Origin of the sequence: Aquipseudomonas alcaligenes, assembly GCF_003205495.1 — a bacterium.
Taxonomy (GTDB): Bacteria; Pseudomonadota; Gammaproteobacteria; order Pseudomonadales; family Pseudomonadaceae; genus Aquipseudomonas; species Aquipseudomonas alcaligenes_B.
Map to the genome: position 1 here is coordinate 166,197 of NZ_QJRX01000005.1, position 53,569 is coordinate 219,765.

58 protein-coding genes and 1 pseudogene (1 of these 59 running past the window's edge) are annotated in these 53,569 nt (G+C 65.7%); 24 read left to right on the plus strand and 35 right to left on the minus strand.

The window, feature by feature from the left end:
- Window positions 1-91: 91 nt before the first annotated feature.
- The 3 genes from DMO17_RS10910 (at window position 92) to DMO17_RS10920 (ending at window position 2,014) form a co-directional block, all read left to right on the plus strand.
- Window positions 92-478, plus strand: a complete 387-nt coding sequence (locus tag DMO17_RS10910) for a rhodanese-like domain-containing protein (protein WP_110682515.1) — start codon at window positions 92-94, stop codon at window positions 476-478.
- Entirely contained in the window at window positions 463-1,275 is an 813-nt protein-coding gene (locus DMO17_RS10915; RefSeq protein ID WP_110682516.1) for a c-type cytochrome, read from the plus strand. Before DMO17_RS10910 ends, DMO17_RS10915 begins: the two co-directional genes overlap by 16 nt.
- A 397-nt stretch (window positions 1,276-1,672) precedes the next feature.
- Complete coding sequence (locus DMO17_RS10920; protein WP_110682517.1) at window positions 1,673-2,014, plus strand: hypothetical protein; 342 nt, start codon at window positions 1,673-1,675, stop codon at window positions 2,012-2,014.
- A 1,086-nt stretch (window positions 2,015-3,100) separates the two neighbouring features.
- On the opposite strand, the gene DMO17_RS10940 is transcribed toward DMO17_RS10920, so the two are convergent.
- From DMO17_RS10940 to DMO17_RS10960, 5 genes are all read right to left on the minus strand, one after another.
- The gene (locus DMO17_RS10940; RefSeq protein ID WP_110682520.1) at window positions 3,101-3,901 is read right to left on the minus strand and encodes a transglutaminase family protein; all 801 of its coding nucleotides are present in this window, start codon (window positions 3,899-3,901) and stop codon (window positions 3,101-3,103) included.
- Window positions 3,898-4,848, minus strand: a complete 951-nt coding sequence (locus tag DMO17_RS10945; protein WP_076578057.1) for an alpha-E domain-containing protein — start codon at window positions 4,846-4,848, stop codon at window positions 3,898-3,900. The genes DMO17_RS10940 and DMO17_RS10945 overlap by 4 nt, the downstream gene beginning before the upstream one ends.
- Window positions 4,849-4,850: 2 nt before the next feature.
- A complete protein-coding gene (locus DMO17_RS10950) occupies window positions 4,851-6,260 on the minus strand; it encodes a circularly permuted type 2 ATP-grasp protein (RefSeq protein WP_110682521.1) in 1,410 nt (469 codons plus the stop codon).
- 444 nt (window positions 6,261-6,704) lie between these two features.
- Complete coding sequence (locus DMO17_RS10955) at window positions 6,705-7,430, minus strand: type 1 glutamine amidotransferase (protein WP_110682522.1); 726 nt, start codon at window positions 7,428-7,430, stop codon at window positions 6,705-6,707.
- A 153-nt stretch (window positions 7,431-7,583) separates the two neighbouring features.
- The gene (locus tag DMO17_RS10960; protein ID WP_110682523.1) at window positions 7,584-12,446 is read right to left on the minus strand and encodes an NAD-glutamate dehydrogenase; all 4,863 of its coding nucleotides are present in this window, start codon (window positions 12,444-12,446) and stop codon (window positions 7,584-7,586) included.
- A gap of 227 nt (window positions 12,447-12,673) precedes the next feature.
- Here DMO17_RS10960 and DMO17_RS10965 point away from each other — a divergent pair, with 227 nt between their 5' ends.
- The 10 genes and pseudogenes from DMO17_RS10965 to DMO17_RS11010 all read left to right on the plus strand — a co-directional run bounded on the left by DMO17_RS10965 (window position 12,674) and on the right by DMO17_RS11010 (window position 23,146).
- Window positions 12,674-13,528 (plus strand): DUF1353 domain-containing protein, encoded by an 855-nt coding sequence (locus DMO17_RS10965; protein ID WP_110682524.1) that lies wholly within the window; start codon window positions 12,674-12,676, stop codon window positions 13,526-13,528.
- Window positions 13,529-13,658: 130 nt separating this feature from the next.
- The gene (locus DMO17_RS10970) at window positions 13,659-14,618 is read left to right on the plus strand and encodes an AAA family ATPase (protein ID WP_110682525.1); all 960 of its coding nucleotides are present in this window, start codon (window positions 13,659-13,661) and stop codon (window positions 14,616-14,618) included.
- A 189-nt stretch (window positions 14,619-14,807) separates the two neighbouring features.
- Window positions 14,808-15,749 (plus strand): DUF58 domain-containing protein, encoded by a 942-nt coding sequence (locus tag DMO17_RS10975; protein WP_110682526.1) that lies wholly within the window; start codon window positions 14,808-14,810, stop codon window positions 15,747-15,749.
- On the plus strand, window positions 15,746-16,243 hold the full coding sequence (locus DMO17_RS10980) for a DUF4381 domain-containing protein (RefSeq protein WP_110682527.1): 498 nt from the start codon (window positions 15,746-15,748) through the stop codon (window positions 16,241-16,243). The genes DMO17_RS10975 and DMO17_RS10980 overlap by 4 nt, the downstream gene beginning before the upstream one ends.
- Window positions 16,236-17,247, plus strand: a pseudogene (locus DMO17_RS10985) (vWA domain-containing protein); the annotation flags it as partial. The gene DMO17_RS10980 and the pseudogene DMO17_RS10985, both read left to right, overlap by 8 nt.
- Window positions 17,248-17,254: 7 nt before the next feature.
- Complete coding sequence (locus DMO17_RS10990) at window positions 17,255-19,003, plus strand: VWA domain-containing protein (RefSeq protein WP_110682529.1); 1,749 nt, start codon at window positions 17,255-17,257, stop codon at window positions 19,001-19,003.
- Window positions 19,000-20,634 carry a BatD family protein gene (locus DMO17_RS10995; RefSeq protein ID WP_110682530.1) on the plus strand — a complete coding sequence of 545 codons (1,635 nt, stop codon included), beginning with the start codon at window positions 19,000-19,002 and terminating at the stop codon, window positions 20,632-20,634. The genes DMO17_RS10990 and DMO17_RS10995 overlap by 4 nt, the downstream gene beginning before the upstream one ends.
- Before the next feature lie 23 nt (window positions 20,635-20,657).
- Window positions 20,658-21,275, plus strand: a complete 618-nt coding sequence (locus DMO17_RS11000) for a hypothetical protein (protein ID WP_258371522.1) — start codon at window positions 20,658-20,660, stop codon at window positions 21,273-21,275.
- 293 nt (window positions 21,276-21,568) lie between these two features.
- The gene (locus DMO17_RS11005; protein WP_110682532.1) at window positions 21,569-22,297 is read left to right on the plus strand and encodes a Crp/Fnr family transcriptional regulator; all 729 of its coding nucleotides are present in this window, start codon (window positions 21,569-21,571) and stop codon (window positions 22,295-22,297) included.
- Window positions 22,298-22,423: 126 nt separating this feature from the next.
- Window positions 22,424-23,146: a Crp/Fnr family transcriptional regulator gene (locus DMO17_RS11010; protein ID WP_181418773.1), complete on the plus strand. Its 723-nt coding sequence runs from the start codon at window positions 22,424-22,426 to the stop codon at window positions 23,144-23,146.
- An 8-nt stretch (window positions 23,147-23,154) separates the two neighbouring features.
- Here the strand turns inward: DMO17_RS11010 and DMO17_RS11015 are convergent, their stop codons facing one another.
- The gene (locus DMO17_RS11015) at window positions 23,155-25,221 is read right to left on the minus strand and encodes a putative bifunctional diguanylate cyclase/phosphodiesterase (protein WP_110682533.1); all 2,067 of its coding nucleotides are present in this window, start codon (window positions 25,219-25,221) and stop codon (window positions 23,155-23,157) included.
- Between the two features lie 162 nt (window positions 25,222-25,383).
- A complete protein-coding gene (locus tag DMO17_RS11020) occupies window positions 25,384-26,682 on the minus strand; it encodes an SAM-dependent methyltransferase (RefSeq protein ID WP_110682534.1) in 1,299 nt (432 codons plus the stop codon).
- 267 nt (window positions 26,683-26,949) lie between these two features.
- Between DMO17_RS11020 and DMO17_RS11025 the strand changes: the two genes are divergently transcribed.
- Window positions 26,950-27,294, plus strand: coding sequence for a hypothetical protein (locus DMO17_RS11025; RefSeq protein WP_110682535.1), 345 nt, complete (start codon window positions 26,950-26,952; stop codon window positions 27,292-27,294).
- Between the two features lie 281 nt (window positions 27,295-27,575).
- On the plus strand, window positions 27,576-27,833 hold the full coding sequence (locus tag DMO17_RS19535; RefSeq protein ID WP_146224910.1) for a hypothetical protein: 258 nt from the start codon (window positions 27,576-27,578) through the stop codon (window positions 27,831-27,833).
- A gap of 136 nt (window positions 27,834-27,969) precedes the next feature.
- Here DMO17_RS19535 and DMO17_RS11030 read toward each other — a convergent pair whose 3' ends face one another.
- The 4 genes from DMO17_RS11030 to DMO17_RS19540 all read right to left on the minus strand — a co-directional run bounded on the left by DMO17_RS11030 (window position 27,970) and on the right by DMO17_RS19540 (window position 29,926).
- Window positions 27,970-28,749, minus strand: a complete 780-nt coding sequence (locus DMO17_RS11030) for an OmpA family protein (protein ID WP_110682536.1) — start codon at window positions 28,747-28,749, stop codon at window positions 27,970-27,972.
- The gene (locus DMO17_RS11035) at window positions 28,749-29,147 is read right to left on the minus strand and encodes a DUF4398 domain-containing protein (RefSeq protein WP_110682537.1); all 399 of its coding nucleotides are present in this window, start codon (window positions 29,145-29,147) and stop codon (window positions 28,749-28,751) included. The genes DMO17_RS11030 and DMO17_RS11035 overlap by 1 nt, the downstream gene beginning before the upstream one ends.
- A gap of 71 nt (window positions 29,148-29,218) precedes the next feature.
- Window positions 29,219-29,500 carry a hypothetical protein gene (locus DMO17_RS11040; RefSeq protein ID WP_110682538.1) on the minus strand — a complete coding sequence of 94 codons (282 nt, stop codon included), beginning with the start codon at window positions 29,498-29,500 and terminating at the stop codon, window positions 29,219-29,221.
- A gap of 186 nt (window positions 29,501-29,686) precedes the next feature.
- Window positions 29,687-29,926: a hypothetical protein gene (locus DMO17_RS19540; RefSeq protein ID WP_146224911.1), complete on the minus strand. Its 240-nt coding sequence runs from the start codon at window positions 29,924-29,926 to the stop codon at window positions 29,687-29,689.
- Window positions 29,927-30,136: 210 nt separating this feature from the next.
- Between DMO17_RS19540 and DMO17_RS11050 the strand changes: the two genes are divergently transcribed.
- Genes DMO17_RS11050 through DMO17_RS19545 form a run of 3 tightly spaced genes read left to right on the plus strand, consistent with a single transcriptional unit; the run spans window position 30,137 to window position 31,208 of the window.
- A complete protein-coding gene (locus DMO17_RS11050) occupies window positions 30,137-30,502 on the plus strand; it encodes an ElaB/YgaM/YqjD family protein (RefSeq protein ID WP_181418774.1) in 366 nt (121 codons plus the stop codon).
- Window positions 30,503-30,504: 2 nt separating this feature from the next.
- The gene (locus tag DMO17_RS11055; RefSeq protein ID WP_110682541.1) at window positions 30,505-30,924 is read left to right on the plus strand and encodes a phage holin family protein; all 420 of its coding nucleotides are present in this window, start codon (window positions 30,505-30,507) and stop codon (window positions 30,922-30,924) included.
- Entirely contained in the window at window positions 30,921-31,208 is a 288-nt protein-coding gene (locus tag DMO17_RS19545; RefSeq protein ID WP_146224912.1) for a hypothetical protein, read from the plus strand. The genes DMO17_RS11055 and DMO17_RS19545 overlap by 4 nt, the downstream gene beginning before the upstream one ends.
- 12 nt (window positions 31,209-31,220) lie before the next feature.
- Here DMO17_RS19545 and DMO17_RS11060 read toward each other — a convergent pair whose 3' ends face one another.
- Window positions 31,221-31,805, minus strand: a complete 585-nt coding sequence (locus DMO17_RS11060; protein WP_110682711.1) for a ferritin-like domain-containing protein — start codon at window positions 31,803-31,805, stop codon at window positions 31,221-31,223.
- A gap of 171 nt (window positions 31,806-31,976) precedes the next feature.
- On the opposite strand from DMO17_RS11060, the gene DMO17_RS11065 reads away from it, so the two are divergent.
- Complete coding sequence (locus DMO17_RS11065) at window positions 31,977-32,186, plus strand: hypothetical protein (protein WP_258371523.1); 210 nt, start codon at window positions 31,977-31,979, stop codon at window positions 32,184-32,186.
- Between the two features lie 8 nt (window positions 32,187-32,194).
- Here DMO17_RS11065 and DMO17_RS11070 read toward each other — a convergent pair whose 3' ends face one another.
- Window positions 32,195-32,926 carry an alpha/beta fold hydrolase gene (locus DMO17_RS11070; protein ID WP_110682542.1) on the minus strand — a complete coding sequence of 244 codons (732 nt, stop codon included), beginning with the start codon at window positions 32,924-32,926 and terminating at the stop codon, window positions 32,195-32,197.
- 199 nt (window positions 32,927-33,125) lie between these two features.
- Between DMO17_RS11070 and DMO17_RS11075 the strand changes: the two genes are divergently transcribed.
- On the plus strand, window positions 33,126-33,629 hold the full coding sequence (locus DMO17_RS11075; protein ID WP_110682543.1) for a hypothetical protein: 504 nt from the start codon (window positions 33,126-33,128) through the stop codon (window positions 33,627-33,629).
- A 63-nt stretch (window positions 33,630-33,692) separates the two neighbouring features.
- On the opposite strand, the gene DMO17_RS11080 is transcribed toward DMO17_RS11075, so the two are convergent.
- The 7 genes from DMO17_RS11080 to DMO17_RS11110 all read right to left on the minus strand — a co-directional run bounded on the left by DMO17_RS11080 (window position 33,693) and on the right by DMO17_RS11110 (window position 39,230).
- The gene (locus DMO17_RS11080) at window positions 33,693-33,851 is read right to left on the minus strand and encodes a DUF3309 family protein (RefSeq protein ID WP_110682544.1); all 159 of its coding nucleotides are present in this window, start codon (window positions 33,849-33,851) and stop codon (window positions 33,693-33,695) included.
- A 125-nt stretch (window positions 33,852-33,976) separates the two neighbouring features.
- Window positions 33,977-34,864, minus strand: a complete 888-nt coding sequence (locus DMO17_RS11085) for a hypothetical protein (protein ID WP_110682545.1) — start codon at window positions 34,862-34,864, stop codon at window positions 33,977-33,979.
- Entirely contained in the window at window positions 34,861-36,132 is a 1,272-nt protein-coding gene (cls, locus tag DMO17_RS11090; RefSeq protein WP_258371524.1) for a cardiolipin synthase, read from the minus strand. The genes DMO17_RS11085 and cls overlap by 4 nt, the downstream gene beginning before the upstream one ends.
- Before the next feature lie 231 nt (window positions 36,133-36,363).
- On the minus strand, window positions 36,364-37,197 hold the full coding sequence (locus DMO17_RS11095) for a BON domain-containing protein (RefSeq protein WP_110682546.1): 834 nt from the start codon (window positions 37,195-37,197) through the stop codon (window positions 36,364-36,366).
- 103 nt (window positions 37,198-37,300) lie between these two features.
- Window positions 37,301-37,513 carry a CsbD family protein gene (locus DMO17_RS11100; protein ID WP_110682547.1) on the minus strand — a complete coding sequence of 71 codons (213 nt, stop codon included), beginning with the start codon at window positions 37,511-37,513 and terminating at the stop codon, window positions 37,301-37,303.
- On the minus strand, window positions 37,510-37,731 hold the full coding sequence (locus DMO17_RS11105) for a hypothetical protein (protein WP_110682548.1): 222 nt from the start codon (window positions 37,729-37,731) through the stop codon (window positions 37,510-37,512). The genes DMO17_RS11100 and DMO17_RS11105 overlap by 4 nt, the downstream gene beginning before the upstream one ends.
- Window positions 37,732-37,913: 182 nt before the next feature.
- Complete coding sequence (locus DMO17_RS11110) at window positions 37,914-39,230, minus strand: cation:proton antiporter (protein ID WP_110682549.1); 1,317 nt, start codon at window positions 39,228-39,230, stop codon at window positions 37,914-37,916.
- Between the two features lie 208 nt (window positions 39,231-39,438).
- On the opposite strand from DMO17_RS11110, the gene DMO17_RS11115 reads away from it, so the two are divergent.
- Together DMO17_RS11115 and DMO17_RS11120 are read left to right on the plus strand one after the other, a co-directional pair.
- The gene (locus DMO17_RS11115; RefSeq protein ID WP_110682550.1) at window positions 39,439-39,654 is read left to right on the plus strand and encodes a CsbD family protein; all 216 of its coding nucleotides are present in this window, start codon (window positions 39,439-39,441) and stop codon (window positions 39,652-39,654) included.
- Window positions 39,655-39,697: 43 nt separating this feature from the next.
- Entirely contained in the window at window positions 39,698-39,883 is a 186-nt protein-coding gene (locus tag DMO17_RS11120; protein ID WP_110682551.1) for a hypothetical protein, read from the plus strand.
- A 95-nt stretch (window positions 39,884-39,978) separates the two neighbouring features.
- On the opposite strand, the gene DMO17_RS11125 is transcribed toward DMO17_RS11120, so the two are convergent.
- On the minus strand, window positions 39,979-40,899 hold the full coding sequence (locus DMO17_RS11125; protein ID WP_110682552.1) for a LysR family transcriptional regulator: 921 nt from the start codon (window positions 40,897-40,899) through the stop codon (window positions 39,979-39,981).
- A 115-nt stretch (window positions 40,900-41,014) separates the two neighbouring features.
- Between DMO17_RS11125 and DMO17_RS11130 the strand changes: the two genes are divergently transcribed.
- Window positions 41,015-41,404: a RidA family protein gene (locus tag DMO17_RS11130; RefSeq protein WP_110682553.1), complete on the plus strand. Its 390-nt coding sequence runs from the start codon at window positions 41,015-41,017 to the stop codon at window positions 41,402-41,404.
- A 66-nt stretch (window positions 41,405-41,470) separates the two neighbouring features.
- Here the strand turns inward: DMO17_RS11130 and DMO17_RS11135 are convergent, their stop codons facing one another.
- The 5 genes from DMO17_RS11135 to DMO17_RS11155 form a co-directional block, all read right to left on the minus strand.
- Window positions 41,471-42,040: a DUF1285 domain-containing protein gene (locus DMO17_RS11135; RefSeq protein WP_110682554.1), complete on the minus strand. Its 570-nt coding sequence runs from the start codon at window positions 42,038-42,040 to the stop codon at window positions 41,471-41,473.
- Between the two features lie 36 nt (window positions 42,041-42,076).
- Window positions 42,077-42,682, minus strand: coding sequence for a DUF4823 domain-containing protein (locus DMO17_RS11140; RefSeq protein ID WP_110682555.1), 606 nt, complete (start codon window positions 42,680-42,682; stop codon window positions 42,077-42,079).
- Window positions 42,683-42,754: 72 nt separating this feature from the next.
- The gene (locus DMO17_RS11145; RefSeq protein WP_110682556.1) at window positions 42,755-43,648 is read right to left on the minus strand and encodes a radical SAM protein; all 894 of its coding nucleotides are present in this window, start codon (window positions 43,646-43,648) and stop codon (window positions 42,755-42,757) included.
- A gap of 29 nt (window positions 43,649-43,677) precedes the next feature.
- Entirely contained in the window at window positions 43,678-44,646 is a 969-nt protein-coding gene (locus tag DMO17_RS11150; RefSeq protein WP_110682557.1) for a GTP 3',8-cyclase MoaA, read from the minus strand.
- Window positions 44,647-44,727: 81 nt separating this feature from the next.
- On the minus strand, window positions 44,728-45,366 hold the full coding sequence (locus DMO17_RS11155) for a TetR/AcrR family transcriptional regulator (RefSeq protein ID WP_110682558.1): 639 nt from the start codon (window positions 45,364-45,366) through the stop codon (window positions 44,728-44,730).
- A gap of 76 nt (window positions 45,367-45,442) precedes the next feature.
- Here DMO17_RS11155 and DMO17_RS11160 point away from each other — a divergent pair, with 76 nt between their 5' ends.
- Complete coding sequence (locus DMO17_RS11160; protein WP_110682559.1) at window positions 45,443-46,576, plus strand: aminotransferase class V-fold PLP-dependent enzyme; 1,134 nt, start codon at window positions 45,443-45,445, stop codon at window positions 46,574-46,576.
- 237 nt (window positions 46,577-46,813) lie between these two features.
- Here DMO17_RS11160 and DMO17_RS11165 read toward each other — a convergent pair whose 3' ends face one another.
- From DMO17_RS11165 to fabG, 9 genes are all read right to left on the minus strand, one after another.
- Window positions 46,814-47,596 (minus strand): TatD family hydrolase, encoded by a 783-nt coding sequence (locus tag DMO17_RS11165; RefSeq protein WP_110682560.1) that lies wholly within the window; start codon window positions 47,594-47,596, stop codon window positions 46,814-46,816.
- 73 nt (window positions 47,597-47,669) lie between these two features.
- The gene (locus DMO17_RS11170; protein ID WP_110682561.1) at window positions 47,670-48,026 is read right to left on the minus strand and encodes a PilZ domain-containing protein; all 357 of its coding nucleotides are present in this window, start codon (window positions 48,024-48,026) and stop codon (window positions 47,670-47,672) included.
- 36 nt (window positions 48,027-48,062) lie between these two features.
- Window positions 48,063-49,049 (minus strand): DNA polymerase III subunit delta', encoded by a 987-nt coding sequence (locus DMO17_RS11175; RefSeq protein ID WP_110682562.1) that lies wholly within the window; start codon window positions 49,047-49,049, stop codon window positions 48,063-48,065.
- Entirely contained in the window at window positions 49,042-49,674 is a 633-nt protein-coding gene (gene tmk, locus DMO17_RS11180) for a dTMP kinase (RefSeq protein ID WP_110682563.1), read from the minus strand. Before tmk ends, DMO17_RS11175 begins: the two co-directional genes overlap by 8 nt.
- 9 nt (window positions 49,675-49,683) lie before the next feature.
- Complete coding sequence (mltG, locus tag DMO17_RS11185; RefSeq protein WP_110682564.1) at window positions 49,684-50,721, minus strand: endolytic transglycosylase MltG; 1,038 nt, start codon at window positions 50,719-50,721, stop codon at window positions 49,684-49,686.
- A 3-nt stretch (window positions 50,722-50,724) separates the two neighbouring features.
- Complete coding sequence (pabC, locus tag DMO17_RS11190) at window positions 50,725-51,540, minus strand: aminodeoxychorismate lyase (protein ID WP_110682565.1); 816 nt, start codon at window positions 51,538-51,540, stop codon at window positions 50,725-50,727.
- Complete coding sequence (fabF, locus tag DMO17_RS11195; protein ID WP_110682566.1) at window positions 51,540-52,784, minus strand: beta-ketoacyl-ACP synthase II; 1,245 nt, start codon at window positions 52,782-52,784, stop codon at window positions 51,540-51,542. Before fabF ends, pabC begins: the two co-directional genes overlap by 1 nt.
- 106 nt (window positions 52,785-52,890) lie before the next feature.
- Window positions 52,891-53,124, minus strand: coding sequence for an acyl carrier protein (gene acpP / locus DMO17_RS11200; RefSeq protein ID WP_021700471.1), 234 nt, complete (start codon window positions 53,122-53,124; stop codon window positions 52,891-52,893).
- Window positions 53,125-53,303: 179 nt separating this feature from the next.
- A protein-coding gene (gene fabG / locus DMO17_RS11205) for a 3-oxoacyl-ACP reductase FabG (RefSeq protein WP_110682567.1) crosses the window boundary here: on the minus strand, window positions 53,304-53,569 show its end. It continues 478 nt past the right edge of the window; 266 of the gene's 744 nt are visible here — the last part of the coding sequence; the start codon falls outside the window, past its right edge; the stop codon is at window positions 53,304-53,306.

Below are 53,569 nucleotides of genomic sequence, written 5' to 3' on the forward strand. Positions count from 1 at the left end.
CGTGGCCCGATGCCGTAGCGCTCGGGCCACGGAACAACCCCCGCAGAGACTGTGCTAGCGTGAGCCTTGAACGCCTCACGAGGTCTTTGCCATGCGCCATTTCCTGCTCTGCCTCGGCCTTGCGCTGAGCCCGCTGGCCGCCCAGGCCGGCGACATCGACTCCACCGCCGCCCTGCACGCCCTGGCCCAGCCCGGCGCCGTGCTGATTGACGTGCGCACCGCGGACGAATTCGCAAGCGGCGCCCTGCCCGGCGCCACCCTGATTCCCCACGGCGACATCGCCGCGCGCATCGCCGAAGTGGCGCCGGACAAGAACACCCCGGTGGTCCTCTACTGCCGCAGCGGCCGCCGTTCCAGCATCGCCCAAGACGAGCTGCAGGCGCTGGGCTACACCCAGGTGATCAACGCCGGCGGCTACGACCAGTTCAAGCTGGCCCGCGACAACCAGAGCGAGGGCCCCGCATGCACCAACTGTTGAGCCGCCTGCTGCTGGGCGCCGCCCTGCTCGCTCCCTTTGCCCACGCCGCCGAACTCAAGCTGGAACTGCCGCAGGGCAGCCGCAGCTGGAGCACCGAACAACTGCTGAGCCACCCGCAGGCGCAGCAGATCGAGATCGCCGCCGACGTGGCCTACAAGCGCGCCATGCAGTACCGCGCCGTGCCGCTGGTCGCCCTGCTCGACGGCGTGCAGCCCGGCGACCACCTGCAGGCCGTGGCCCTGGATGGCTTCGCCGCCGAACTGCCCGCCGCCCCACTGCTCAGCACCAAGGGCGCCCGCGCCTGGCTGGCGGTGGAAGACCCGGCCCAGCCCTGGCCGGCGCTGTCCAAGAACAAGCCCAGCGCCGGCCCCTTCTACCTGGTGTGGCAGAACCCCGAGGCGGCGCAGATCGGCCCGGAGCAGTGGCCGTTCCAGGTTTCCACTTTCCGCCTGCTGGCGCCGGTGGCGCAGCGCTTCCCGGCGCTGCTGCCGGCGGCGGATGCCAGTGCCGAGGTGCAGGCCGGGTTTGCGGTGTTCCAGAAGAACTGTCTGGCCTGTCACCGCCTGAATGGCGCTGGGGATTCGCAGTTCGGGCCCGATCTGAATATTCCGCATAACCCGACGGAGTATTTCGCGGGGGATTTTTTGCGGCAGTACATTCGGGACCCGCAGAGCCTGCGGAGGTGGCCGCAGGGGCGGATGCCGGGGTTTAGTGAGGCGGTTTTGAGTGATAGGGAGTTGGGGGAGTTGATTGGGTATTTGGGGCATATGGCGGGGCGGAAAGGCCACCACAAGTAGCATTACCGCTGAGCATGAAAAGACAGCCTTCTCTGCTACAGCTAAGTCTTTTACAAGCCAAAAGGTCTTGCCCTTAGGACACCAGAAAAGGGATTTGAAATGCCAACCGTGTTGAACAAGCTGACTATTGCCACCTTGCTACTTGTAGCCGCGATACTTGCGGCCATCGCCTTAGTAGCTGCGTCGTTAGCTCTGCTGGCCTATCTCGATACGACAGTACCGAATGCAGCATTTTTCAGGCTATGCCCCAGCAACTCACAAAGCGATTGCGTAGCTTTTACTTGGGCGCACCTGACAACCCTGTTCTGCTCCAGCTTATTTTCTGCGGGTCTCCTGGCTGCCTGGGGAGTCAGAAGATGGAAGAGAAACCTGAAAACTGACAATTGTAGGGCTGCAAATGAATAGCGCGCTGGAGCTAGGAAGCTTCATCAACTTTTTTGAGGTAGAACCCACCAGAACTCATGAAGCAGGCTGGTTCTATGGAGCGCATTTCGAGGCCCAAATAGGTGCTGACACCGTGCTCGCCACAGTGGCGCCAGATGAAGCAGAGTTCTTTATCGAGTGGCGCCAAGGCGAGCGAGTCCTACTCAAACTCAAGCTCGTCATGGTCACCGAGTGGATCTTTCAAACCCGCAATGGCAGAGAACAACTGTTCCTTAAAACAGCAACGGACCGCGAAGGCATTTGTGTCATCACCCTCAGACCGGAAGTGGCTGTAAATCTGGAACTGCAGTGGTGAGTAAGGGGACAGTTATGCGCTACGTCTCAGGGGAACATGTGGAACTGGGGGACTGCGTCATGCTGGAGCGTGGCCGTACAAAGGGGGTTGTACAGGCCATCATTGAAACCCCGGAGCAGATGGCCGAATGGGGAGTAGAGGAGCCCGGACTCTTACTAGATTCTGAGCCGTTCGGGCTGGTGTTCTGGCCCGAATCAGAGCCCTACGATCCGGTAATCTTCGTTTCACGGCAAACAGCCTAAATTTTCGCCCTTTCGCAGCAGTACGAAGCACTCGGCTCAACTGACCTTAGCTTTTCGCCCTTACGGCGAGTCACTTTCTCTTGTTTGCCCAAGAGAAAGTAACCAAAGAGAAGGGCACCCCGACATCCGGGTTTGGCGGCTGCGCCACCAAACTTCCCTCCTTCCGGTGCCGCTCCGGGGGCCGGCGTACAAGGGGCGTCCATGCCCCTTTACGCCTCTCGCCGCATCCATGCGGCTCGTCCCCCTACGCAACACCTCCACTCGGCCTCCTGACGGGGACTCGGGCTCCGAGGTGCCTGGTGGTTTTTCTCGGCGCTGCGCGCAGTGATCGTTCCCACGCTTTGCGTGGGAATGTTGCTGTTGGCGATCTGCGCCAGTTGTGGAATTTGGTTGCTGATGGCTTTAAACGGGGCGTTGCGGAATGGGTTCTCACGTAGAGCCTGGGAACCAGGCACAGAACTTTCAGGCAACTCCAAACGCCCCCTTCAGGAGGCCGAACGGAATCATTGCGGAAGGGGTTGAGCGGCATGGATGCCGCGAGAGACGCGATGGGCCAAGGATGGCCCTTCGCGGCGTGCCCCTGGAGCGATGATGGAGTGAGGGAACCCCGCCGCAGGCGGGGCCGGATGTCGGGGGCAAGCGTTTTTGGTTACTTTTTCCGCGACTGGAAAAAGTGACCCGCCCAGCAGGGCGGAACTGATGTTTCAACCAACACGCAAACGAGCAGCGGCACAGTTCCTATCGCGGCCAAGGCTGCTCCCACAAAGGCAAAAGCTCCCTCTCCCCCTACGCAGGCCGCCGCAAACAGACGAGGGGAGAAAAAGCGCGCCCTGCGCGCCACGCCTCACTGCTGTTGTTGCGTCTGCATCAACGCCGCCACATTCACCCGCGCATGCATCTGCTCCCCACCACCACCCCGACGCATCCCCCGTACCGGGCAGGCATCCAGATAATCCAGCCCCACCGCCAGCTTCAGATGCCGCTCCGGCCGCGCCAGCTCGTTGGTCACATCGAAGCTGTACCACGCTTCGCCCAGCCAGGCCTCGGCCCAGGCGTGGCTGGCCAGGTGGCCGCTGTCCTCGGTGTACAGATAGCCCGATACATAGCGCGACGGCACGCCCAGGCTGCGCGCACAGGCCAGGAAGGCATGGGTATGGTCCTGGCATACCCCGGCGCGGCCGGCGAAGGCCTCGGCGGCGGTGCTGTCCACCCGGGTGGCGCCCGGCGTATAGGGCATCTGCGCGTGCAGGCCGTGCATCAGGCCGATCAGGCCGTCGCGGTCGTTGCGCCCGGCGCTGCTGGTGCGGGCGAACTCGCGCAGGGCGTCGTCGGCCTGGGTCAGGCGGGTGCTGCGCAGGTACGGCAGCGGTGAGCGGGTGTCGCGCTCGGACTCGCAGTGCGGGTCTATGTCCACCTGGCCGCGCGCGCCGATCACCAGCGCCTCGTGCGGCTCGTCCAGGGTCAGTACATGCAGGATGTTGCCGTAGGGGTCGCGCTGCGCGCGCACCGGGCGCGGCAGGTCGAGCTGCCAGCTGATCACCCGCTGGCGCGCGCTCTCCTGCGGGGTCAGGCGCAGGTACTGGATGCTCGCGCGCACCTGGTCGTCGTAGTGGTAGGTGGTGTCGTGGCGGATCGAGAGTCTCATACGACCTCCAGATAGGACGTGTGGATGGCGCTGCCCAACTGCCTAACGAGCAGGATGAAATCGGTGAGCCAGGTGTGCAGGCCCTCATCGAGGACCTCGTCGATGCTGGTGTAGCGCAGGCGCGCGTCCAGTTCGGCGGCCAGGCGCTGGGCCGGGCGGCCGTTTTCGCCGGGCAGGCCGGCGAGCATCAGGTTGAGCTCCTCCATGCAGGCGCGCAGCGAGCGCGGCACTTCGGGGCGCAGCAGCAGCAATTCGGCGATCTTGCGGGTGCGCGGCGAGCCGCGGTAGATCTCGGTGAAGGACTCGAACGAGGACAGCGCACGCAGCAGCGCACTCCACTCGTAGTAGCCACGCGCCGAGGTGTCGCTGACTTCGTCGGCGGCCTCGCCGAGCATTTCGTAGCGCGCATCGAGCAGGCGCAGGGTGTTGTCGGCGCGCTCGATGAAGGTGCCCAGGCGGATGAAGCGATAGGCCTCGCCACGCATGATGGTGCCGAAGGTGGCGCCACGGAACAGGTGCGAGCGCTCCTTGACCCACTCGCAGAAGCGGCTGATGCCATAGCGGCCTAGGCCCTCGGCGGCGATGCCGCGCATCTCCAGCCAGGTGGCGTTGATGTTCTCCCACATGTCGGCGGTGATCCGTCCGCGCACGGCGTGGGCGTTGGCGCGCGCGGCCTGCAGGCAGCAATAGAGGCTCGCCGGGTTCTCCGCATCCAGGGCGAAGAAGTGCAGCATACGCTCGGCGTGCAGCTGGCCGTGGCGGGTCAGATAGTCGTCCAGGGTGCCGGTGATCAGCAGCGGCAGCGCCAGTTCGTCGAGGCCGTCGCCACAGCCGTCGTGCGGCATCAGCGACAGCGAGTAGCTGACGTCGAGCATGCGCGCGAGGTTCTCGGCGCGCTCTAGGTAGCGCGACATCCAGTACAGGTCGGAGGCAGTTCTCGAAAGCATGATCAGTCCTCCACCACCCAGGTGTCCTTGGTGCCGCCGCCCTGCGACGAGTTGACCACCAGCGAGCCCTCGCGCAGCGCCACACGGGTCAGGCCGCCGGGCACCAGGCGGGTTTCGCGGCCGGACAGGACGAACGGACGCAGGTCGATGTGGCGCGGCGCCACGCCGCTCTCGACGAAGGTCGGGCAGGTCGACAGGCACAGCGTGGGCTGGGCGATGTAGGCCGCCGGGTTGGCCTTGAGGCGCTCGCGGAACAGCTCGATCTCGGCCTTGGTGGCGGCCGGGCCGACCAGCATGCCGTAGCCGCCGGAGCCCTGGGTTTCCTTGACCACCAGCTCGGGCAGGTGGGCCAACACATGGGACAGTTCCGCGGGCTTGCGGCACTGCCAGGTGGGCACGTTCTTGAGGATCGGCTCCTCGTCCAGGTAGAAGCGGATCATGTCGCCGACGTAGGGGTAGATCGACTTGTCGTCCGCCACCCCGGTGCCCACCGCGTTGGCCAGCACCACGTTGCCACTGCGGTAGGCGGCGAGCAGGCCGGGCACGCCGAGCATGGAGTCGGGGTTGAAGGCCAGCGGGTCGAGGAAGGCGTCGTCCAGGCGGCGGTAGATCACGTCTACCGGTTGCGGGCCGGCGGTGGTGCGCATGAACACCCGGTCGTCGCGCACGAACAGGTCGGCGCCTTCCACCAGCTCCACGCCCATCTCGCGAGCGAGGAAGGCGTGCTCGAAATAGGCGCTGTTGAAGCGCCCCGGGGTGAGCACCACCACGGATGGGTTGTCGATCGGGCTGGAGCTCTTCAGGGTGTCCAGCAGCAGGCTCGGGTAGTGGTCGATGGGCGCCACGCGCTGCTGGGCGAACAGCTCGGGGAACAGGCGCATCATCATCTTGCGGTCTTCCAGCATGTAGCTGACGCCGCTGGGCGTGCGCAGGTTGTCCTCCAGCACGTAGAAGCTGCCGTCGCCGTCGCGCACCAGGTCGACGCCGGCGATATGCGCATAGATGTCGCGGTGCAGGTCGAGGCCCTGCATGGCCAGCTGGTAGCCCTCGTTGGCCAGCACCTGCTCGGCCGGAATGATGCCGGCCTTGAGGATGCGCTGGTCATGGTAGAGGTCGGCGAGGAACAGGTTGAGCGCCTGCACGCGCTGGATGCAGCCGGCCTCGACGATGCGCCATTCGCTGGCGGGGATGCTGCGCGGGATGGTGTCGAAGGGGATCAGGCGCTCGGTGCCCTGTTCGTCGCCGTAGAGGGTGAAGGTGATGCCGGCGCGGTGGAACAGCAGGTCGGCTTCGCGGCGGCGCTGGGCCTGCACTTCGGCGGGCGTGTCGGCCAGCCAGCGGGCAAACTCCCGGTAGTGCGGGCGGACTGCGCCGCTCGCGTCGTACATCTCGTCATAAAAGGTGCGGGCCATGCCGTACTCCTTGTCACCCGGACAGGAGTGCCATCGCAAGGCCCGTGCCACGAAATTTATCGTTCTATTTCAATAACCTGTATGACAACCCCGAGATCCTCGCACCAATTCAGGGCAATATCGGGCGCCGCGCCGGCGGCCGCGCCCCAGGCCGTGGCAGCCTCTCTATGGGGTGCATAGGCAGCTTCGATTTCCCCTGCCGGCGGCGGCTGGGCAGACTGCACGGCATCGAACGGCGGCTGCATCAGGCCCGCCGCTTCGCAGATCGGCGCTCCCCTTCTGCCGATCGCTCCTGCTGGCCGCTCCTGCTCGAGCGGCCTTTTTTATGGCTGACTGAAAGTGCTAGCCCGGATGCAATCCGGGAAGCAGGCAGCGCCCTCCCCGGATTGCACCCGGGCTACGCCGCAGAATCCGTGTAGGAAAAATGCGCCACGCCGGGACAGATCAGACAGCCCGGGCCACCGCCGGCTCGCCGAAGGCCAGGTGCAGCCAGTGCTGGTAGAAGCCCTCGGCCACCCGGTTGAGGGCGCTGACCCGGTTCGGCAGGTCGGCCAGCATCTGGCGCAGGCCCTGCTGGCTGGCCTGGGTCTCGTCGAGCAGGTGCGACCAGTCGCGCAGCCAGTTCTCCACCACCTCCACCGTCACTTCGGGATGGCCCTGCAGGGCCAGCACCTTGTCGCCCCAGGCGAAGCCCTGGTTCGGGCACCAGGGGCTGGACAGCAGCCACTCGGCGCCAGGCGGCAGCTCGAAGGTGTCGCTGTGCCACTGGTACACGGGAAATTCGCGCGGCAGGTGCGCCAGCCAGGGGTTGCCGTTGTCGCGCCGCACCAGCGGCTGCCAGCCCACTTCGGTGTAGGGCATGCGGTGCACGGCCGCGCCGAGGGCCTTGGCAATCAGCTGGCCGCCCAGGCAATGGCCGATCAGGGGAATGTCGCGCCGGATGAAGTGGCGCAATGCGTCAATTTCCGCCCTGATCCAGGGCAGGTCGTCGTTCACGCTCATGGGGCCGCCCATCACCGCCACAGCACGGGGACGGTCGAGGTCGACGCGCGCCAGCTCGCCGAGGTCGGCGCGCAGCACGGTGAAATCGAGTTGCTGGGCCTGCAGGACGCTGGCCAGGTGACCCGGGGGACAATAATCGACGTGGGTCAGAATCAGGATGTCGGTCATGACTGCTCTCCGCTGTCCGCTTGCCAACGCAAGGCCCGTGCCGAAACACGGCCCCGCACCGGTCTGACGGACTTTTTATTTGCGAGCAGGCTAACCGAGGCCGGCATCGCCGGCTAGTGGCCCGCACGGCGAATGCGTGCGGGCCGCGCCGGGTCAGGGAATGCACACCCCCTGCTTGTCGCTCTGCGCCAGGTCCATCAGCTCGCGGTTGGCCACGGCGTACATGGCGTAGTCGGTGCCGGTGGCCGCGCGCAGTTCGGCGAGCATGGCCAGCCAGCGCTGCACCAGCGGCTTGTGCTGTTCCAGCCAGAAGGCCACGCGCTGCTCGATGTCCTTGGGCCCCTCGGCCATCTGCAGCACGGCGATGGTGATGGCGCGCTGCTGCCAGTCCAGGTCGTCGCGGAACGCCTCGCGGGCCAGGGCCTGCCAGTTGTTCTCCACCGGCAGGCCGGTGACCTGCTGCAGGTACCAGGACAGCTCCAGCGCGCCACCCACGGCGAAGTAGGCGGTGGCCACGTCCGCCGCCGGCTGGCCGGTGACGTCGGCAGCCTCGATGATCGGCAGCAGGGTGTACAGGTGGCTGGTGCCGGCGACCACGCGGGCCAGCTCCTCCGGCGCGCCGGCCTCGACGAAGCTCTGGTAGCGCGCCAGCCACTGCTCGCGGGCCGGACCTTCGAGCAGCTCGTCCAGGCGTCCGGCCAGCTCGGCCACGCGCGGGGCGAAGTGGCCGACGTCGCGGGCGGCGTCCAGATCCTCGCGGCGGCTGCGCAGGAACCAGCGGGTGGCGCGGCGGCCCAGGCGCATCAGCTCGTCCATCAGCTGCAGCTGCAGCTCGGCCGGCACCTTGTAGTCCAGCGCCTCGATCTGCTGCCACCAGTGCGGCAGGCGGAACACGTCGCGCACGATGACATAGGCGCCGGCGACGTTGGCCGCGCTCATGCCGGTGGACTCCTTCAGGCGCTGCACGAAGGTGATGCCCATGTGGTTGACCAGGTCGTTGGCGATCTGGGTGCTGACGATCTCGCGCTTGAGGCGGTGACGGCGCATGGCCTCGCCGAACTTCTGCGTCAGGCGCGCCGGGAAGGCGGTCTGCATCTCGCGGGCCAGGTAGTCGTCGTCCGGCACCAGGGATTTCAGCAGCGCTTCCTTGAGGTCGATCTTGCTGTAGGAGATCAGCACCGACAGCTCCGGCCGGGTCAGGCCGCGGCCGTTGGCGGCGCGCTCGTTGAGTTCGTCGTCGCTGGGCAGGAACTCCAGGGCACGGTCCAGCTTGCCGGCCGCCTCCAGCGCCGCCATCAGGCGCTTGTACTCCGGCAGGCGCTCGCGGGCGCGGCGCTCGGCCAGGGACAGGGCCTGGGTCTGCTTGTAGTTGTTGCCCAGCACCAGGTTGCCGACGTCGTCGGTCATCTCGGCCAGCAGCTTGTTGCGCTGCTTGCCGGTCATGTCGCCGGCGCCGACGATCTCGCCCAGGAGGATCTTGATGTTGACCTCATGGTCGGAGCAGTCCACGCCGCCGGCGTTATCGATGAAGTCGGTGTTGCTGGCGCCGCCATTGAGGCCGAACTCGACGCGGCCGAGCTGGGTCATGCCGAGGTTGCCGCCCTCGCCCACCACCTTGGCACGCAGTTCGTTGCCGTTGACGCGCAGGCCGTCGTTGGCCTTGTCGCCGACGTCGGCATGGCTCTCCTTGCTCGACTTGACGTAGGTGCCGATGCCGCCGTTCCACAGCAGGTCGACCGGCGCCTTGAGCAGCGCGTTGATCAACTCGGTGGGCGCCAGCTTGTCGGCCTGGATGTCGAAGCGCGCCTTCATCTGCGGGGTGATGGCGATGCTCTTGGCGCTGCGCAGGAAGATGCCGCCGCCCTCGGAGATCAGCTTGGCGTCGTAGTCGGCCCAGGACGAGCGCGGCAGGTCGAACATGCGCTTGCGCTCGACGAAGCTCTTGGCCGGGTCCGGATTGGGGTCGATGAAGATGTGCATGTGGTTGAACGCGGCGACCATCTGCAGCTTGTCCGACAGCAGCAGGCCGTTGCCGAACACGTCGCCGGCCATGTCGCCGATGCCGATGACGGTGATGCTGTCCTTCTGCACGTCGATGCCGCGCTCGCGGAAGTGGCGCTGCACGCTGACCCAGCCGCCCTTGGCGGTGATGCCCATGCCCTTGTGGTCGTAGCCGGCCGAGCCGCCGGAGGCGAAGGCGTCACCCAGCCAGAAGCCGTAGTCCAGGGCGATGCCGTTGGCGATGTCGGAGAAGGTCGCGGTGCCCTTGTCCGCCGCCACCACCAGGTAGGGGTCGTCCGGATCGTGGCGCACCACGCCTTCCGGCGGCACCACCTTGCCGTCCTTGAGGTTGTCGGTGATGTCCAGCAGGCCGCTGATGAAGATGCGGTAGCAGGCGATGCCCTCGGCCAGCACCTCGTCGCGGTTGCCGCCGAGCGGCAGCTTGCGCGGCACGAAGCCGCCCTTGGCGCCCATCGGCACGATCACCGCGTTCTTCACCTGCTGCGCCTTGACCAGGCCGAGTACCTCGGTGCGGAAGTCCTCCTCGCGGTCGGACCAGCGCAGGCCGCCGCGGGCGACGTCGCCGAAGCGCAGGTGCACGCCCTCGACGCGCGGGCAGTAGACGAAGATCTCGAACTTCGGCACCGGCCGCGGGATCTCCGGGATCAGCCGCGGGCTGAGCTTGAAGCTGAAGTAGTGCTTGGGCTGGCCGTCGGCACCGTTCTGGAAGAAGTTGGTGCGCAGGGTGGCCTTGATCAGGTCCAGGTAGCGCCGCAGGATGCGGTCCTCGTTGAGCACCGCGACGTTGTCCAGGGCGGCGAGGATAGCCTGCTCGAGCTTCTGCTGCTTGTCCTCCAGGTCCTCGGCGGACAGCTTGCGCGCCAGGTAGAAACGGGTGCGGAACAGGCGCACCAGTTCCTTGGCGATATCGGCGTGGTTGACCAGGGTGGCGGCGATGTAGCCGAGGTCGAAGCCCAGGCGGATCTGCTTGAGGTAGCGCGCGTAGGCACGCAGCAGCGCCACGTCGCGCCAGGGCATGGCGGCGGTCAGCACCAGGCGGTTGAAGCCGTCGTTCTCGGCCTCGCCGCTGACGATGTGGATGAAGGCGTCCTGCAGGGTCTCGTTGAGCTGCTGGATGTCGACGTCGACGCCTTCGGCGGTGGTGAAGGCGAAGTCGTGGATCCAGAACTCGCGGCCGTCGGCGCGGCGCAGCTTGTAGGGGAACTCGCCGAGCACGCGCAGGCCGAGGTTCTCCAGGATCGGCAGGACGTCGGACAGCGGCAGCGGCGTGTCGGCGTGGTACAGCTTGCAGTGCAGCTCCTGCTCGCCCTGGGTCAGCGGCTGGTAGAAGCTCATCACCAGCGGGCGCTCGTCGGACAGGCTGAGCAGGTGCTGCATGTCGACCACCGCCGAGTGCGGGGCGAAACGCTCGGTGTAGCCGGCCGGGAAGCCTTTCGGGAAATCGGCCAGGACGTTGGTGCCCTGGGCCTCGCCGAAGCTCTCGACGATCAGGCTGGCGTAGTCGTCCTTCCACGAACGGCAGGCCTGCACCACTTCCTTCTCCAGGCGCAGCGGGTCGATCTGCACGCGGTTCTTCGGGTCGACCTTGAGGATGAACTGCACGCGCGCCAGCACCGACTCGGAGAAGTAGGTCCAGAACTCGCAGTCGCTGGCCTGCAGGCGCTCCATCAGCACCTGCTGGATCTTCACCCGCGTCTCGGTGGAGTACACATCGCGCGGCACGTAGGCCAGGCAGTAGGCGAAGCGGCCGTAGGGGTCGCGGCGCAGGAACAGGCGCAGCTTGTTGCGCTCCTGGATCTGCACGATGGCGATGGCGGTGTTGAACAGCTCGTCCACCGGGGTCTGGAACAGGTCGTCGCGCGGCAGCACTTCCAGCACCTGCTCCAGCTCCTTGCCCAGGTGGGCCTTGGGGTCGAAGCCGGAGCGGCGGCTGATCTCGTCGACCTTGCGGCGGATGTAGGGAATGCGCTTGACGCTCTCGGCGTACACCGAGGAGGTGTACAGGCCCATGAAGCGGCATTCCTTGACCACCTTGCCCTTGGCGTCCAGCTCGCGGATCGAAACGAAGTCCGGGTAGGCCGGGCGGTGCACGCGGCTCGGCGTGGCGGCCTTGGCGAAGGACAGCAGCAGCGGCCCGCGCAGGTAGTCCACGGCCTCCTTCTCGATGTGCAGCTCGTCCTTCTTCAGGCCCACGCGCAGGCGCTTGGACAGGCCGAGCAGGGAAGACTCGTCGTACACCAGGTGGCCGCCGTCCTTCTCCTCGACCACGGTGAACTCCTCGTAGCCGAGGAAGGTGAAGTGGTTGTCCAGCAGCCAGGCGAGGAAGGTCTTGATCTCCTCCAGTTCGGCGCCGTCGACCTTGAGCTTGGCCTTGTCCAGCCAGGCCAGCAGTTGCTCGGCGCGGGCCTTCATCGGCTGGAAGTCGGCGACCGCCAGGCGCACTTCCTCGAGCACTTCGTGCAGGGCCTTCTCCAGGGTGCGCAGCTCGCCGACGTTGGCGCAGCGGTCGATCTCCAGGTACATCAGCGCCTCGTGCTGCACGTCCTTGCCGCTGCTGCCCTTGGCCAGCAGCTGCTGCAGCTCGCCGCCCTTCTTGCGCTTCACGCTGAACACGCTGTTCTGCAGGGTGTGGATGCTGTAGCCGCGACGGTTCAGCTCCATGCGCACCGAGTCGACCAGGAACGGCAGGTCGGCGTGCAGCACTTCCACCGCGGTGTGGGTGGACTGCCAGCCGTGCTTCTCGTAATCCGGGTTGTACACCCGCACCACCGGCTTGGCGGCGTCGAAACGTTCGAGCAGGCGCCAGGACGACAGGGTGCAGCCGGCCAGGTCGCCGAGGCGGCGCTGGGTGAGTTCGTCGAGGGAGACGATGCCGAAGAACTGCTCGGCGAACAGGGCCACTTGTGGCAGGACCTGCTCGCTGACGTGCTGGGCCAGCGCCGCTTGCAGTTGATGCTGGAAGTCGGTCTTGCTGGCAGCAGTGAAGAACGCCATGGTGATGCTCCGCTGGTGTTGTTATTCGTCTATGGGCGCGCGGCGCCGGGATTCCATGCAGTCTAGGCGATGGGCTGGACTCGGCAGGCGCAGGGCGACCATGAGGTCACGGCAAGCTTAGCGGCCGCCCATGGCAGCTGGATTGCGGCGGCGCGACATATTCGTTCATCGCCATGCAGGAGCATCCGCTGATAAGGTTCCGCTCTATGCAATCGGGAAGGGAAGCCATGCAGTCTCCGTTTCATCGCCACCTGCTGATCCACTTCGGCAACCTGCTGGTCACCGCCATCGGCCTGGCCCTGCTCGGCCTGGCCGCCTGGCTGCAGCCGTCGCTGGTGGCGCCCCTGCTGTGGGCCGGGGTGCCGGTCTACCTCGGCGTGCTGCTGCCGCGCTGGGCCGGCCGCGCCGAGCGCCGGCGCCGCGCCGCGGCGGCGCGCGCCGCCAGCGAGGCGAAGTGGGGCTTCGCCTGCCGCGACCACGCCGGCCCCTGGCTCAACTACATCGACCAGCCCTTCGTGCGCCACTGCCCGGAGTTCGCCGGGCGCTACTTCTATGGCGAGTGGCTGCTGCTCCACGATGGCTGGCTGGTGGTCAACCCGGGGCACTCCAGCGTCGACCTGCAGCGCCAGGAAGTGCGCTACGACTTCAGCCGCAGCAGCACCTACGCCTGGGACGGCTGCACGCCCAAGGTGCCGTTCTACTGGCTGGCCATCATCGGCATCCCGGACTGGTGGGAGAAGCCGCACCCGGTGCTGCGCCTGTGCGACGGGCAGCTCTGCGCAGGCGAGGTGTTCTGGCCGCTGGCGCACCCGGCCAGCCTGGTGCACGACGCCCTCTACCAGTACCTGAACGCCGCCCCGGTGGCCAAGCACGAGGCCGACCTGCTGTTCCTGCGCATGCTGCGCGAGGCCGGCATGGCCTGGCCGCTGGCCTTCGCCTACTACCTGGCGGTGCGCCTGTTCGGCGCGCCCGACGTGCGCGGGCCGCGCCCCGGCAACAGCGCGCTGCGCTGTACCAGCCCGCTGCCGGGGCTGGAGGCGCCGGCGGCGCTGAACTTCGCCGCGGCAGCACGGTCTGTGTGAGCCGCGCGGAAGCGGAACTGGTCGGCAGAGCCGGCCGGGGGCATGCCAGTTAGCGCGCCGATGCAGTAGAGTTGGCAGCCCGATCGGGTGATTTCGGCAACCCGTCAGTCCCTTTCCAGGAAGATCCTCGATGGAACATCGTGAGGCGCTTGTCGCGCTGCGGCAATTTCTCGCTACCCAGATTCTCGGCCAGGAAAAGCTCATCGAGCGCCTGCTGATCGCCCTGCTGGCCGACGGCCACCTGCTGGTCGAGGGCGCCCCCGGCCTGGCCAAGACCAAGGCGATCAAGGAGCTGGCCGAGGGCATCGAGGCCGAGTTCCACCGCATCCAGTTCACCCCCGACCTGCTCCCGGCCGACATCACCGGCACCGAGATCTACCGTCCGGAAACCGGCAGCTTCGTGTTCCAGCAGGGGCCCATCTTCCACAACCTGGTGCTGGCCGACGAGATCAACCGCGCCCCGGCCAAGGTGCAGTCGGCGCTGCTGGAGGCCATGGCCGAGCGCCAGGTCAGCATCGGCCGCTCGACCTACGACCTGTCGCCGCTGTTCCTGGTGATGGCCACGCAGAACCCCATCGAGCAGGAAGGCACCTACCCGCTGCCCGAGGCCCAGCTCGACCGCTTCCTGATGCACGTGAAGATCGGTTTCCCGGACGCCAGCGTGGAGCGCAAGATCCTCGCCCAGGCTAGAGGCGACGCCCTGCACGGCGAGGCCAAGCCGGAGCACCGGGTCAGCCAGCAGGCGATCTTCGCCGCGCGCCAGGAAATCCTCGGCCTCTATATGGCCGACGCCGTGGAGGAATACCTGGTGCAGCTGGTGATGGCCACCCGTACCCCGGCCAAGCACGACGCCGAGCTGGCCGAGTGGATCGCCTACGGCGCCAGCCCGCGCGGCTCGATCGCCCTCGACCGCTGCGCGCGCGCCCACGCCTGGCTGGCCGGGCGCGACTTCGTCAGCCCCGAGGACATCCAGGCGGTGCTGTTCGACGTGCTGCGCCACCGCATCATCCTGTCGTTCGAGGCCGAGGCCGCCGGCATCGACCAGGACCGGGTGATCCAGCGCATCCTCGACGTGGTGGCGGTGGCCTGATGCCGCGCACGACAACCAACCGCCCATCTCCCGCGTGCGGGAGATGGGCCAAAGCGGCTTTCTCCCCTCTCCCATTTATGGGAGAGGGGCGGGGGGAGAGGGTCATAGGCCACACTACCCTCTCCCCGGCCCTCTCCCACTCGTGGGAGAGGGCGCACTCCTGCGCCGTAGGCTGAGGTTCCGCGCCCCATGCACGCCCAGCCCACACCTCCCGGCATCCGCGTCAGCCTCGCCGAGCTGATCGAGATGCGTCACCGCGTGCGCGAGGTACAGCTGTTCTCCACCCCGGCCAAGCGCAGCCCGCTGATCGGCCTGCACCACTCCAAGCTGCGCGGGCGCGGCGTCGACTTCGACCAGGTGCGGGTGTACCAGGCCGGCGACGACGTGCGCACCATCGACTGGCGCGTCACCGCGCGCACCCAGGAGCCGCACACCAAGCTGTTCCACGAGGAGCGCGAGCGGCCGATCTTCATCATGGTCGAGCAGAGCCGGCGGCTGTTCTTCGGGTCACGCCTGCAGTTCAAGTCGGTGCTCGCCGCCCAGGCGGCCAGCCTGTTCGGCTGGGCCGCGCTGGCTCACAACGACCGCATCGGCGGCCTGGTGTTCGGCGATGCCGAGCACCACGAGATCAAGCCACGGCGCAGCAAGCAGAGCCTGCTGCAGCTGCTCAACCGCCTGGCCCGCGCCAACCAGGCCCTGCACCCGGACGCGGCGAACGGCCGCGACAGCTTCGGCCTGGCCCTGCGCCGCGCCCGCGAGGTGCTGCGCCCGGGCAGCCTGGCGATCATCCTGTGCGACGAGCGCGCGCTCAACGATGCCACCGAGCAGCAGCTCACCCTGCTGGCGCGGCACACCGACCTGCTGCTGCTGCCGTTGTCCGACCCGCTCGACCACGAGCTGCCCGACGCCGGCCTGCTGCGCTTCGTCGAGCAGGGTGCGCAGCTGGAGCTGGACACCAGCGGCGAGGCGCTGCGCGTCACCTACGGCGGCCTGGCCGAACAGCGCCGCGCGCGCTGGCAGCGCCTGGCGCTGAAGCTCGGTGTGCCGCTGCTGGCCCTGTCCACCGCCGGCGAGCTGGTGGAACAGCTGCGCGAACACCTCAGCAGCCAGCAACCGGGCAAGCGGCCATGAACCCGCTCGACCAGCTGCAACCGACCATCGCCCCGCCGCCGGTGCCCTGGTGGCCGCCGGCACCCGGCTGGTGGGCGCTGCTGGTGCTGCTGCCGGTGCTGCTCTGGAGCCTGTGGTACCTGCGCCGCTGCCTGCCCAGGCGCAAGCGCGCGCTGCAGGTACAGGAGCAGCCGCTCGACCCGCTGCGCCAGGCCGCCCTGGCCGAGCTGGCGCGTCTGGTGCGCCCCTACGACGGCCAGCACGCCGGCCCCTGGCTGCAGCAGCTCAACGCCCTGCTCAAGCGCCTGGCCCGTGCCGACTATCCCAACGACAACAGCCACGTGCTCAGCGGCCGCGCCTGGCTGGCCTTCCTCGACAGCCGCTGCCCGGCTGCCGGCCTGACCCGCTGGATGATCCTGGTCGAGGGCACCTACCGCAGCCACTGCAGCCTCGACGACAAGGCCATCAACGGCCTCAACCAGGCCGTCGACACCTGGATTCGCAAGCATGTTTGAGTTCGCCTGGCCCTGGGCCCTGCTCCTCGCCCCGCTGCCCTGGCTGCTGCGCCTGCTGCTGCCGGCGGCGGACAGCGGCGAGGCGGCGCTCAAGGTCAGCTTCCTCGCCGAGCTGGAGGGCCTCAGCGGGCGCCGCGCCCGCGCCAACCTGCCGGCCTGGCGCCAGCAGGCGCCCTTCGTCCTGCTGTGGATGTTCCTGCTGCTGGCCGCCGCCCGCCCGGAATGGGTCGGCGAGCCGCTGCCCCTACCGGCCAGCGGCCGCGACCTGCTGCTGGCGGTGGACGTGTCCGGCTCCATGGACCATGCCGACATGCAGTGGGACGGCGAGGACATCTCGCGCCTGGAGCTGGTGAAGAAACTGTTCGGCGACTTCGTCGAGGACCGCCGCGGCGACCGCATCGGCCTGATCCTGTTTGGCAGCCGCGCCTACCTGCAGTCGCCGCTGACCTTCGACCGCCACACCGTGCGCACCTGGCTGGACGAGGCGCTGATCGGCATCGCCGGGCCGCAGACCGCCATCGGCGATGCCATCGGCCTGGCGGTCAAGCGCCTGCGCCAGCGCCCGGCCGACAGCCGCGTGCTGGTGCTGATCACCGACGGCGCCAACAACGGCGGCGAGATCGAGCCGAAGGTCGCCGCGCGCCTGGCCGCCGAGCAGCAGGTGAAGATCTACACCATCGGCATCGGCGCCGACCCCGAGCAGAGCGGCATCATGGGCATGCTCGGGCTCAACCCTGGGGTGGACCTGGACGAGGCGACCCTGATCGAGATCGCCGAGCAGACCGGCGGCAGCTACTTCCGCGCCCGCACCAGCGCGGAGCTGCAACGCATCGAAGAGACCCTCGACCAGCTGGAGCCGGCCGCCCAGCTGCCGACCCGCGCGCGTCCGGCGCTGGCCCTGTACCCCTGGCCGCTGGCCGCGGCGCTGCTGGTCAGCCTGCTGCTGGTGGCCCGCGAGCTGTGGCCGCAGCGCTGGCAGGCGCTGGCCGCGCGCCTGGCGAGGAACGCCTGATGGAGATGCTCTGGCCGCACTGGCTGCGCCCCTGGTGGCTGCTCCTGCTGCCGCTGCTCGGCTGGCTGCTCTGGCAGCTGTGGCATCGCCAGCGCCGCAGCGGGCGCTGGCAGGCGCTGCTGCCGGCCGCCTTCCAGGCCGTGCTGCTGTCCGGCGGCCGCGCACGCAACAACAAGCTGCCGTGGATCGCCCTCGGCCTGGCCTGGCTGCTGGCCCTGCTGGCCCTGCTCGGGCCGAGCTGGCAGCGCCTGGAACAGGCCAGCCAGAAGCGCGCCGATCCGCTGGTGGTCCTGCTCGAACTGACCCCGGCGATGCTCGCCACCGACGCTGCGCCCAACCGCCTGGAGCAGGCCAAGCGCAAGCTGCTCGACCTGCTGCAGGCGCGCAGCGATGCGCAGACGGCGATCATCGTCTATGCCGGCAGCGCCCATACCCTGGTGCCGCTGTCCGACGACCTGGCCGCCGCGCACAACCTGCTGGAGGCGGTCAAGCCGTCGATCATGCCGGAACCGGGGCGGCGCGCCGACCTGGCGGTGACCAGGGCACTGGCCCTGCTCGACCAGGGCGCCCAGGGCCGCGGCCGGCTGCTGCTGATCGGCAGCGAACTGAGCGAGGAGGAGCGCGGCGGCATCCGCCAGGCCCTCGGCAACCGTGGCGAGCGCCTGGCCATCCTCGGCATCGGCAGCGCCCAGGGTGCGCCGATTCGCGGCGAGGACGGCAGCTTCCTCAAGGACGCCGCCGGCGCCATCCTGGTGCCGCGCCTGGATGGCGCCGGGCTGCGCCGCTTCGCCGAGGAGCTGGGCGGCCTGTACCGCAAGGCGCGCCTGGACGACGCCGACCTGCAGGGCCTCGACCTGCTCGGCGGTCCCCAGGCCCTGCGCGAGGGCGCCGAGCCGACCCGCCTGCAGGCCTGGGCCGACCAGGGCCACTGGCTGCTGCTGCCGCTGCTGCTGATCGCCGCCTGCGCCGGGCGCCGTGGCTGGCTGTTCTGCATGCCGCTGCTGCTGTCGCTGGTCCCGCAGCCGAGCTACGCCCTCGGCTGGGACGACCTGTGGCTGCGCCCGGACCAGCAGGGCCAGCGCCTGCTGCAGGCGGACAAGCCCAGGGAAGCCGCCGCACACTTCCAGGACCCGCAATGGCAGGGCGAGGCGCTGTACCGCGCCGGCGACTATGCCGGCGCCGCCGAGCGCTTCGCCCGCGCCGACAGCGCCATCGCCCACTACAACCGTGGCAACGCCCTGGCCAAGGGCAACGAACTGGAGGCCGCGCTGGACGCCTACGACCAGGCCCTGGAACGCGACCCGGGGCTCGCGCCCGCGCAACAGAACAGGGCACTGGTCGAGCAGCTGCTGCGCCAGCAGAAGCAGCAACAGCAGGCGCAGCAGCAGAACCAGGACGACCCGCAACAGGACCAGGCCGAGCAGAATGCACAGGGCGGCCAGCCGCAACCCGGCGCCAGCCAACCACAGCCCGCACAGCCGCCTTCGGCCGAGCCGCCACCGGCCCCGCAGCCGCAGACGCAGCCGGAGCAGCAGGCTGGCGACGGCCAGCAGCCGGCCGCCGCCGAGCAGCAGGATGCCGGCCAGGGCAAGCCCGCCGACAGCCCGAGCGGCGGCGCCGAGGCGCTCGGCGGCGAGCAGCGCGATGCGCTGGAACAATGGCTGCGGCAGATCCCCGACGACCCGGGCGAGCTGCTGCGGCGCAAATTCCTCTACGAACAACAGCAGCGCCAGGAACAGTCCCGATGAAACGCCTGCTTTGCGCCCTCCTCCTCTGCCTCGCCAGCCTGCCGGCGCTGGCAGCCAACCTGTCCGCCACGGTGGACCGGGCACGCCTGAACGAGGGCGAGACCTTCGACCTGTTCCTCGAGTCGGACGACGTCACGGTCTTCGGCATGCCCGACCTGGAGCCGCTCAAGCAGCAGTTCGAGGTGGTCAGCACGCGCCAGGAGAACCGCCTGGCCACCTTCGACGGCAAGACCCGCGCCAGCACCCGCTGGATCGTCACCCTGCTGCCGCGGCAGAGCGGCTACGTGGTGGTGCCGCCACTGCGGCTGGGCGACGCCGAGAGCCAGCCGATCACCCTGCAGGTGGTCAAGGGCGGCGCCGGCACGGCGGCCGATGGCAAGCTGGCGCCCATCTTCATCGACGCCAGCCTGGACCGCGAGAGCGTCTACGTGCAGGCCCAGGTGGTGCTGACCCTGCGCATCTACCACTCGGTGTCGCTGTACGACGACAGCAGCCTGACGCCACTGAGCATCCCCAACGCCCGCGTCGAGCAGCTGGGCGACCCGCGCACCTTCGAGACCGACGTCAACGGCGTGCGCCACGGGGTGATCGAGCTGCGCTACGCAATCTTCCCGCAGGAGAGCGGCGAGCTGCTGATCCCCGCCCAGGTGTTCAGCGCCACCCCGGCGCTACGCGACCGCGACTACAACCCCTTCGGCCCACGCCCGGGACGCCTGACCCGCGTGCGCTCGCCGGAAATCCCCCTGCAGGTCCGGGCCCGGCCGGCCGCCTGGCCGGCCGACGCACCCTGGCTGCCGGCGCGGGCGCTGAGCCTGAGCGAGGCCTGGAACCCGGAGCCGGACCAGCCCAGCGTCGGCGACTCGCTGACGCGCAACATCATGCTGCGCGCCGAGGGCCTGTCCAGCGCCCAGCTGCCTCCCCTGCCACAGCAGGACAGCCCCGGCCTGCGCCGCTACCCGGACCAGCCGCAGCTGCGCAACGAGAGCAGCGACCGCGGTCTGATCGGCAGCCGCGAGGAGAGCGAGGCCCTGGTGCCGAGCCAGAGTGGGAGCCTGACCCTGCCGGAAGTGCGGGTACTGTGGTGGAACACCGACGCGGATCGCCTGGAAACCGCCAGCCTGCCGGCACGCACCCTGGAAGTGGCGAGCAACCCCGAGCTGGAAGTGGACGCCCCAGTGGTCACCGCGAGCACGGCCGGCGCCGCCGACGCCCCCCTGCTGTGGCCCTGGCAGCTGGCCTGCGCCCTGCTCAGCCTGACCACCCTGTTGGGCTTCGGCCTGTGGTGGCGGGCTCGGCGCCAGCCGGCCATCCTGCCGACGGCGCAGAGCGGCCCCAGCCCGCGCACCCTGCTCGACGACCTCAAGCGCGCCTGCCTGGCCAACGACCCGCACGCCACCCGCCAGGCCCTGGATGCCTGGGCCCGCCAGCAGCCGGAAACCCTGGCCGACATGGCCGCGCGTTTCGTGCCGCTGTCCGAGGCCCTCGACGGCCTGAACGGCGCGCTGTACAGCGAAACCGGCAATCAGTGGCAGGGCGAGAGCCTGTGGAAGGCGATCCGCAACCTGCCGGCCCTGGAGGCTGCGGCCAACCCGCAGGAAACCAGCCCGCTGCCACCGCTCTACCCACGCTGACAACCGTTCCAAGGATGGAACCCATGACCCTCAAAGAAGAACTCGCCGCCTTCTACCGCCGCTGTGGCTTCAGCGACACCGCCGACCGCCAGGCCTGCACCGTTCCGGTCTACACCGGCTGCCTGCTGGTGCCGCTGCCAAACATCGAGACGCGGCACATCTACCTGAAGTACCACGACCTGCACCACATCACGACCGGCTACAGCACCGGGCGCATCGGCGAGGGCGAAGTCAGCGCCTGGGAACTGGGCACCGGCTCGATGCTCAACTCGCCCCTGCTCGGCACCATGAACCTGATCGCCCTCTCCACCGGCCTGGTGCTGGAACCGAAACGCATGTGGCGCGCCTTCCGCCGCGGCTGTCGCAGCCGCAACCTGTACCCGCTGGCCATGCGCGAGAAGATCGACGCCGACCACTGGGCCGACCTGCCCGCCCTGCGCCAGGCACTGCTGGAGAGCCGCCGCGATCCGCTGCCACTGGCGCTACGCGCCACCGAGTTCGCCACCTACGCGGCGCTGGCCATGCTGATCCACGTGCTGATCGCCATCCCCGCCCTGTGCACCCGTGTGGTCACCGACATCGGCCTGGGTCATAGCTTCATCCAGGCAGTGAAGCCGACCAGGCGCACCGATTTGTACTGAGCTAGAAGAAGACTTTATGCCCAGAGGGGCAGCTAACGGCCACAAGCGGCCATTGGCTAGCCCCCAATGGCTCTGACATTCCGGCCGCCAAAATCTCTTAAATCAACGAACCATGTGAGTCTCTGCCACTCAACCGGGGTCTAGTAGCGGAAAAGCTGATGACCGGAGCGATGATGCCGAATCTCTGGGCATACACTGACAAGTGCCGCTATGTGCGGTAACGAACAGAGTTGGTCGCACCGAGGTGTAACCTAGGGCGGCTGAGCCACACCATCTCTAGGAAGGAGGCCGCCATGACCGCAATTGTCACTCCTGAGCAGAATCATCTGCTGGCTGCCCTGTCGGAGGAGGTCAGAGACCGCCTGTTTCCCCAACTAGAGCGGGTCGAACTGCCACTGGGCAAGGTGCTCTACGAGTCCGGTGATACCCTCCGCCACGTCTACTTCCCCACCGATTCGATCATCTCGCTGCTGTATGTCATGGAGAATGGCGCTTCGGCAGAAATCTCCGTGGTCGGTAACGAGGGCCTGGTGGGTGTCGCCCTGTTCATGGGGGGAGAGAGCACTCCGAGTCGGGCCATCGTGCAGAGTGGCGGCTACGCCTATCGACTGCAGGGGCAGCGGCTGAAGGATGAGTTCAATCGCCACGGCGAGCTCCTGGTCCTGATGCTGCGTTACACCCAGGCTTTGCTCACGCAGATGGCGCAGACGGCTGTATGCAATCGCCACCACCAGATCGACCAACAGTTATGTCGCTGGCTGCTGCTGTCTTTGGACCGGTTGCCGAGCAACCGGTTGACCATGACCCAGGAGCTGATCGCCAATATGCTTGGCGTGCGCCGGGAAGGGGTTACCGAGGCTGCCGGCAAGCTGCAGCGGCAGGGGGTCATCGAATACAGCCGAGGCCATATCACCGTACTGGACCGCAAGAAGCTCGAGCAACTGAGCTGTGAGTGTTATGCCGTGGTCAAGCGTGAGACCGATCGCCTGCTCCCTTACCTGCCGCAGCACAAGGCCCGATGAATGCCAAGCTCTGGGTGCTGTAGCGAACGGAAGCGGCCATAGCGATCCTGCAAACTGCCGGGACGGGACTGCCCAGCACCGCTCCCCCGCCAACCAAGGCTCGCACTGTGCTGCAGGCTCCCCCTGATGCCAGCCATCATTTCCCTCGCCACCGAAAACAGACTTCTTGCCCGACTACCGTTACGTGAGCGCCAGAGGTTGCTTCTGCATTGTGATGTGGTACAGCTGAGCTTTGGCGATGTCCTCTGCGAGGCCGGCGCGCCCGTGCGTCACCTTTATTTCCCACTCGACGGATTCATCTCACAGGTGTTCAGCCTGGGGCACCATCGGCCACTGGAGCTCGGTTTGATTGGCAATGAAGGCGTACTTGGCGCCACGCTGGCCCTGGACGTGAGCACGGCTCCAAGTCGTGCTGTGGTGCAGGGCAGTGGCCGTGCCCTGCGCATCAGCGTTCGCCAATGGCACCTGGCGCTACGCGACTGTCCCCGCCTGCTAAGGGCGCTCAACCGTTATCTCTACGTGCTGTTGACCCAGTTGATGCGCAATGCGGCCTGCGGGCATTTCCACGAGGTAGAGCCCCGCCTGGCGCGCTGGCTGCTGATGACCCAGGACTGCGCGCATGTGGACAAATTGCAGCTGACCCATGCCTATCTGGCCGACATGCTGGGCGTGCGCCGCAGCGGCGTAACCATCGCGGCTGGAGCCTTGCAGTCGCGCCGGCTGATCCACTACCAGCGCGGCCAAATCACCATTCTTGATCGTGCCAGTCTGGAACTGGTCGCGTGCGAATGCTACGCGGCCATGCGTGCAGACTACGCAAAGTTATTTTCGCCCCCTCTCCGCAGCTAAACCTGAAGCTAAACCCCCGCCGTGGCTATGGTTCGCGCATTTAACAGACGGGTGAACTGTCGGGCCGGCATGCCGTGGCCAAATAGAAATCCCGTAGCCTGGTTGCAGCGCTCCAACTGAAGCAAGGCAGACTGCTCGGAGGTCTCAACGCCGGTGGCTACCATTTGGCAACCCAGGCGCTCGCCCAAGGCGATCAGCGCCCCGGCAATGGCCTCCTGACCACCGCGGCAGCCCATGGCCTGAACGCTGGCTCGGTTGATTTTCAACACGTCGAAAGGCATTGCCAGCAGCCCATGCAGATTGCTCAAGCCTAGGCCGAAATCCACCAGCGCCAGTCGTACGCCCAGAGCGCTTAGCTGTTGAAGGATAATGCTGCTGGACTCGATATCCTGCGTCAGCGATGCCTCACGGATATCCAGCTGCAGAGAGCACGGAGACAGGCCGGTCTGCTTCAGAATGGCGCGTAAACAGCTGACAAAATCGGGCTGGTACAACTCGGCGCTGGAGAGCTTCACCGTCACACTCGCCAACCTGGAACCAAGCACTCGCCAGCGCCGAAACTGCAGGCAAGCCTCCTGCAGAGCCCAGCGGCCGATTGGCACGATCAGACCAGAGTCCTCTGCTTGCTTCAGAAAGCATTCCGGTAGCAGTAGCCCCCGAGTCGGATGCCGCCAGCGCAGCAGTGCTTCAGCGCCAGTGATAGCGCCAGTCGCCAAGTCGACCCTTGGTTGGTAGTGCAGGCGCAGCTGATGGCGCGGCTGTGCGAGGCTCAAGTCTCGCTCGATGCGCTGACGCTCAAGCGCCTGCAGGTTCATGTCACGACGGAAGAACTGGAAGTTGTTACGTCCCGCCTGCTTGGCACAATACATCGCCGTATCGGCGTTCTTCATAAGGGTATCGGCATCCTTGGCATCCGCGGGGTATACGCTGATACCGATGCTGGTTGTCACCTGCACTTCCTGCTGTTCAATCCGGTGCGGCTCGGCCAGAGCCGCCAGTATTTTCTGTGCCGCAATGCCGGCGTCATGCAGGGATCGCTCTTCCGCCAGTAGCACCACGAATTCATCGCCGCCATTGCGACTGACGGTATCCGATCCACGTACACAGTCCGACAGGCGCTGCGCGACCTCACGCAGCAGTTGGTCGCCTCCGGCATGCCCCAGTGAGTCGTTGATCCGCTTGAAATTATCCAGGTCGAGAAACAGCAGAGCGGTGGATTTTCCATTGCGCTGAGCCATGCCAATGGCCTGGGCGATACGGTCGTTGAGCAGCACTCGGTTGGGGAGCCTGGTCAGAACATCATGTTGAGCCAGGTAGGACATACGGCGTGCCTCGGTGACATCCTGAAATACCACCACTGCACCACTGATGCGGCCATGTCCACCGTGGATCGGTGCCACCGACTCCTCAATTTCCATGAGAGCCCCGTCGCGCCGCACCATCGATGCCTTGCACCTTGCCCCCTTCGCCCCCCTCTCCTGCTGGGCGAGATCCAATGGACTAGCGTCATCATGCGTGCCTTCAACTAAGCGCATGACCCGGGTAATGGGCTGACCCACGGCCTCTTCGCGCAGCCACCCGGTCATGACTTCGGCAGCACTGTTGATGTAGTCGACGCCTCCACGCATGTCCATACCGATGACGGCGTCGTCAATGGAGTCGAGGCTGACTTGTGCCCGCTGCAGCTCCAGTTTCAGAAGCCCCTGACCGATGCTGTCGTGCAGCATCTGGGCCAGCAGATAGCCGACACCATCGCCCTTGAATATGTACCCCTGAACAGACTGGCCCAGAGCTTGGCGCGCCAGAGTCTGCTGTGCCTGGGAACAGATCAGGATGATCGGCAGCATGGGATCCATGCCTCGCAGTTGCTGCAGGGTTGCCAGTCCCTGGCTGCCTGGCAGATCCAAGTCCAGTAGCAAGGCATCCATGGCGCCCCGGTGCATGCTTGCGACGGTCTCGCTCAACGAGCAGCAACGATCCTCGGCAAAAGCGTCTGCTGCAACTTCACCGAGCATCTCCTGCAGCTGGCCATATGCTTGATCATCCGCTGTGGCAATCACGATCCGCTCGCTCATTGCACCTCCCGCTCACATGATGTCGTTACGCTTAACCAGCCAGATAGAATCGCTAGTCCGTAGGGGCATTGAGACTGACGCCGGCTCTTCGATCAGCTGATGCCTGCCCTGACAACATCACTCCCTGATAGATGTGCCCTGGCCCACCTTCAGGCATTGGCTTCAGCAGTAGAGATGGCGCCGGGTGAGGGGCAAGCCGCTAGCCTGGCCTGCGGGCATACTCGCGAGGATCTGGTAGACACCGATGCCGCCGGTCTCGAACTGCAGAGCGCTGGCGGTCATGTACAGCCGCCAGGCACGGTAGGTCTGCTCACTGACGAACCGCAAAGCTTCGGCGTGATGTTTCTCCAGACGCTCGACCCAATGCCTGAGCGTCAGTGCGTAATGGCGGCGCAAAGCCTCTACATCGGCTATCTCGAAGCCTTCACCCTCCATGACACGCTGAATATTGCTGATGGTGTCGAGCTGTCCATCGGGAAAGATGTAGCGGTTGATGAAGCGCGTGTTGGCACTCTCCTGCCATCCTTCGGACGCGCTGGTTATTCCGTGATTCAGAAATAGACCTGCCGGCTTCAGAGAGCGCCTCACGCACGCGAAGTACAGCGGCAGATTGCGCAGGCCGACATGCTCGAACATGCCGACACTGGCGATCTTGTCGTACTGGTTTTTGCCATCGAGATCCCGGTAATCGCACAGCTCGACAGTCACCCGGCCAGCCAGACCGGCCTGGGCTATGCGCGCACGCGCCAATTCCAGCTGGCTGTGACTGAGGCTGATTCCATGAGCCTTCACGCCATGGTATTTCGCCGCATGCAGGATCAGCGCTCCCCACCCGCATCCGATGTCGAGCAGGCACTCGCCCGGCTGAAGCATCAGCTTCCGGCAAATGTGTTCGAGCTTGGCTTGCTGGGCCTTCTCCAGGTCATCCTCGGGGTGCTCGAAGTAGGCGCAGGAGTAGACCATGGCCGGATCCAGCCAAAGTGAATAAAAGTCATTGGAGACGTCGTAGTGAAAGGCGACCGCATCGCTATTCTCCTGCTTGCTGTGGCGCACGACCGACCGGCGATACCCCGGTAGCGCATCCGTGTTGCGAAGGTGATGTAAAAGCCAGACCAGACTGTTCCAGAAGCGCTGATGCCACACCATGCGCAGCGACTGCAGGCGTTCTTTCAGTGCCACCACGGCGAACAGGTCACCCTCGATATCGAGATCGTTGCGCAAATAAGCTTCCGCTAGACGAAGTGGATTGCGCCCCAAGAGCAGTGACCTGAGCGCATCAGGATTGCGGCATATCAGCGTGAAACGAGGCGCGAGTTTCGTATCGGCGGACTGCAGGTGGCTGCCGTCCCACAAACGAACGGAGAACTCACCACCGGCCCCCCGTAGCAGACGCTTCAGCAGTGTGACCAACGGATCGATTGAAGTGGGGATCTGGTGATATTCCCGCTTGAGTTGTTCCATGCTGCCCTCTGCCTGGGAGCTGCGAGGCCCCGGGCGCCCTCGCTGACAGCTCACAGATTCCACGCTGATTGCCGGGCTGTCTGTCCGCTAGCGCACATAACAACTCGGAAGCCACCTGCGTCTGTCCGCTAACGGTTTTCCCATGGGACGGGAGCGCAGTCATGACTATTCTCTGAGGAATCGCTGGGCATACTGGCCGCGATGGGCAACGTGGGGCGATACCTCGAGGACGGCTCTGGGCTGACGCGCAAACACCGGAGAAGGCGAATGTATGAATCCAAGTACTGTGCCCCTATCCCCAGGGCCCACTTCATTCGCCGCCTACTCATACACTTCCTGGCAGCAATCGGCTTGCTGGCTGCGTCCTTGCTCGTTGGCATGGTCGGCTACGAGCATTTCGAACATCTCGCATGGCGTGATGCCTTCATCAACTCGGCAATGCTGCTGGGAGGAATGGGGCCGGTGAACGCACCTCAATCAGATGGAGGTAAGGTCTTCGCCGGCATTTACGCCTTGTATGCAGGGCTGGTATTCCTGATCGTGCTCGCCATCGTCTTGACGCCTGTCATACACAGGGTGCTGCATACATTTCATTGGGAAGTCGACGACTAGCTTCTGTGTGGGGGACTGGATTTCAGTCTGGTCGACTCCTGCACACCGGCCCCTCCCGCCACAACCGCTGGCGACGAGCCCAGCCAGCAGATCACCAGCAGTGACTATGGCAAGCCGCGCTGGCGCCGCCAGGCCCGAATCTGGCGATGATGCCTGGGCTGCTCGTGTCTCTGTTCGCTACCGAACAGACACCACCGGTCACAGCGCTCAGGCTGGCCATGGGCATAAGCCCAATTGACTGAAGGTCCGCCAGCACAGACAGCCGGCCTGGAGAGAGTGCCATGAATCACACACAGTCCGATATCTACCGTTATATCGTGAAAGAGTTGGCACCCAGTACACATGAACCTGAAGCGGTGCAGCTCACTATAGTCTGTGAACCGTTGAATCCTTCGGGAGAGGCCAGCACTGATGGGGCGATAACCCTCCACCTTCAGGCAGGTACCACCTTGGCCGAAGCACAGGCCATCGCCAATACACTGCAACACAAGGTCAAGGCAGTATGCCGGCTGCAAGCTCAAGAGCATGCCGTTCAATAGCCGCCTGGACTTTCCGGCTTTACCTACTGGCACACACACTCGTTGAAATGGGGCAAACACAATCCTTGTCAGGGATGAATCCCTTTTCATGCATCCATACCAGATGGGGCGCTACCAGGCGCCCCATTCGGTCTCTTCAGCGCTGAGAGTTGTAGCGGTGGCTGATGATCACCTCCACCCTGCGATTCATTTGCCGCCCGGACGCGGAGTCATTGCCCGCCACAGGCTCTCGCTCACCCCGGCCACTCACCGCCAGCCGGTCGCTGTCGATACCCTGCCCTTCCAGGTAGGTCCTCACCGCCTCGGCGCGCTGCTGCGATAGATAGAGATTGGATGAGTCGCTACCGACATTGTCGGTATGGCCCTCGATCATCAGATCGCGATCCGGATTTCCCTGCAGGAAAGCGGCAAGACGATCGAGGTTATCGGCACTCTCCGCACGCAGGACAGAGCGGCCACTGGCGAACAGTAGATCGCCGAGCGTGATCACCAGGCCCCGATCAGTTTCTCTGGCATTCAGGCGCGTCAGCTGGCGCTGCAAGCTGTCAGCCTCCAGCGTCCGCGAATCCAGACGGGCCTGTTCCCGTTGCGCGCTCAGCTGCTGGCGCTGATCTTCATACAGGCGCGTCTGCGCCTGTGCCCGGGCGATCTCGACTTTGCGGTCGGCCATGAGGACCAGATGCTGGCCGACGACCTCGTCGTGTCCGGGTTGCTCGGCCGCCACCACGGCGGCTTCGGCTTCCTTGATCGCCAGCGGCGCACGATTGGCCAACTGCACGTCACCCTGCAGGCGACTGAGGTTATCGCGTGCCTCTGCGGCCCCCGGGGCCATGTCAGGAGTAGAGGCGCAACCAGCCAGCAGTGCGCAGAAGGCGATAGCACCAAGCAGGTACTGGGCATTACGGACACTGTTCATTATCTGGCTCCTGTGTTGCGCTGCATTTCCTGCTTCAGGCTGTTGGTGCTATCCAGCATCTCTTCATTGACCTCGCGTGCCCGACCGGCCTGCGATCTTGCCAGTGCCAGCTCAGCCTCGGCGCGCGACTGCACGGCCAGGCGCTCGGCCTGCAGCATTTCCTCTTGATCGACTGCGACATTGGCCATCGCCAGTTTGTCGCGAGCCATGCTCAGTTCGGCTGCCGCGTAATCACTGGCGCGCCCCTGCTCGGCACGAGCAATGGCTGCCTCCGCCGCCTGCAAGGCCTGGTCGGGTGGCGGTGAAGCGGCACAGGCCGTCAGGAGCAATAGCCCGCAGAGTAGAGCCGGCAGACTTGCCGGGGCAGCCTGTTTGGCTACCTGTAAGTAGTGGTTCATGGTGTGATCCTCACTGGCAACTCCACGGCACTTCAGCCTGCAGGTTGCACGAATGATGGGAAGTACCCGACTCAAAACCTGAGTCCGAGCGACTGATGAGCGTTGTCTTCCAGATCCTCGGCGAGCGCCAACCGCCTGGCCGCCTCCCCATGAGAAGAGTGCGGCGCGGAGCCTGAGGCCAGTCTCGGCTCATGCCGGTGAAGGCTCGACGCATAGGCTTTCCAGACCTCGGCTTGCAGACGCGCCGATGCGGCTTCGCCAGATAGCGCAATAGCGGCTACCAATGTACTGACCGCCAACATCGCCAGAGCGAGGCCGAATGCCAGCATCAGGGCGCGGGAGGACGTGTTCATATCAACCTCCAACCGGATGTGAGCGGTGCAACCAGGCAGTCCGCTCTCTGCAGTGCTACTGCAATGACAGGGGGCCTGGCCTGGCTGCGACCGCAGCAAATGACCAGGGGCCAAGTCGCCCCACAGGATGTTTGCGACAGCTGCGCACGTTCGTCATCCGCCGTACCGCTGCTGCAGGCCGGGTATTCATGGGTTGGCGCGCGCATCGACCATCGGGTGCTGAGAGCTCTCAGGCATATCCTTGGGCGGATTTACTGCGGCTGGCTCGCGCACCTCATGCCCGAGCGGAGGTTGCGGCTCATGCAGTTCCCCCGGCAGCGGCAGCCGAGTGGCTTCATCGCTACTCGGTTGGGTGAAGTCGGGCTCGGCCGGCTGAGGCTGGACGCCAGGCTCATTGGGTCGGTCCGTTGTGTTGGGCTTGTTCATGATGGCCTCCTGCGAGGGCCTGTGGGTGTGCAATAAGTGCTACCCGGGAGAGGGACGATGACAGTCGTCCACGCGGCTGTCCGTACGTTGTCGCGCATAGCTTGTGATCGTCAGACGGCGTTCGCTGGCGCACAGACGCCAGATTGGTTAGCGCGCAGCCTGGCTCTCCCGCGCCAGCCGAATCGTTGGCGCCTATCCGAGGAGCTCGCCATGTACGCGCCTAGCAACTTTCCCAAGACCGGCAGCAACACCGACAAAGCCACCTCGCCCGAACATGCGCCCGCGCCTCTCGGTGTTTCCCGTGAGTTCCACAATCTGCTCGCCGACATCGAGGATCTGATCAAGGAAGCCACCTCGCTCACTGGCGAAGACCTGGCCGCAGTCAGAAGCAAGCTCACCGCACGGATTGCCGAAGCCAGGGCGAGCGCCCAGGTGATGAGCGATGGCATGGTGCAGCGGGCACGCCAGACGGCAGGCGTAGCCAACGACTATGTCCATGAGCAACCGTGGAAGGCGCTTGGCGCCAGTGCTGCCGCCGCCTTTCTGCTGGGCTTCATTCTGGCCCGCCGCGGCTAGCCATGACGCAGCAACAGCCCCTGGGCAAGCCCTCGATAGGCAGACGTGGCCTGGTCGCGCTGTGGTGTGAGCTGCGCCTGATCGGCCCATCCCTGCTGGCTCTGGCGGCGCTGCACGGGAAGTTGGCCCAACAAGAATGGGCACAGGAAAAAGCCCGGCTATTGCAGTTGCTCCTGGCCAGCTTACTTGGCTTCGCCTGCCTGCTGATCACGCTGCTGCTGGGCTGTGCGCTGGTAGTGACGCTGAGCTGGCAGACCTCATATCGGATTCACGCTCTGCTCGGCCTATTGCTGGGCCATGGCCTCGCTGTTGCACTGGCCTGGTGGCGGGTGCGCAAGCTGCTGGCCCGCGGCAGCATGAGCTTCGCTGCCAGCCGGAATGAACTGGCGGCAGATATCGCCCTACTGAAGAGCAAGCTATGAGCCTCTCCAAAGACAACGAGCAACACCGGGCACTGCGTCTCAGACTTCATCAGCAGCGCCAGCGCATCGGACATCTTCTTGCGCCTCCGAGCGTCGGCGAGGATGTCTTCCCGCGCAGCCTGACCATGCGCCTGCTGACCAGACGTCCGGCACTGGCCTTGCGCCTGGTCTCGCAACTGACACTTCTGCTGCTCAGCCCACGCCTGCTGCGCACTCTGAGTGGTACCCTGCTAGCGACCCGACTGCTGTGCGCATTGACGGCCAACCGACGCCCACCCTCCTAGGGTGAGTCGGTGTCAGTCCGGACAGGCCGCATGCGGCGTCCAGGGCACGACCGGGAGAGCTTCCATCAGCCCGGCCAACTCACCGGCACGTGCTTCTGCCTCGGCCAGAAAGCTGCCCAGCAAGCGACTGGTGGTCGGGTCGCGCTCGCCCAGGAACAGCAACATCTCGCGGTAGCTGCCGATGGCGACACGTTCGGCGATCAGGTCCTGGCGAATCATCTGCTGTAGGTTGGTACCGACCGCGTACTCAGTGGGACTTCTTGCGCCAAGGCCATCCGGGGCGAAATCGGGCTCGCCGCCCAGCTCCACGATACGGGTGGCCAGGAGGTCGGCATGTCCCTGCTCGGTGATGGAATGGCAGAGCAATTGCGCAGCCAGGCTCTTGCCAAGTGGGCCGCGCTGCATGAAATGGTGCTGCCGATAACGCAACATGCAGACAATCTGCATGGCCAAGGCCTGATCGAGCAGCCGCAGAACGGCGCGGCGGTCGGCGGCATAGTCGGCCGTCACCGCACCTGCCTCGACATCCTGGCGCGCTTGGCAGCGCAAGCGCTCGATGCTCTTCGGCGTAGTGTCATGGGGGCGTGGCGTCTTCATGGTGTGGGCCTGCAGGGAGTTGATGGCCAAGCCTAGAGCTGTGCGGTAGCGCGGTCGGTGCGGCGGCATACATAACCTGTCGGCATATGGTTCGCTGGCGTACAGACTGCCTAGGCGCCACGCGCAAGACTGCATGAAACGACAGCGGCACTCGCCGCAGCAGGCCACCACATGAACGGTATGATCGAATCAAGTCTCGTCCGCCACATCAACGCACAGTGCCACCCACTGCACTTGTACCTGAACAGGCTCAGCGGCGTGCGCTATGCAGCAACCTTCGAGTCGGCCTGCCGCTACGAACTTAACCCCATCCATGGCGAGCCCCTGCACGCCAGTGTTGATGAGCTGGCCAACACTGAAGTCTGGCAGCAGCTACTCTGAGCCCAATGTCAGCCCGCTATGGCTCGTGGCAAGGGATGCCAAAGGGCAGCCAACCAGCGTTCCAGGTTGCTGGAGACACGCTGGGGCTGTTCCAGCGGCGTCAGGTGCCCAGAATCCTCGATCTGGGCCAGTTGCGCACCAACGATCGATGCCTGCATTTCCAGGTGCACGGACGGTGGCGTGAGCTCATCCTCCAACCCACACAACAGCAGCGTGGGGCAAGCAATCTGCCCTAGGCTGGCGCGGCTATCGATGCGCCCGAGCATGGCCAACTGCTGACGCCTGAAGACCTCGGGGCCAAGCCCCAGGGCCATCGCAGTAACCAGCTCCACCAGCTCCGTATCCTGCAGATGCCTGGGGTGCAGCATTTTCGGCAGCAACGTGGCGATCACACCGGGAAAGTCATGCTCGGCCTGGCTCATCAGCGCCAGGCGCCCTTGCCTGGTTTCGCTGCTGTCGGCCCGTGCACTGGTGTCCAGCAGGGCCAGGGCTCTGACCCGGCGTGGAGCCTGGCGCATGATCTCCAGAGCCACATAGCCACCGAGAGAGAACCCCACCAGGACGAAGTTCTGCTCCGGCGCCTGATGCAGCACATCGTCGGCCATCTCGACGATGGAGTCCGCGAGTGTCAGATCGGCTACCGAGACATGCGCCAGCTCGCTCAACGCCGTGACCTGGTGCTGCCACAGACGGGCATCACACAGCAGCCCTGGCAGGAAAAGAAGGTGTGGCTTGTTCATGGCAGTACCTCCATAGCGAGAGAAGCCTGGCGCCAAGGCGCAAGATCAGTGGCAACCACGTTGCACCTGCATGGCACCTGGCACCGTTCGCTAACACACAGAACGTGGGTTGAGTTGGCGAGCGCACAGACGAGGCCAAACCCCAGACTTAGGCTGAAGCCTCCACCGTCATGCACGGTTCTCGTTCGGGAGTACGAACATGCACAGCTACCAGCACAACGTCTCGGGCTTCTACCTGCGCCGCGGCCTGGCCGAAAGCACCCTGGCCCAACTGCTGCACAGAGGACTGCGCAGCGAGCAGTTGCAGATAATCGCTGCCAATAGCAACGGCCCTCCCGCCCCGAGCACGGGTAGCAGCCGCCGTGCGGCATTGAACAACCTGCTGATTTACGGCATCTGCGGGGCGGCAGTCGGCACCGCCATCGGCGTGCTGGTGGAGGCTGTCATGCTGCTCGGTGATGTCAGCCCCGCGCATATCACCCCGGCCATGCTGATCGGCTGGACTGCGCTCGGGGGAGGCCTGTTCGGCGGTACCGTTGCAGCAGCAGTGCTGTGGAATCCCTCCCAGCCCAGCGAGGGTGAGGATGTGCTGCTGGTTGCACAGACCCATAACGCACGGGAAACGGCTATTGCCCGCGAAGTCATGAAGGCTTCGGCCGACCTGTGCAAGGATACCGACATGCGAGCCCGGCTTGGCGAATAGCCCTATGAACAGGTAGGTCTGGGGCCGAGTACCAAGGGTACCGCCCCAGGCCACCCTGTAGGCTCAGATACGGCCGAGCAGCAGCAAAATCAGGATGACGATAACTATCACCCCTATTCCGCCGCTGGGCCAGTAGCCCCAGGAGCGGCTGTGTGGCCAGGTAGGAATGACGCCGATCAGCAGCAGGATCAGCACGATCAGTAGTATGGTGCCCAGGCTCATGGGAGTCCCCTTGCATCGCGAATGAATGGGTGGGTTTAGCAGATGCGCGATCCGTGACCGGAGCTCTACATATCTCCAGCATGGGCGCATGCGCACGGTCGATCTGTACGCAAGCGCACACACCCTCATTCTGATGCGGCCCGTTGCGCCATGGCCTGCTGACGGACTACCTCGCGATGCTTCATGGCCAGATAGGCCTCGCGCTCCATTTCATGCAATTGCCGGGCATAGCGCTCCGAGCCAGCATGCCAGCCTTGCAGACGCTGCTGCAGGCGTGCATCCGCCGGCAGCATCAGAGCCTCCAGGTACGCCTCGATCGCCAGGTAGTAGCGCATGGCATTGCGCTCGACCACGCCGCGCATTGAGCCCTGCCGCAGCGGCTGACCATCGGCGCCGTCTCCTTCGCTGCTGAAACCCACCTTGTCACGCCCGGCTGTTGCCAGATAGGCCTGCATGGCGAGACGTGCCAGCGTGCCATATGTATAGGAGTAGGACAGGTGCAGGAAGCTGTGCTGGTCGCCCAGCGCCAGGACCTCCAGAACGATCAGGTAGTCGCGGGTGGCCAGCGGCCCCTGCGCGGCCTCCAGCTCCACCCGCAGGTAGTTGGGCTCGGCCGCTGCCAGTCGATAACGGAACTCGAAGGCGTAGGCCTCGGCCAGTGGCTGATCGAACTTGCGCCCCAGATGCAGCCTGAGCATGGCAGCGGTGGCCGGCCCTGCGGCATAGCAGGCCTTCACATTGAGGTGCAGGATGAGCATGTCGCACCAGTTGCCGATACCCTGCAACGCCGGCTCGACCAGGATGAAGGGCTGCGCCACCTCGGCGTAGATATCGCCACGCAGACTGCTCTTCGTCTGCCGCGATTCTAGGTACAACGGCCGCTGGAACGGGTTGTCGGCCAGTACCTCGCGCAGGCTCTCATAGCGGGCGCCCAGTACTGTACTCTCGCTGCCCCACAGTGGTGTTGCCTGGCCGAGCAGCACGACCAGAAAGGCCAATACATGAGGCCTCATAGCCAGTACTCCCAAAGCCGGCCGAACAGCTCCTGTACGCGCACTCCGAGTGGACGTGCCTGCCACGTCTGCAGGCTTATCTCGTGCGACTTCGCCAGGTCCGCACGAAACACCGCGCGCATCTTGTCGCCGAAGCCGGCGCCGAGCACCACTGCATTGATCTCCTGGTTATGCAGGAAGCTGCGCCAGTCGAGGTTGGTCGAACCTACCGTCGACCAGACCCCGTCTATCACCGCACTCTTCACATGCAGCAAGGCATCCTGGCGCTCGTAGAGGCGGACGCCGGCACGCAGCAGCTCGTCGTAGTAGGCGCGCCCGGCGTGAAACACCAGCCAGGAGTCAGTGCTGCTGGGCAAGATCAGGCGCACATCGACGCCTCTGGCTACGGCGTCCTTCAGTGCCGCCAGCAACTGCGGATCGGGTACGAAGTAAGCATTGGTCAGCCAGATCTCGCGTTGAGCGCTGCGCAATGCCGAAATCAGGGTGACGTAGATCAGGCTGTACGGGTGTTCCGGCGAGCTGCCGATGGCGCGCACCACCTCGTCACCGCGTCGCTCCATCGGCGGGAAGTAATGGCGCGCCAGCAGTGGCGGCCCACGCTGCTCAGCCCAGGTCATGATGAACAGCTTCTGCAGCTCAGCGACGACCGGCCCCTCCAGGCGTAGATCGGTATCGCGCCAGGGCAGTGCACCATCAGGCCGTGGCCTGAAGCCCAGGCGCAGCGAACTGCCGGAATACACACTGCTGATGTTGATGCCGCCGAGAAAGGCGATTCGCCCGTCGACGATCAACAGCTTGCGATGGTCGCGCCGATTCAGTTCCCAACCCGCCCCGGCGGTGAGCGGGTTGACCGGATTGAATTCGACGACCTGCACACCCGCGGCGCTCAGGGCGGCAAAGAAGGCAGGTGGTGTGCCCAGGGTTCCGGCGCTGTCGCGGATCAGGTTGACCTGCACGCCGGCCCGCTGTCGGACGATCAGGGCCGCAGCGAAGCGCTGGCCTATTTCGTCGTCATCGAAAATGTAGCTTTCCATGTTGATGTGATCGTGCGCGGTGACTATCGCGTCGAGCATGGCTTGGTAGGTGAGCGGCCCATCCTGCAGCAGCTCGACCCGGTTGCCGGTGGTCAATGGACTGCCGACGATGGACTCCTCGATGGCCAGGTGCAGGTCGAAGAAGTCGGTTGGCCTGGCATCGGCCTGCAAGCGCGCGATGATGGCTTGACTTCGAGACGCCGATAGCGGTCCGTCGGGCCCCTCCAGAGGCACGGGCCGCTCCGCTCGCCCCATGTCCGGGACCAAGGTCGGTAGCACGCTACAGGCCACCATCAGACTCATGCAGAGTGGTACGAACAGCCCATATCGCCCACATCGGGCGTGCAATTGCATGACCCACCCTCCGCCATCGGGGAGCGGCCAGCCCCCGACTTGCATCAGACGAATCGCCACACCGCACATCGTGCCTGCGGTGTAGCGCTCGTGTAGCAATCCACCACTACGCTAGAAGGTGAGCTCCCGCGACTGCACGCTCTTCACTCCGCGCACGTTCTGCGCCAGCTCGATAGCCAGGGCATGCTCTCTGCCGTTGCTGACCCGGCCGCTGAGGCTGACTACCCCCTGGGCCGTGCTGACATTGATGGCCGAGCCGGAAACATTGCTGGAGTACAGCAGGGTCGACTTGACCTTGGTGGTGATCCAGCTGTCCGAAATGTCCTCGCCGGCCTCATCGGCCGCACGCTTGCCGCTTTGCATGGCACCGACCTGAGTCGGATCGATCTGTAACTGGTTATCGACTGACACCACGCCTCGCGTGTTGTTTGCCAGGCGCCCGGCCAGATCGCGCTCCTCGGGGCTCTGTGCCGTGCCACGCAGGGTTACTCGGCCATAGCGGGTGTCGACATTGGTGGACATGCCATCGGCATTCTTGCTCCACATCAGCTTCGCCTTTACTGCCGCCGTGATGCTGGCATCGTCGATGGTGTCGCCGAAACCACGCTCGGTGCCGGGCTTGGCCGGTTGATAGTTGGAGTCGACGATGATCTGGTTGTCGACCGAGCTGATACCCTCGACCCCCAGGGCGATCTCCTTGGCCAGCTCCTTGTTGACGTCCTCGGCGACATGCCCGGTGAGGGTGGCCTTGCCGTTGTCCACCGAGACTTTCAGGTCATGGGCGCGCAGATAGGGACTGAGAGCATAGGTCGTCCAGATCTGGCTTTCCTGACGGGCATTGATGACCTCCTGGGAGCTAGTCGCGGCAATGACGCCAGCACTGCCGGTAGCAACCGCCAGGGCCAGGGCCGAGGCGAGAAAGAGGGTGCGGGGTTGCCTGTTCATGGTGTTTCTCCACTCGGGAATAGGTGATGCCGGCAATCTGCGGTCGACTGACCGCAACCGCCGACTCGCACCGACGTCCGTATGGACGCCGATGCGGCTTACCTCAGCATTTGCATTTTTCCAGGAAGCTCTTGACCTGCTTGTCCGCTTCATCGCGCGTCATGGCATAACGCTCCTGCAGCAGACCCGCGAGCTTTTGCTCCTGTCCTTCGGACTGCAGCAGCTCGTCCTCGGTCAGTTTGCCCCAAGCGATCTTGGCGGCGCCGACCTGCTGCTTCCACTTGCCCTTGAGCTCATCGCTGCTGGGCAGGCTCATGACTTCTTCGGCTCCTGTTCGGCGGCTTTGGCCGGACCTTGAGCGAGCTTCTGCTCCGGTCGCGGGTCCTTGTTGGCAGATTGGGATTCACCCGGCTTCTGCGAGACAGGCTCGGCTTTTTGGAACGGCTTCTGGCCGCTGGCGATGCCGCCTTTCTGCACTTGCTCGGCAGCCTTGGCCGGGACGTTGGGGCTGCGGGGTTCGTTGGGCTTGTTCATGGTGACCTCTGGTTGCTTCGGGGTGCCGGCGAGATTGCGCGGTACCGGGGGAGGACAATGGCAGCCAGAAAGCAGGGCGTCGGTGCGTTGGCGCGCATAGGGCCGTGGACGACAGGAATAGTCGAGATGACTAGCTATGCCGGCCACGCTGGATAAGCCTGAACTATTGGGCTTGGGGGGAATCAGGAAGGCGGCGGAGTCATCTCACGTCGCCTGTACCATCGCATCAGCGGCCGAACCGAGATGCCGTGCAGCAGTATCGAGGCCGCCACGCTCAACAGCGTGAGGCTGATCAGTTGCTCGGCCAACTCGCCTGAAACACCGTGATGCAAGGCGAACATCAGGTAGAACAGCGAGCCAATACCTCGAATGCCGAACCAGCAGAACATGCCACGCTGTCGTCCGGACATTGGCTCGCCCAGGGTACCCAGCACAACCGCCAACGCACGTAGCGGCAGGAACAACAGCACAATGAAAACGCACACAACCAGGCTAGGGCGCGTGTAAGCCAACAGCGCACCGATCAGCAGCACTAGAGCCAGCTCGGCGAGGCTTTCCAGCCGCTCGTTGAAGCCCTGAACGGCATGACTCATGGCGGCGCTGGCATGATGCGAATGCGTGGCCAGCTCGCTTTCCGCATGGTTACTCAGGTGAGGTTGCGCATGCACCGGCTCGCGCCCTGCTCGCGGTTGCTCTTTGACCCTTTGCAGGGCCAACCCCGCAGCGAATACGGCCAGAAATCCCGACGCCAGACACAGCTGCGCTGCACCATAGGCAACAGCAATCAGGCCCAGTGACAGAAACTCGTCCAGCCCCACGGCCAGATGGTGACGCGTACGCAGGTACACCACCAGCTTGCCGATCGAGGCACCGGCTACGCCGCCAATCAGCAGTCCGCCGAGGGTAGCCCAGGTCAGATCCACCACCCACCAGCGCCACCCTCCGGCGCCCAGCTCATGCAGTCCCAGCAGACCTAGACCGAGCATGACAAAAGGGAATGCGGTGCCATCGTTCAACCCGCCCTCTCCCGACAGGCTGAAACGCAGCCGATCCGGGTTGGCACTGAGCGAGGTCTGCACACCCGAGGCCAACACGGGATCGGTCGGTGCCAGGATGCCACCCAGCAGAACCGCAGCGCCCAGCGGTAGCTCCAGCAGGAAGACTCCGACCAGGGCAACCAAACCAACGGTAAGCGCCATGGAGACGAAGGCCAGGCGCAGCGGCAGGCTCCAGCGCCTATCCAGCAGCGGCACTGCGCCCATGTTCAGGCCTACCGCAAAAAGGGAAATCAGCAGCGCCAGTTCGGCACTCCAGAGCAGCACGTCGACATGCTGCAGCGGCTCCAGGCGAACCACGCCAAGCCCGAGAGGCCCCAGGCCAAACCCAACGGCCAGGTACACCATGGCACCACTGAGCAGCACACGAGCCAGCAGCGAGCTCGCCAGGACCATGGTGATCAGCAGGATGCCTAGCAACAGCGACCAGAAGGCGACGGACATGGGGTAGATGCTCTGGGGAGAAGCACATCAGCCCTGAGCATCCGCCTAGTTCGGGCCTCTGGCTAGCACGAAGAAATCGCAGCGGTGAAATCAGCACCCAGTCTTTGCTGAGTGGGCTAGCGCACCGACCCGGCAACTGCCCTCTGAGATGCTCCCTTAACCATTCTCCAGACCTAGAGAATGTCTGGACCAATCAGGATACGCACAGATGGACAAGCCACTTGCAGAGATCATCCACAGGAACTGGCGACAACTAGCCAGTCTGGCACGGGCATGCTGGGACGAACTGACATTGGACGAACTGATCCGCACCCAGGGAGATGCCCAGCAACTAACCGACCTGGTGCAGCAGCGCTATGACATGCCACGCGAGGACGCGCAGAAACAGGTCATTAGCTTCTTCGAAAGACACCGCACCCTCTAGCCGCAAGCCAACCCCCGGAGCCCCCGGTACTGGAGACGCAGCCATGCTTTTTTCCTACTTCGCCGTCGCCCGCAGCTCAGGCAACATAATCCATATCACGATGCGCAGCAGCCCGCCCGCCGACACTCTCACCGTGCGGTACACCTATGCCTCCGTCGCATCCGTTAACCGCTACAACGCATTGCACAACGCAGGACAAGAGTTGATTACGCTACGTAACGTAGCCTGAGCATTAGGCTTGTCGGCAATAGCCCAGTTTGAATGACTGCTTCTGGCCGGAAGCTGCCTCTGACCTCGGCGGGTTACGCCTCTGGCTAACCCGCCCTACGCCTCACCAGCGCCAACACGCGGCGCATGCTGGGCCACCAGCTCCACCACCCAATCGATGAACACCCGCAGCTTGGCGCTGACATGCCGGTTGGGTGGGTAGGCCAGGTAGAGCGGCATCGGCTCCAGTTGCCAGTCCTCGAACAGCGGCAGCAGCGCCCCGCTCGCTCGGTGTGCCTTGGCCATGTATTCCGGGAGCCAGAGGATGCCCAGGCCGGCCAGGCCGGCGGCGAGGTAGGCGTTGCCGTCGTCCACCGCCAGCGCCTGGCGGCCCTGCAGGGCGATGCGCTCCTCGCCGCGCCGCATGATGCCGGAGAACGCCTGACGAGTGCGCGCACCAAGGAAGCTGACGATCTGCTGCCCCGCCAGCTCGCTCGGGTGAGCGGGTACGCCGGCGCGTGCCAGGTAGTCGGGCGCCGCGTACACGCCGATGCGCAGGTCGCCCACATGCCGGGCCACCAGCGACTGGTCGGCGATGGCGCCACCGCGCACCACGCAGTCCACGTTGTCGCCGATCAGATCGACATGACGGTCGCTGACGCCCAGGTCGAGCTGGATCTCCGGGTAGCGTTCGCGGAAGGCCGGCAGTGCCGGGATCAGAATCAGGCTGGCGAAGGGGCTGGGCACATCCACCCGCAGGCGGCCGCGCGGCGCGCTGGCGGCGGCGGACAGGCTGGTCTCGGCGTCGTCCATGTCGGCCAGCAGGCGGATCACCCGCTCGTAGTAGGCGGCGCCGTCGGCGGTGACGTTGACCTTGCGCGTGGTGCGGTTGAGCAGGCGCACGCGCAGCCTTGCCTCCAGCTGCTGCACCAGTTGGGTGACGCTGGTCTTGCTCATGTGCAGGGTGTCGGCGGCCTTGGTGAAGCTGCCAGTTTCCACCACACGGGCGAAGGCCTGCATCGCATCGAAACGGTCCATCGCGACTCCGGATTGTTTGGATTCTACAAACAGTAATGGACAGTGTTGCTCGTTTATCAGGCCAGCGCACGCGCCTAGAGTCGCGCCATCGATAACCACCGATGGAGAGAGACCGATGACAACCCGTGATGTGATTTTCCCGCCCGACCGCCATGCCCTGTACGAGCTGCACCGCTATTCACCGGCGATTCGCTCCAATGGCTTCCTGTTCGTTTCCGGCCAGGTCGGCAGCCGCAAGGATGGCTCGGCCGAACCGGACCTCGCGGCCCAGGTACGCCTGGCCTTTGCCAACCTCAATGCGATCCTGACCGAGGCCGGCAGCAGCTTCGATGATGTGGTCGACACGACCATCTTCATGGTCGATCCCGACTCCAAATTCGAGACCATCTGGGAAGTAGCGGGCGAGTTCTGGGGCGAAGCGCCCTACCCGACGGTGACCGCTCTCGGCGTGACCTGGCTGTCCGGCTTCGACTTCGAGATCAAGGTAATCGCCAAGCTGCCTTAATCGCCGCATAAAAAAGCCCCGGCTTGGCGAACGGGGGCTTCTCGCTGTGCACGCGAAAGCGCGGGTCTATTCCGGCTGCGGCCCGATCGGGAAGAACTCGCCACCGCTCCAGACGCCGAGCCATATCTGCCCGTCGACTTCCCGCTCCACCGCCAGGTCGACCAGCTGGTAGAACACGTTGCGGTGCACCAGCGCCTCCAGATTGCGCCGCACGTGCAGGTAGGGCGCCGGCTCCTGAGTCGCGGGGTCTATCTCGACTCGCAGCGGGTGCTCGGCGCCGGCCTCCACTTCTTCGTCGACATTGGTGGTGAAACGCAGCAACTGCCCTTCACCCTCGCCTTCCACCTGCAGGGTCACGGCCACGAAAGGCGCGTCGTCGACGATGATGCCGACCTTCTCCACCGGGGTGATCAGGAAGTACTTGTCGTCATCGCGGCGGATGATGGTGGAGAACAGCTTGACCATCGGCTTGCGCCCGATCGGCGTGCCCAGGTAATACCAGGTGCCGTCACGGGCGATGCGCATGTCGATGTCGCCGCAGAAATCCGGGTTCCACAGATGCACCGGCGGCAGACCCTTGCCCTCGCCCTTGGGAATCTGCGCCAGCAGGTCGCCGGCCTTGCCCGGATCGGTCATGCGTGTCTCTCCTCGTGTCCAGCCGCCAGTATGGCGCTACCGCGGGCTGACGCCCAGCAGGGTGCGGGCATACTGCTCGAAGGGCGCGCGCAGCTGGTCGGCCGGCTGGTTGTCGTAGAACGTCAGGATTCCGCCACGATTGCGGATGCGCGCGGTATCCACCAGATAGCGGGTATTGGTCTCGATCAGCATCAGCTGCAGCACACCGCTGTCGACGCCGAGGCGGTCCAGGGCCTCCTCGTCCTCCCACTCCTCCACCGTACCGATGCGTTCATCGGCGTCGGCGAAGCGGGTGTAGAGCAGGTAGTGGGCGCCGGCGGTACGCGCCTCGTTCATCGCCTCGTCCAGGCCCAGCGGCGTCGCTGAGCGACGCACCAGCGGGAAGTACTCGACGAAGGCCTTGAAGGCCTCGTCGGCCACCACGTTGGGCCGCGGCGACGCGCCACCGGGCGGATTGTAATGGCTCTGTGCGATGTACACGAAGGAGTCGGCCTGCAGGCGCCAGGAGGCGGAGCGGCGGGTGTCGCTGTGATCCAGCACGCCGGCATCGCGCAGGTGGTATTCGGCGCCGGCGGCCAGGTCGCTGGTCTTCATGCAGCCACCGAGCGCACACAGCGCCAGCAGCAGAATCAGGCTACGCATTGCAGTTCCTCCCTGCCGGTGACGGAAAACCGGCGGATAGAGAGACATAGCAGCTTCCGCGCCAACCCTGCCTCACAGACCGCGCTGCCATTCCTGGCGCAGCCTGGCCTGCTCCGGCCGCTCGATGGCCTGGCGTACCTGGGCCAGCAGCCGGGCCTTGTCGGCGCCCAGGTTGCCCTTGAGCACCAGGTAGTTGGAGGCATGGTCGCTGCGGAACACGGTGTCGTCCAGCTCCAGGCCCTGCAGCAGGCGCTCCACCTCGCGGAACAGCTGCTGCTGGTCGAGCGCCTGGAAGTCGGCGAAGCCCTCGCGGAAACGCGCCTCGCCCAGGGGGAAGCTGACCACCAGGGTGGAGAGGTATTCCGGCTGGGCCGCGTTCATCAGGCGCGCCGAGTTGTCGGCATGCTGCTCGCTCAGGGTCGTGCCGCCGAGGCCGTTGAGGATCATCACCGAGCGGGTGATGCCGGCCGCGCCGAGTTTCTCCAGGGCGCTGAGGCTGGAGTCGAAGGTCTCACCCTTGTTGACCCGCGCCAGCACCTCGTCGTCGCCGGACTCGCAGCCGACATAGGCCATCTTCAGGCCGGCGTCGGCCAGCTCCTTGAGCTCGTCCACCGACTTCTTGCGCAGGTTGCGCGGCAGGCAGTAGCTGGAGACTCGCTCGACCTCGGGCATATGTTCGCGGATGGCCTGCAGGATATTCAGCAGGCGCCGGGTCGGCAGCACCAGGGCGTCGCCGTCGGCGAGGAACACCCGCTGCACGATCAGCCGTTCGCCGGCGCGGCGGATCTCCTCCAGCACCTGCTCCTCGTCGCGGGCACGGAATTTCTTCTGCGGCTGGGTGTACATCTCGCAGAAGGTGCAATGGTTCCAGGAGCAGCCGTTGGTCACCGGCAGGATCAGCGAGTGGGCTTCGCTCGGCGGACGGAACACCGGCTCGATATAGGCGATGGGGAATTCGGCAGACATGGGTTTCTGGCTTGGTACGGGGCGGCCGGTCAGCCGCCGATGATTTTCATGACGGTAACACCACCGGCGAAAGCGACGTCCTGCTTGTCCGCCAGGGCGCGCACCAGCAGGCGCTGCAGGGCTGGCAGGGCCTGGTGACGCGGCTTGTCGAGGAGATCGCCGACATAGTGGCGGTTGCTCGACGATAGGCAGCCGTGCAGCCAGCCGGTGGAGGACAGGCGCAGGCGCGAGCAGGTGCGGCAGAACGGCACGCTCTCGTTGGCGATCACGCCGAAGAAGCCGCGCTCGGGAATCTCGTAGCGCAGCGCGGTGGCATCCAGCGGTGCCGGCGCCTGGACGAACTCGTGACGCTCGGCCACCGCCGCCAGCAGCTCGGGCATGCCGTAGAACTGCTGCTGGAAACTGGCGCCCTCGCGGGCCAGATGGCCCATGCGCATCAGCTCGATGAAGCGCAGCTCGAAGCCGCGCGCCAGGCAGTAGTCGAGCATCGGCAGCACCTGCTCGTGGTTCTGCCCGCGCAGCGGCACCATGTTGATCTTGATCTTCAGCCCGGCCGCCCGCGCCTCCTCCAGGCCCTGCAGCACGGTCGGCAGGTCGCCTCCACGGGCGATGCGGCGGAAGGCCTCGGGGTCGAGGGTATCCAGGGACACGTTGATGCGCTTGAGGCCGCACTCCAGCAGCAACGGTAGCTTGCGCGACAGCAGCTGGCCGTTGCTGGTCAGGCTGATGTCCTGCAGGCCCAGGCGGCTGACGCCGCGCAGGAAGTGCTCGAGCTTGGGGCTGACCAGCGGCTCGCCACCGGTGATGCGCAGGCGCTCGATGCCGGCCGCCTCGATCAGGTAGGCCACGCCGCGCACCATGGCCTCGGCGGACAGCTCGTCCTGCGCCGCGACCAGGCGCTTGCCGTCCGGCACGCAGTAGGTGCAGGCATAGTTGCAGGCGGCGGTCAGGCTGATGCGCAGGTTGCGGAAACGCCGCCCCTGGTGGTCAACGATCATGGAGAGCTCCGGCAGTGTTCAATCCGGAGTATATGCCCGCCGCCGATGGCAAAGAACGCATCATTGGCGGGCTGAATGGCATCAGGCGTTCGGCGCTTCGCCGTCGCGCTTGCGCTTGTTGCCCATGCGCACGCCGATGTCCATGAGGAACTGGAAGAAGCCATCCTGATCCTCCAGCACGCTGCTCCAGAACGGCGAGTGGTACAGCGCCACGGCGCCGTGCACCAGGGCCCAGGCGGCGCAGTAGTGGAAGTACGGCGGCACGTCCTCCAGCTTGCCCTCCTCGATGCGGCCCTTGATCAGCTGGGTCAGGCGCTCGAAGTTGGAAGTACGGATCTTGTGCAGCTGCTCGACCATCTCCGGCACCTGGTTGCCCTTGACCACCTTCTCTTCCAGACGGTCGAACAGGCGGTAGCGCTGCGGGTCGCGCATGCGGAACTCGAAGTAGGCGCGCGCCAGCGCTTCCTTGTCCTTGGCCACGTCCTCGGACAGCAGCAGGGCGTTGAGGTCGCGCTCGTAGTCGAGCATCAGGCGCAGATAGACCTCGGCCTTGGACTTGAAGTGCTTGTAGATGGTGCCTTTGCCGATACCGACGGCGTCGGCGATCATCTCGACGGTGACGCTGTCTTCACCCTGTTCAAGGAAGAGCTTGAGCGCGGTATCGAGAATTTCCTGTTCGCGACGGCGGAATTCACGGACTTTGCGAGGTTCTTTGTTCATAAAGTGACTACAGGATGAAAAATCGAGGCGCGTTATTATGCCTGTTCAGCACGAAAATGCACGGATCATCGGCCCAATGCTCAATCTAAGCGACGAATTCCCTCTGATTGCCGGCCTGCGCTACCTCAATCACGCCGCTGTGGCCCCCTGGCCAAAGCGTGCCGGCGAGGCCGTGCGGCGCTTCGCCGAGGCCAATGTGAGCATCGGCGCCCGCGACTATCCCGAGTGGCTGGCGGTGGAAAAGCGCCTGCGCGAACGCTTCCGACGCCTGCTCAACGCCCCGGGCACGGCCGATATCGCGCTGGTGAAGAATACCTCCGAGGCCCTGTCGTTCGTCGCCTTCGGCCTGGACTGGCGCGCCGGCGATCAGGTGGTGATCAGCGACGAGGAGTTCCCCTCCAACCGCATCGTCTGGGAGGCGCTGAAGCCGCGCGGCGTCGAGGTGGTGCAGGTCGGCCTGGGTGGCAGCGACCCGGAGGCCGCCCTGCTGGCCGCCTGTGGGCCACGCACGCGGCTGCTGTCGATCAGTTCGGTGCAGTACGCCAGCGGTCTGCGCCTGGACCTGCCGCGCCTCGGCGCCGCCTGCCGCCAGCGCGGCGTGCTGCTGTGCGTGGATGCCATCCAGCAGCTCGGCGCCCTGCCCTTCGACGTGCAGGCCTGCGACTGCGCCTTCGCCATGGCCGACGGGCACAAGTGGCTGCTCGGCCCGGAAGGCCTCGGCGTGTTCTATTGCCGCAGCGACCTGCGCGAGCGGCTGGCCCTGCACGAATACGGCTGGCACATGCTGGAACACGCCGGCGACTACAGCCGCATCGAGTGGCAGCCGGCGCGCAGCGCCCGGCGCTTCGAGTGCGGCAGCCCGAACATGCTCGGCGCCATGGCCCTGGAGGCCAGCCTGTCGCTGCTCGAGGAAGTGGGCATGGTGCAGGTGGCGGCACTCATCGAGGAGCGGGTGCTGCAGCTGCAGGAAGGCTTGCAGCGCCTCCCCGGCATCCACCTGCACAGCCCGCTCAACCCGGCACGGCGCGCCGGTATCCTGACCTTCAGCCTGGACGGCTGGGACCACCAGGCGCTGTTCGCGCGCCTGCGCGAACAGCAGGTGATCTGCGCGCAACGGGGCAAAGGCATCCGCTTTTCCCCGCATTTCTACACGGATCCCGCCGTGATCGAGCAAAGCCTGGACGTGCTGAGCCAGCTGCGACAAGGCTGAGTGCTCAGCAGCTGCGGCGGTATTCCAAATACGTTTAAGAAAGGCTCGCAACCAATCTGGACGATGGGCAATCCTGGCCAATACTTGGGATTACTGGTGCGCGGCATCTCCCCCCAAGTGCCCCGCCAGTCGAGGTACCGTGGATCGCGTACCTTGTTTTACTCCTAATGGTCTTGACCCGGATTCATCCCCCAGAACCCGGGTTTTTTTTGTCCGCGTTTTTTGCGAACCGACCTGTCAGGCCACGCGGGCCAGGGGGAACAGGCGCTGGAAATTGGCCGTGGTCTGCGCAGCCAGGTCCTCGAAGCGCTCGCCGCGCACCATCGCCAGGAATTCCGCCACCTCGCGCACGTATTGCGGCAGGTTGGGCTTGCCGCGATGGGGAATGGGCGCCAGGTAGGGCGAGTCGGTCTCCACCAGCAGGCGGTCGGCCGGCACCTTGCGCGCCACCTCGCGCAGGGCGTCGGCATTGCGGAAGGTGACGATGCCGGACAGCGAGATGTAGAAGCCGATGTCCAGCGCTGCCCTGGCCATGTCCCAGTCCTCGGTGAAGCAGTGCAGCACGCCGGCTTGCGGCAGCGCCGCCTCGCGCAGCAGCGCCAGGGTGTCGGCACGCGCCTCGCGGGTGTGCACTATCACCGGTTTGCCGGTGATCTTCGCCGCCTCCAGGTGCAGGCGGAACGACTGCTGCTGCAGCTCGGCCGCCTCCGGCTCGTAGTGGTAGTCCAGGCCGGTTTCGCCAATGGCCACCACATGCGGGTGGTTCAGCTCGCCGAGCAGCCAGTCCAGCGCCGGTGCCTCGCCCTGTTCCAGGTCCAGTGGATGCACGCCCACCGAGCAGTCGACGTCGGCATAGCGCTCGGCCAGGGCCTTGACCGCGCCGGCGTTGGCGGCGCTGACGCCGATGCACAGGAAGTGCTGCACGCCACGGGCACGAGCGGCAGCCAGCGCCGCATCGAGGGAACCGTCATGGGCCGCCAGGTCGAGGCGGTCGAGGTGGCAGTGGGAATCAACCAGCATGGAATTTCTCTGTCTCTGAAATGACGAAGCGCCCGATTCGGGCGCTTCTACCTTGAAGCTCGATGTCCGCCAATCACATGGTGTGGGTCGGGCGATCCGATTTCAGCGCACCGGCCAGGTAGGTCTCGATCTTGTTGCGCGCGGTGTTGTCGCCGTCGTTGAACTGCACGCCGACACCGGCGGCGCGGTTGCCCTGGGCGCCCTTGGGGGTGATCCATACCACCTTGCCGGCCACCGGGATCTTCTCCGGCTCGTCCATCAGGTTGAGCAGCATGAACACTTCGTCGCCCAGCTTGTAGCTCTTGGCGGTGGGGATGAACAGCCCGCCGTTCTTGATGAACGGCATGTAGGCGGCATACAGCACCGACTTGTCCTTGATGGTGAGGGACAGGATGCCGTTACGCGGTCCCAGATTCGGTGGCAAACTCATGCGCTAATCCTGGCAACTTAATCCAATTTCTCGATTCTAGCCCGGTCCGGGCAGGCTTGCCCACTGCACCAGCAGGGCTTCGAGAAGCAAAGCACCGTTCAGGTTGGCCTTGCCCAGCACCTTCTGCCGTTGCTGCAGCAACCAGTCCTGCATGGCCAGCAGCTTGTGCTGGGGGGTCTTGTCGGCCAGATACTGCACCACCTTGCGCATATCGACCAACCCCAGCCCCGCCTCGTCGCGGCTCAGCTGGTAGCGCAGCATCAGCTGGGCCCAGTCGCAGAACCAGTCGAACAGCATGGCCATCGGCAGGTTCTTCCAGGCCTCGGCCAGCTGACTGGCAGTGGCCTGCTGCTTGAGCAGCTTCTTCACGCCCTCGACCACCAGCGCGCGCTGTTCCAGCACGCCCTGGCCGTGCAGGCGTCGGGCCAGCAGCGGCGAGCCGGCGGCCAGGGCCAGTAGCTCGCGGTGCTGCTCCTCGCTGCATTCCGGCAGCGCCTGGGCCAGCCAGGCCAGGCTCTGCGCCTCGCTCGGCAGCGGGCAGGCCTGCTGCACGCAGCGGCTCTTCACGGTCGGCAGCAGGCGGCTGGGCTGGTGGCTGACCAGCAGCAGCACGGTGTCGCCGGAGGGCTCCTCCAGGCTTTTCAGCAGGGCGTTGGCGGCGTTGAGGTTCATCGCTTCCACCGGCTCCAGCAGCACCACCTTGCGCCCGCCGAGCTGCGCGGTCTGCACCACGAAGCCGACCAGCTCGCGCACCTGATCGACCTTGATCGCCTTGTCCGCTTCTTCCGGCTCCAGCACGAACAGGTCCGGATGGGTGCCGGCGGCCAGCAGGTGGCAGGCCTTGCACTGGCCGCAAGCATCCAGGCCGTCAGGCTTCTGGCACAGCAGCCGGGCCATCAGGCGTTCGGCCAGGTCACGCTTGCCGATGCCGGCCGGGCCGTGCAGCAGGTAGGCATGGGCATGCCGCGGGCGGCTGGCCAGCTGCTGCCAGAGCGGCGCCTGCCAGGGATAGGCCTCAGCCACGGCAGCGCTCCAGGATTTCCGGCAGCAGCGCATCGAGATCGCGCTGCACCGCTTCCAGCGACTGCGCCGCATCCAGCACGCGGTAACGTGCGGGCGCGGCTTCGGCGCGGTCCAGGTAGGTGCGCCGCACCGCCTCGAAGAAGGCCTGGCCTTCCTGCTCGAAGCGGTCCAGGCGGCCACGGGCGGCGGCGCGGGACAGGCCAACCGCCACCGGCAGGTCGAACACCAGGGTCAGGTCCGGGCGCAGCTCGCCCTGGACGAAACGCTCCAGTTCGGCGATGCGCGCCTCGCTCAGGCCACGACCGCCGCCCTGGTAAGCATAGGTGGCGTCGGTGAAGCGGTCGCACAGCACCACGGCGCCGCGCGCCAGGGCCGGGCGGATGACCTGCGCCAGGTGCTGGGCGCGGGCGGCGAACACCAGCAGCAGCTCGGTGTCGCTGGCCATCGTCTCGTCGCTCGGCGCCAGCAGCAGTTCGCGGATGCGCTCGGCCAGCGGCGTGCCACCGGGTTCGCGACTCAGCACTACCTCGATGCCCCGCTCGCGCAGGCGCGCGGCGAGGTATTCGCGGTTGGTGCTCTTGCCGGCCCCTTCCGGGCCTTCCAGGGTGATGAACAGACCGCTCACGGGGTTTCCTTATCTGGGCGCGGGGCTGGAACGGTAGTCGGCGCGGCGCTTGAGCTGGTACTCGCGCACGGCACGGTTGTGCTGCTCCAGGGTTTCCGAGAATACATGGCTGCCGTCGCCACGGGCGACGAAGTACAGGCTGCGCCCGTCCACCGGGTTCAGCGCGGCATGGATCGCCTCGCGGCCGGCCAGGGCGATGGGGGTCGGCGGCATGCCGTCGATCACATAGGTGTTGTAGGGCGTCGACTCCTGCAGGTGGGCACGGGTCAGGTTGCCGTTGTAGCGCTCGCCGAGGCCGAAGATCACCGTCGGGTCGGTCTGCAGGCGCATGCCGCTGCGCAGGCGACGGACGAACACGCCGGCGATCTGCCCGCGCTCCTCGGCCACACCGGTCTCCTTCTCCACCATCGAGGCCATGATCAGTGCGTCGTAGGGCTTGCGGTACGGCAGGCCCTCGGCGCGCCGGGCCCACTCCTCCTGCAGCACCTGGTCCAGGCGGTCGCGGGCCTGCCTGAGCAGGTCCAGGTCACTCATGCCGCGCACGTAGCGATAGGTGTCGGGGAAGAAACGCCCCTCGGGGCTGACGCCAGCCAGGTCGAGGCGCGCCATCAGCGCCTGATCGTCGAGATCGGCCAGGCTCTGCTTCAGTGCTTCCTGGCGTGCCAGGGCGGCGCGGACCTGGCGGAAGCTCCAGCCTTCGACCAGGGTCAGGCTGTACTGCACCACCTCGCCACGGCGCCACAGGTCGAGCAGATCGCGCGCGCGCTGTTGCGGGGTCAGGCGGTACTCGCCGCTGTGCAGGGCCTGGCCCGGCAGGTTGAAGCGCCAGTACAGACGCAGCCAGAAGGCGCCGTCGAGCACGCCCTCGCTCTCCAGGCGATTGAGCAGGCCACCCGGGGTATCGCCCGGCACCACCTCGACCAGGCGTTCACCCTCCAGCCTGAGCGGCTGGTTGAGGGCACTGTGCAGACGCCAGCCGGCCAGGGCCGAGGCCAGCACCAGCAGCGCCAGGCCGATGGCCAGCAGCAACAGCAACTTGCGAATCACGAATCAGGAATCCAGAAGACTGCGGATAAGGGCCTGCAGTTTACGGGTGAGCGGGCCGGCCGGCCAGACGCTGGCGGCCAGTTCGCGCACCGGCCAGATGCCATAGAGGCTGTTGCAGAGGAACAGTTCGTCGGCGGCGAGCAGCTCATCGAAGCCAATGTCGCGGATCTCGCAGGGGATACCCAGACGCGCGGCCTGCTCCAGCACCTCGGCGCGCATCACCCCGGCCACGCCGCAGCGCGACAGCTCGGCGGTCAACAGCACCCCATCCCTGACCAGGAACAGATTGCTGAACACGCCCTCGATCACCCGCCCGGACGTATCGCGCATCAGCCCCTCGGCGAAGGCGGCGTCCTGCCATTCGCCGCGGGCCAGCACCTGTTCCAGGCGATTGAGGTGTTTCAGGCCAGCCAGCAGCGGCTGCTCGGCCAGGCGCGTGCGACAGGAGAACAGGCGCACGCCCTGCTCGGCATTGGCCGCGGGGTAGCTGGGCAGCGGACTGCCCAGCAGGATGCGCCTCGGCCGGGCGGGCTGCGGCGGCGCATAGCCGCGCAGGCCGTCGCCACGGGTGACCAGCAGCTTGGCCACGCCCTCGCCCAGCTCGGCGAAGAAGGCCCGCAGCTCGGCTTCCAGCGCAACCAGGTCGAGGTCGATGGCCAGCCGCCGCAGACCCTCCGCCAGCCGCGCCAGGTGACGCGGCAGCAAAACGGCGCGGCCACGGCGCACGGCGATGGTCTCGAACAGGCCATCGCCATAGGCCAGGCCACGGTCGCTCAGGGGCAGCTCCGTGGCCGGGCGGCCGTCGACCCAGCTCAGCATCAGCCGTTGAAGCGGCGGAACACCAGCGAACCGTTGGTGCCGCCGAAGCCGAAGGAGTTGGACAGCACCGCGTCGATCGCCAGCGGCTTGGCCTGGTGAGCGACGAAATCGAGGTCGCAGCCCTCGTCCGGCTCGTCCAGGTTGATGGTCGGCGGCGCCACCTGATCACGCAGGGCCAGCACGCTGAAGATCGCCTCCACCGCACCGGCGGCACCCAGCAGATGGCCGGTCATGGACTTGGTCGAGCTGACCGACAGCCTGTAGGCATGCTCGCCGAACACCGCCTTCACCGCGCTGGCCTCGGCCTTGTCGCCGGCCGAGGTGGAGGTGCCATGGGCGTTGATGTACTGCACCTGGTCCGGGTTGAGGCCGGCATCGCGCAGAGCATTGCTCATGCAGCGGGCGGCACCGGCGCCGTCTTCCGGCGGCGCGGTCATGTGGAAGGCATCGCCGCTCATGCCGAAGCCGACCAGCTCGGCATAGATGGTCGCGCCACGCGCCTTGGCATGCTCCAGCTCTTCCAGCACCAGGGCGCCGGCGCCGTCGGACAGCACGAAGCCGTCGCGACCCTTGTCCCAGGGGCGGCTGGCCCTGGCCGGCTCGTCGTTGCGGGTGGACAGCGCGCGGGCCGCGCCGAAGCCGCCCATGCCCAGGCCACAGGTGGCCATCTCGGCGCCGCCGGCGACCATCACGTCGGCCTCGCCGTAGGCGATGTTGCGCGCGGCCATGCCGATGCAGTGGGTGCCGGTGGTGCAGGCGGTGGCGATGGCATAGTTCGGCCCCTGCAGACCCAGGTGGATCGACAGGAAGCCGGAGATCATGTTGATGATCGAGCCGGGCACGAAGAACGGCGAAATGCGCCGCGGCCCCTGCTCGAACAGGGACTTGCAGTTGCTCTCGATATTGGTCAGGCCGCCGATACCGGAACCCATGGCCACGCCGATGCGCTCGCGGTTGCCGTCGGTGACCTCCAGGCCGGCATCGCGCATGGCCTGGAAGCTGGCGGCCAGGCCGTACTGGATGAACAGGTCGAGCTTGCGTGCCTCCTTGGCCGACAGGTACTCCTCGACGTTGAAGCCCTTCACCGAACCGCCGAAGCGGGTGGAATAGGCCGACAGGTCCATGTGCTCGATCAGGCCGATACCACTGCGGCCCGCCAGAATGCCCTGCCAACTGCTGGCCACATCGGTACCCAGCGGCGACAGCATGCCCATACCGGTAACCACGACGCGTCTACGCGACACTGCTCAATCCTCTTTCTTGTTGAATCTTGCCGGCCCGATAAAGAAAAACCGCACGCCTTGGAGGGCAGTGCGGCTTTTCTGGGCCGAAAACCGGCGATTACGGCGCTTAGGCGTGCGCGGTGATGTAATCGATGGCTTCCTGAACGGTGGTGATCTTCTCAGCCTGCTCGTCCGGAATCTCGGTCTCGAATTCCTCTTCCAGAGCCATCACCAGCTCGACGGTGTCAAGGGAGTCGGCGCCGAGGTCTTCGACGAAGGAAGCGCTGTTGGTCACTTCATCTTCTTTGACGCCCAGTTGCTCGGCGACGATTTTCTTGACGCGTTCTTCGATGGTGCTCATGTCTAGTTTTCACTCCTATGGAAAAATTCCGTGCAGCTGGGCTGCAGTGTATAGAAAGGGTTTTCTAACTTTCAAGCCGGTTTCCCGGGCCCTTCCGAACTGCCGTCTTCCGCCGGTTGCACTTTTGTAACGGACTTTAGACGGCTTTTATGACAATTTCCCGAAGGGCCGAGTCACATTCAGCTCATGTACATGCCGCCATTCACCGGCACTGTGGCACCCGTGACGTAGGCAGCGCCGTCGGAAGCAAGGAAGCCCACCACCTTGGCGATCTCCTCGGCCTGGCCCAGGCGGCCCAGCGGAATCTGGGTCAGCAGCGCCTCGCGCTGGGCTTCCGGCAGTTCGCGGGTCATGTCGGTATCGATGAAGCCGGGCGCTACCGAGTTGACGGTGATGGCGCGCGAGCCCACTTCACGGGCCAGGGCGCGGCTGAAGCCTTCCAGGC

Excerpts from the sequence above, each read along its gene's own strand:
- DMO17_RS10910 (WP_110682515.1), top strand. The coding sequence starts at position 92 with ATGCGCCATTTCCTGCTCTGCCTCGGCCTTGCGCTGAGCCCGCTGGCC.
- DMO17_RS10915 (WP_110682516.1), top strand. The coding sequence starts at position 463 with ATGCACCAACTGTTGAGCCGCCTGCTGCTGGGCGCCGCCCTGCTCGCT.
- DMO17_RS10920 (WP_110682517.1), top strand. The coding sequence starts at position 1,673 with ATGAATAGCGCGCTGGAGCTAGGAAGCTTCATCAACTTTTTTGAGGTA.
- DMO17_RS10940 (WP_110682520.1), bottom strand. The coding sequence starts at position 3,901 with ATGAGACTCTCGATCCGCCACGACACCACCTACCACTACGACGACCAG.
- DMO17_RS10945 (WP_076578057.1), bottom strand. The coding sequence starts at position 4,848 with ATGCTTTCGAGAACTGCCTCCGACCTGTACTGGATGTCGCGCTACCTA.
- DMO17_RS10950 (WP_110682521.1), bottom strand. The coding sequence starts at position 6,260 with ATGGCCCGCACCTTTTATGACGAGATGTACGACGCGAGCGGCGCAGTC.
- DMO17_RS10955 (WP_110682522.1), bottom strand. The coding sequence starts at position 7,430 with ATGACCGACATCCTGATTCTGACCCACGTCGATTATTGTCCCCCGGGT.
- DMO17_RS10960 (WP_110682523.1), bottom strand. The coding sequence starts at position 12,446 with ATGGCGTTCTTCACTGCTGCCAGCAAGACCGACTTCCAGCATCAACTG.
- DMO17_RS10965 (WP_110682524.1), top strand. The coding sequence starts at position 12,674 with ATGCAGTCTCCGTTTCATCGCCACCTGCTGATCCACTTCGGCAACCTG.
- DMO17_RS10970 (WP_110682525.1), top strand. The coding sequence starts at position 13,659 with ATGGAACATCGTGAGGCGCTTGTCGCGCTGCGGCAATTTCTCGCTACC.
- DMO17_RS10975 (WP_110682526.1), top strand. The coding sequence starts at position 14,808 with ATGCACGCCCAGCCCACACCTCCCGGCATCCGCGTCAGCCTCGCCGAG.
- DMO17_RS10980 (WP_110682527.1), top strand. The coding sequence starts at position 15,746 with ATGAACCCGCTCGACCAGCTGCAACCGACCATCGCCCCGCCGCCGGTG.
- DMO17_RS10990 (WP_110682529.1), top strand. The coding sequence starts at position 17,255 with ATGGAGATGCTCTGGCCGCACTGGCTGCGCCCCTGGTGGCTGCTCCTG.
- DMO17_RS10995 (WP_110682530.1), top strand. The coding sequence starts at position 19,000 with ATGAAACGCCTGCTTTGCGCCCTCCTCCTCTGCCTCGCCAGCCTGCCG.
- DMO17_RS11000 (WP_258371522.1), top strand. The coding sequence starts at position 20,658 with ATGACCCTCAAAGAAGAACTCGCCGCCTTCTACCGCCGCTGTGGCTTC.
- DMO17_RS11005 (WP_110682532.1), top strand. The coding sequence starts at position 21,569 with ATGACCGCAATTGTCACTCCTGAGCAGAATCATCTGCTGGCTGCCCTG.
- DMO17_RS11010 (WP_181418773.1), top strand. The coding sequence starts at position 22,424 with ATGCCAGCCATCATTTCCCTCGCCACCGAAAACAGACTTCTTGCCCGA.
- DMO17_RS11015 (WP_110682533.1), bottom strand. The coding sequence starts at position 25,221 with ATGAGCGAGCGGATCGTGATTGCCACAGCGGATGATCAAGCATATGGC.
- DMO17_RS11020 (WP_110682534.1), bottom strand. The coding sequence starts at position 26,682 with ATGGAACAACTCAAGCGGGAATATCACCAGATCCCCACTTCAATCGAT.
- DMO17_RS11025 (WP_110682535.1), top strand. The coding sequence starts at position 26,950 with ATGTATGAATCCAAGTACTGTGCCCCTATCCCCAGGGCCCACTTCATT.
- DMO17_RS19535 (WP_146224910.1), top strand. The coding sequence starts at position 27,576 with ATGAATCACACACAGTCCGATATCTACCGTTATATCGTGAAAGAGTTG.
- DMO17_RS11030 (WP_110682536.1), bottom strand. The coding sequence starts at position 28,749 with ATGAACAGTGTCCGTAATGCCCAGTACCTGCTTGGTGCTATCGCCTTC.
- DMO17_RS11035 (WP_110682537.1), bottom strand. The coding sequence starts at position 29,147 with ATGAACCACTACTTACAGGTAGCCAAACAGGCTGCCCCGGCAAGTCTG.
- DMO17_RS11040 (WP_110682538.1), bottom strand. The coding sequence starts at position 29,500 with ATGAACACGTCCTCCCGCGCCCTGATGCTGGCATTCGGCCTCGCTCTG.
- DMO17_RS19540 (WP_146224911.1), bottom strand. The coding sequence starts at position 29,926 with ATGAACAAGCCCAACACAACGGACCGACCCAATGAGCCTGGCGTCCAG.
- DMO17_RS11050 (WP_181418774.1), top strand. The coding sequence starts at position 30,137 with ATGTACGCGCCTAGCAACTTTCCCAAGACCGGCAGCAACACCGACAAA.
- DMO17_RS11055 (WP_110682541.1), top strand. The coding sequence starts at position 30,505 with ATGACGCAGCAACAGCCCCTGGGCAAGCCCTCGATAGGCAGACGTGGC.
- DMO17_RS19545 (WP_146224912.1), top strand. The coding sequence starts at position 30,921 with ATGAGCCTCTCCAAAGACAACGAGCAACACCGGGCACTGCGTCTCAGA.
- DMO17_RS11060 (WP_110682711.1), bottom strand. The coding sequence starts at position 31,805 with ATGAAGACGCCACGCCCCCATGACACTACGCCGAAGAGCATCGAGCGC.
- DMO17_RS11065 (WP_258371523.1), top strand. The coding sequence starts at position 31,977 with ATGAACGGTATGATCGAATCAAGTCTCGTCCGCCACATCAACGCACAG.
- DMO17_RS11070 (WP_110682542.1), bottom strand. The coding sequence starts at position 32,926 with ATGAACAAGCCACACCTTCTTTTCCTGCCAGGGCTGCTGTGTGATGCC.
- DMO17_RS11075 (WP_110682543.1), top strand. The coding sequence starts at position 33,126 with ATGCACAGCTACCAGCACAACGTCTCGGGCTTCTACCTGCGCCGCGGC.
- DMO17_RS11080 (WP_110682544.1), bottom strand. The coding sequence starts at position 33,851 with ATGAGCCTGGGCACCATACTACTGATCGTGCTGATCCTGCTGCTGATC.
- DMO17_RS11085 (WP_110682545.1), bottom strand. The coding sequence starts at position 34,864 with ATGAGGCCTCATGTATTGGCCTTTCTGGTCGTGCTGCTCGGCCAGGCA.
- DMO17_RS11095 (WP_110682546.1), bottom strand. The coding sequence starts at position 37,197 with ATGAACAGGCAACCCCGCACCCTCTTTCTCGCCTCGGCCCTGGCCCTG.
- DMO17_RS11100 (WP_110682547.1), bottom strand. The coding sequence starts at position 37,513 with ATGAGCCTGCCCAGCAGCGATGAGCTCAAGGGCAAGTGGAAGCAGCAG.
- DMO17_RS11105 (WP_110682548.1), bottom strand. The coding sequence starts at position 37,731 with ATGAACAAGCCCAACGAACCCCGCAGCCCCAACGTCCCGGCCAAGGCT.
- DMO17_RS11110 (WP_110682549.1), bottom strand. The coding sequence starts at position 39,230 with ATGTCCGTCGCCTTCTGGTCGCTGTTGCTAGGCATCCTGCTGATCACC.
- DMO17_RS11115 (WP_110682550.1), top strand. The coding sequence starts at position 39,439 with ATGGACAAGCCACTTGCAGAGATCATCCACAGGAACTGGCGACAACTA.
- DMO17_RS11120 (WP_110682551.1), top strand. The coding sequence starts at position 39,698 with ATGCTTTTTTCCTACTTCGCCGTCGCCCGCAGCTCAGGCAACATAATC.
- DMO17_RS11125 (WP_110682552.1), bottom strand. The coding sequence starts at position 40,899 with ATGGACCGTTTCGATGCGATGCAGGCCTTCGCCCGTGTGGTGGAAACT.
- DMO17_RS11130 (WP_110682553.1), top strand. The coding sequence starts at position 41,015 with ATGACAACCCGTGATGTGATTTTCCCGCCCGACCGCCATGCCCTGTAC.
- DMO17_RS11135 (WP_110682554.1), bottom strand. The coding sequence starts at position 42,040 with ATGACCGATCCGGGCAAGGCCGGCGACCTGCTGGCGCAGATTCCCAAG.
- DMO17_RS11140 (WP_110682555.1), bottom strand. The coding sequence starts at position 42,682 with ATGCGTAGCCTGATTCTGCTGCTGGCGCTGTGTGCGCTCGGTGGCTGC.
- DMO17_RS11145 (WP_110682556.1), bottom strand. The coding sequence starts at position 43,648 with ATGTCTGCCGAATTCCCCATCGCCTATATCGAGCCGGTGTTCCGTCCG.
- DMO17_RS11150 (WP_110682557.1), bottom strand. The coding sequence starts at position 44,646 with ATGATCGTTGACCACCAGGGGCGGCGTTTCCGCAACCTGCGCATCAGC.
- DMO17_RS11155 (WP_110682558.1), bottom strand. The coding sequence starts at position 45,366 with ATGAACAAAGAACCTCGCAAAGTCCGTGAATTCCGCCGTCGCGAACAG.
- DMO17_RS11160 (WP_110682559.1), top strand. The coding sequence starts at position 45,443 with ATGCTCAATCTAAGCGACGAATTCCCTCTGATTGCCGGCCTGCGCTAC.
- DMO17_RS11165 (WP_110682560.1), bottom strand. The coding sequence starts at position 47,596 with ATGCTGGTTGATTCCCACTGCCACCTCGACCGCCTCGACCTGGCGGCC.
- DMO17_RS11170 (WP_110682561.1), bottom strand. The coding sequence starts at position 48,026 with ATGAGTTTGCCACCGAATCTGGGACCGCGTAACGGCATCCTGTCCCTC.
- pabC (WP_110682565.1), bottom strand. The coding sequence starts at position 51,540 with ATGCTGAGCTGGGTCGACGGCCGCCCGGCCACGGAGCTGCCCCTGAGC.
- acpP (WP_021700471.1), bottom strand. The coding sequence starts at position 53,124 with ATGAGCACCATCGAAGAACGCGTCAAGAAAATCGTCGCCGAGCAACTG.